The organism is Streptomyces sp. NPDC032822 (assembly GCF_055578825.1).
The window spans coordinates 1-56,595 of record NZ_JBVIOL010000021.1 but is presented as its reverse complement, the minus strand read 5'-3'; the positions used below and the strand labels follow the sequence as shown (position 1 = coordinate 56,595).

At 68.1% G+C, this 56,595-nt stretch carries 47 protein-coding genes and 10 pseudogenes; 27 read left to right on the top strand and 30 right to left on the bottom strand.

Annotation, left to right across the window (positions count from 1 at the left end; all coding sequences use genetic code 11):
* The first annotated feature begins 297 nt into the window (after positions 1–297).
* On the top strand, positions 298–504 hold the full coding sequence (locus tag ACZ5VD_RS37420; RefSeq protein WP_468554560.1) for a DUF3885 domain-containing protein: 207 nt from the start codon (positions 298–300) through the stop codon (positions 502–504).
* 97 nt (positions 505–601) lie between these two features.
* On the top strand, positions 602–754 hold the full coding sequence (locus ACZ5VD_RS37415) for a DUF3885 domain-containing protein (RefSeq protein ID WP_468554561.1): 153 nt from the start codon (positions 602–604) through the stop codon (positions 752–754).
* On the opposite strand, the pseudogene ACZ5VD_RS37410 reads toward ACZ5VD_RS37415, so the two are convergent.
* The 4 genes and pseudogenes from ACZ5VD_RS37410 to ACZ5VD_RS37395 all read right to left on the bottom strand — a co-directional run.
* Positions 739–1,311, bottom strand: a pseudogene (locus tag ACZ5VD_RS37410) (YrhB domain-containing protein); the annotation flags it as partial. The gene ACZ5VD_RS37415 and the pseudogene ACZ5VD_RS37410 overlap by 16 nt on opposite strands.
* A gap of 350 nt (positions 1,312–1,661) precedes the next feature.
* The gene (locus ACZ5VD_RS37405; protein WP_468554562.1) at positions 1,662–2,495 is read right to left on the bottom strand and encodes an alpha/beta fold hydrolase; all 834 of its coding nucleotides are present in this window, start codon (positions 2,493–2,495) and stop codon (positions 1,662–1,664) included.
* A 117-nt stretch (positions 2,496–2,612) separates the two neighbouring features.
* Positions 2,613–2,720, bottom strand: a pseudogene (locus tag ACZ5VD_RS37400) (IS21-like element helper ATPase IstB); the annotation flags it as partial.
* A gap of 209 nt (positions 2,721–2,929) precedes the next feature.
* A complete protein-coding gene (locus ACZ5VD_RS37395; protein WP_468554563.1) occupies positions 2,930–5,743 on the bottom strand; it encodes an alpha-L-rhamnosidase in 2,814 nt (937 codons plus the stop codon).
* Between the two features lie 499 nt (positions 5,744–6,242).
* On the opposite strand from ACZ5VD_RS37395, the pseudogene ACZ5VD_RS37390 reads away from it, so the two are divergent.
* The 3 genes and pseudogenes from ACZ5VD_RS37390 to ACZ5VD_RS37380 form a co-directional block, all read left to right on the top strand.
* Positions 6,243–6,470 (top strand): annotated as a pseudogene (locus ACZ5VD_RS37390) (fibronectin type III-like domain-contianing protein); the annotation flags it as partial.
* A gap of 47 nt (positions 6,471–6,517) precedes the next feature.
* The gene (locus ACZ5VD_RS37385) at positions 6,518–7,147 is read left to right on the top strand and encodes a TetR/AcrR family transcriptional regulator (RefSeq protein WP_468554564.1); all 630 of its coding nucleotides are present in this window, start codon (positions 6,518–6,520) and stop codon (positions 7,145–7,147) included.
* Positions 7,148–7,409: 262 nt separating this feature from the next.
* Entirely contained in the window at positions 7,410–8,093 is a 684-nt protein-coding gene (locus tag ACZ5VD_RS37380; RefSeq protein ID WP_468684953.1) for an SDR family NAD(P)-dependent oxidoreductase, read from the top strand.
* On the opposite strand, the pseudogene ACZ5VD_RS37375 reads toward ACZ5VD_RS37380, so the two are convergent.
* Positions 8,090–8,471: pseudogene (locus tag ACZ5VD_RS37375) on the bottom strand (transposase family protein); the annotation flags it as partial. The gene ACZ5VD_RS37380 and the pseudogene ACZ5VD_RS37375 sit on opposite strands and share 4 nt — an antisense overlap.
* A gap of 73 nt (positions 8,472–8,544) precedes the next feature.
* Here ACZ5VD_RS37375 and ACZ5VD_RS37370 point away from each other — a divergent pair.
* The 3 genes and pseudogenes from ACZ5VD_RS37370 to ACZ5VD_RS37360 all read left to right on the top strand — a co-directional run.
* A complete protein-coding gene (locus ACZ5VD_RS37370; protein WP_468554759.1) occupies positions 8,545–9,297 on the top strand; it encodes an SDR family NAD(P)-dependent oxidoreductase in 753 nt (250 codons plus the stop codon).
* Between the two features lie 169 nt (positions 9,298–9,466).
* A pseudogene (locus tag ACZ5VD_RS37365) lies at positions 9,467–9,970 on the top strand (transposase); the annotation flags it as partial.
* A pseudogene (locus ACZ5VD_RS37360) lies at positions 9,967–10,296 on the top strand (HAD domain-containing protein); the annotation flags it as partial. The pseudogenes ACZ5VD_RS37365 and ACZ5VD_RS37360, both read left to right, overlap by 4 nt.
* 182 nt (positions 10,297–10,478) lie before the next feature.
* Here the strand turns inward: ACZ5VD_RS37360 and ACZ5VD_RS37355 are convergent.
* The 3 genes from ACZ5VD_RS37355 to ACZ5VD_RS37345 all read right to left on the bottom strand — a co-directional run bounded on the left by ACZ5VD_RS37355 (position 10,479) and on the right by ACZ5VD_RS37345 (position 12,823).
* Positions 10,479–11,309 (bottom strand): hypothetical protein, encoded by an 831-nt coding sequence (locus tag ACZ5VD_RS37355; RefSeq protein WP_468554758.1) that lies wholly within the window; start codon positions 11,307–11,309, stop codon positions 10,479–10,481.
* A gap of 281 nt (positions 11,310–11,590) precedes the next feature.
* A complete protein-coding gene (locus tag ACZ5VD_RS37350; protein WP_468554757.1) occupies positions 11,591–12,187 on the bottom strand; it encodes a hypothetical protein in 597 nt (198 codons plus the stop codon).
* A gap of 99 nt (positions 12,188–12,286) precedes the next feature.
* Positions 12,287–12,823, bottom strand: coding sequence for a dihydrofolate reductase family protein (locus ACZ5VD_RS37345; RefSeq protein ID WP_468684951.1), 537 nt, complete (start codon positions 12,821–12,823; stop codon positions 12,287–12,289).
* Positions 12,824–12,869: 46 nt separating this feature from the next.
* On the opposite strand from ACZ5VD_RS37345, the gene ACZ5VD_RS37340 reads away from it, so the two are divergent.
* From ACZ5VD_RS37340 to ACZ5VD_RS37330, 3 genes and pseudogenes are all read left to right on the top strand, one after another.
* The gene (locus ACZ5VD_RS37340; protein ID WP_468554755.1) at positions 12,870–13,406 is read left to right on the top strand and encodes a hypothetical protein; all 537 of its coding nucleotides are present in this window, start codon (positions 12,870–12,872) and stop codon (positions 13,404–13,406) included.
* Positions 13,390–13,761, top strand: a pseudogene (locus ACZ5VD_RS37335) (transposase); the annotation flags it as partial. The gene ACZ5VD_RS37340 and the pseudogene ACZ5VD_RS37335, both read left to right, overlap by 17 nt.
* 173 nt (positions 13,762–13,934) lie before the next feature.
* A pseudogene (locus ACZ5VD_RS37330) lies at positions 13,935–14,075 on the top strand (IS21-like element helper ATPase IstB); the annotation flags it as partial.
* Positions 14,076–14,078: 3 nt separating this feature from the next.
* Here ACZ5VD_RS37330 and ACZ5VD_RS37325 read toward each other — a convergent pair.
* The 3 genes from ACZ5VD_RS37325 to ACZ5VD_RS37315 all read right to left on the bottom strand — a co-directional run bounded on the left by ACZ5VD_RS37325 (position 14,079) and on the right by ACZ5VD_RS37315 (position 18,156).
* Entirely contained in the window at positions 14,079–15,368 is a 1,290-nt protein-coding gene (locus tag ACZ5VD_RS37325) for an MFS transporter (RefSeq protein ID WP_468684949.1), read from the bottom strand.
* A 323-nt stretch (positions 15,369–15,691) separates the two neighbouring features.
* Positions 15,692–17,377, bottom strand: coding sequence for a murein biosynthesis integral membrane protein MurJ (gene murJ / locus ACZ5VD_RS37320; protein ID WP_468684948.1), 1,686 nt, complete (start codon positions 17,375–17,377; stop codon positions 15,692–15,694).
* A 311-nt stretch (positions 17,378–17,688) separates the two neighbouring features.
* Positions 17,689–18,156: a peptidoglycan-binding domain-containing protein gene (locus ACZ5VD_RS37315; RefSeq protein WP_468684946.1), complete on the bottom strand. Its 468-nt coding sequence runs from the start codon at positions 18,154–18,156 to the stop codon at positions 17,689–17,691.
* A gap of 583 nt (positions 18,157–18,739) precedes the next feature.
* On the opposite strand from ACZ5VD_RS37315, the gene ACZ5VD_RS37310 reads away from it, so the two are divergent.
* Together ACZ5VD_RS37310 and ACZ5VD_RS37305 are read left to right on the top strand one after the other, a co-directional pair.
* Positions 18,740–19,708 (top strand): AraC-like ligand-binding domain-containing protein, encoded by a 969-nt coding sequence (locus ACZ5VD_RS37310; RefSeq protein ID WP_468684944.1) that lies wholly within the window; start codon positions 18,740–18,742, stop codon positions 19,706–19,708.
* Positions 19,709–20,277: 569 nt separating this feature from the next.
* A complete protein-coding gene (locus ACZ5VD_RS37305) occupies positions 20,278–21,111 on the top strand; it encodes an alpha/beta fold hydrolase (RefSeq protein ID WP_468684942.1) in 834 nt (277 codons plus the stop codon).
* Between the two features lie 293 nt (positions 21,112–21,404).
* Here ACZ5VD_RS37305 and ACZ5VD_RS37300 read toward each other — a convergent pair whose 3' ends face one another.
* On the bottom strand, positions 21,405–22,103 hold the full coding sequence (locus tag ACZ5VD_RS37300; RefSeq protein ID WP_468554749.1) for an IclR family transcriptional regulator: 699 nt from the start codon (positions 22,101–22,103) through the stop codon (positions 21,405–21,407).
* A 197-nt stretch (positions 22,104–22,300) separates the two neighbouring features.
* On the opposite strand from ACZ5VD_RS37300, the gene ACZ5VD_RS37295 reads away from it, so the two are divergent.
* The 4 genes from ACZ5VD_RS37295 to ACZ5VD_RS37280 all read left to right on the top strand — a co-directional run bounded on the left by ACZ5VD_RS37295 (position 22,301) and on the right by ACZ5VD_RS37280 (position 26,781).
* Complete coding sequence (locus ACZ5VD_RS37295; RefSeq protein ID WP_468554748.1) at positions 22,301–22,987, top strand: SDR family NAD(P)-dependent oxidoreductase; 687 nt, start codon at positions 22,301–22,303, stop codon at positions 22,985–22,987.
* 216 nt (positions 22,988–23,203) lie between these two features.
* Complete coding sequence (locus ACZ5VD_RS37290) at positions 23,204–24,334, top strand: MFS transporter (protein WP_468554747.1); 1,131 nt, start codon at positions 23,204–23,206, stop codon at positions 24,332–24,334.
* Between the two features lie 147 nt (positions 24,335–24,481).
* On the top strand, positions 24,482–25,480 hold the full coding sequence (locus tag ACZ5VD_RS37285) for an SMP-30/gluconolactonase/LRE family protein (protein ID WP_468684940.1): 999 nt from the start codon (positions 24,482–24,484) through the stop codon (positions 25,478–25,480).
* Positions 25,481–25,881: 401 nt separating this feature from the next.
* A complete protein-coding gene (locus ACZ5VD_RS37280) occupies positions 25,882–26,781 on the top strand; it encodes an NADP-dependent oxidoreductase (protein WP_468684938.1) in 900 nt (299 codons plus the stop codon).
* 267 nt (positions 26,782–27,048) lie between these two features.
* Here ACZ5VD_RS37280 and ACZ5VD_RS37275 read toward each other — a convergent pair whose 3' ends face one another.
* From ACZ5VD_RS37275 to ACZ5VD_RS37255, 5 genes are all read right to left on the bottom strand, one after another.
* Positions 27,049–27,864, bottom strand: a complete 816-nt coding sequence (locus tag ACZ5VD_RS37275) for an oxidoreductase (RefSeq protein WP_468554744.1) — start codon at positions 27,862–27,864, stop codon at positions 27,049–27,051.
* Positions 27,865–28,090: 226 nt separating this feature from the next.
* On the bottom strand, positions 28,091–28,606 hold the full coding sequence (locus tag ACZ5VD_RS37270) for an alpha/beta fold hydrolase (protein ID WP_468684936.1): 516 nt from the start codon (positions 28,604–28,606) through the stop codon (positions 28,091–28,093).
* 246 nt (positions 28,607–28,852) lie between these two features.
* A complete protein-coding gene (locus tag ACZ5VD_RS37265; RefSeq protein WP_468554761.1) occupies positions 28,853–29,014 on the bottom strand; it encodes a hypothetical protein in 162 nt (53 codons plus the stop codon).
* Positions 29,015–29,289: 275 nt separating this feature from the next.
* Positions 29,290–29,820: a 2,4'-dihydroxyacetophenone dioxygenase family protein gene (locus ACZ5VD_RS37260; protein WP_468554742.1), complete on the bottom strand. Its 531-nt coding sequence runs from the start codon at positions 29,818–29,820 to the stop codon at positions 29,290–29,292.
* 20 nt (positions 29,821–29,840) lie between these two features.
* Positions 29,841–30,971: a zinc-binding dehydrogenase gene (locus ACZ5VD_RS37255; RefSeq protein WP_468554741.1), complete on the bottom strand. Its 1,131-nt coding sequence runs from the start codon at positions 30,969–30,971 to the stop codon at positions 29,841–29,843.
* Positions 30,972–31,170: 199 nt separating this feature from the next.
* Here ACZ5VD_RS37255 and ACZ5VD_RS37250 point away from each other — a divergent pair, with 199 nt between their 5' ends.
* Entirely contained in the window at positions 31,171–32,166 is a 996-nt protein-coding gene (locus ACZ5VD_RS37250; RefSeq protein ID WP_468554740.1) for an AraC family transcriptional regulator, read from the top strand.
* Between the two features lie 221 nt (positions 32,167–32,387).
* Here the strand turns inward: ACZ5VD_RS37250 and ACZ5VD_RS37245 are convergent, their stop codons facing one another.
* Entirely contained in the window at positions 32,388–32,768 is a 381-nt protein-coding gene (locus ACZ5VD_RS37245; protein ID WP_468554739.1) for an AMP-binding enzyme, read from the bottom strand.
* A 673-nt stretch (positions 32,769–33,441) separates the two neighbouring features.
* On the opposite strand from ACZ5VD_RS37245, the gene ACZ5VD_RS37240 reads away from it, so the two are divergent.
* The 4 genes from ACZ5VD_RS37240 (at position 33,442) to ACZ5VD_RS37225 (ending at position 37,112) form a co-directional block, all read left to right on the top strand.
* Positions 33,442–34,572 carry an alpha/beta hydrolase gene (locus ACZ5VD_RS37240; protein ID WP_468554738.1) on the top strand — a complete coding sequence of 377 codons (1,131 nt, stop codon included), beginning with the start codon at positions 33,442–33,444 and terminating at the stop codon, positions 34,570–34,572.
* 112 nt (positions 34,573–34,684) lie between these two features.
* Positions 34,685–35,173: a hypothetical protein gene (locus ACZ5VD_RS37235; RefSeq protein ID WP_468554737.1), complete on the top strand. Its 489-nt coding sequence runs from the start codon at positions 34,685–34,687 to the stop codon at positions 35,171–35,173.
* Between the two features lie 232 nt (positions 35,174–35,405).
* A complete protein-coding gene (locus ACZ5VD_RS37230; RefSeq protein ID WP_468554736.1) occupies positions 35,406–36,104 on the top strand; it encodes an SDR family oxidoreductase in 699 nt (232 codons plus the stop codon).
* A gap of 249 nt (positions 36,105–36,353) precedes the next feature.
* The gene (locus tag ACZ5VD_RS37225; protein WP_468684934.1) at positions 36,354–37,112 is read left to right on the top strand and encodes an SDR family NAD(P)-dependent oxidoreductase; all 759 of its coding nucleotides are present in this window, start codon (positions 36,354–36,356) and stop codon (positions 37,110–37,112) included.
* 550 nt (positions 37,113–37,662) lie between these two features.
* Here ACZ5VD_RS37225 and ACZ5VD_RS37220 read toward each other — a convergent pair.
* From ACZ5VD_RS37220 to ACZ5VD_RS37180, 9 genes are all read right to left on the bottom strand, one after another.
* A complete protein-coding gene (locus ACZ5VD_RS37220) occupies positions 37,663–38,934 on the bottom strand; it encodes a ferric reductase (RefSeq protein ID WP_468684932.1) in 1,272 nt (423 codons plus the stop codon).
* The gene (locus ACZ5VD_RS37215) at positions 38,934–39,614 is read right to left on the bottom strand and encodes a flavodoxin (protein WP_468684931.1); all 681 of its coding nucleotides are present in this window, start codon (positions 39,612–39,614) and stop codon (positions 38,934–38,936) included. The genes ACZ5VD_RS37220 and ACZ5VD_RS37215 overlap by 1 nt, the downstream gene beginning before the upstream one ends.
* On the bottom strand, positions 39,611–40,660 hold the full coding sequence (locus tag ACZ5VD_RS37210; protein WP_468684930.1) for an XdhC family protein: 1,050 nt from the start codon (positions 40,658–40,660) through the stop codon (positions 39,611–39,613). Before ACZ5VD_RS37210 ends, ACZ5VD_RS37215 begins: the two co-directional genes overlap by 4 nt.
* Positions 40,661–40,847: 187 nt before the next feature.
* Positions 40,848–43,043 (bottom strand): xanthine dehydrogenase family protein molybdopterin-binding subunit, encoded by a 2,196-nt coding sequence (locus tag ACZ5VD_RS37205; RefSeq protein ID WP_468684928.1) that lies wholly within the window; start codon positions 43,041–43,043, stop codon positions 40,848–40,850.
* A complete protein-coding gene (locus ACZ5VD_RS37200; protein ID WP_468684926.1) occupies positions 43,040–44,020 on the bottom strand; it encodes an FAD binding domain-containing protein in 981 nt (326 codons plus the stop codon). Before ACZ5VD_RS37200 ends, ACZ5VD_RS37205 begins: the two co-directional genes overlap by 4 nt.
* A 12-nt stretch (positions 44,021–44,032) precedes the next feature.
* Positions 44,033–44,680, bottom strand: coding sequence for a (2Fe-2S)-binding protein (locus tag ACZ5VD_RS37195; protein WP_468684924.1), 648 nt, complete (start codon positions 44,678–44,680; stop codon positions 44,033–44,035).
* Between the two features lie 527 nt (positions 44,681–45,207).
* Positions 45,208–46,344: an XdhC family protein gene (locus tag ACZ5VD_RS37190; protein ID WP_468684922.1), complete on the bottom strand. Its 1,137-nt coding sequence runs from the start codon at positions 46,342–46,344 to the stop codon at positions 45,208–45,210.
* Between the two features lie 272 nt (positions 46,345–46,616).
* Complete coding sequence (locus tag ACZ5VD_RS37185) at positions 46,617–47,639, bottom strand: zinc-dependent alcohol dehydrogenase family protein (RefSeq protein ID WP_468554727.1); 1,023 nt, start codon at positions 47,637–47,639, stop codon at positions 46,617–46,619.
* 94 nt (positions 47,640–47,733) lie between these two features.
* The gene (locus tag ACZ5VD_RS37180; protein ID WP_468554726.1) at positions 47,734–48,966 is read right to left on the bottom strand and encodes an MFS transporter; all 1,233 of its coding nucleotides are present in this window, start codon (positions 48,964–48,966) and stop codon (positions 47,734–47,736) included.
* Positions 48,967–49,102: 136 nt separating this feature from the next.
* Between ACZ5VD_RS37180 and ACZ5VD_RS37175 the strand changes: the two genes are divergently transcribed.
* The 3 genes and pseudogenes from ACZ5VD_RS37175 to ACZ5VD_RS37165 all read left to right on the top strand — a co-directional run bounded on the left by ACZ5VD_RS37175 (position 49,103) and on the right by ACZ5VD_RS37165 (position 52,369).
* Complete coding sequence (locus ACZ5VD_RS37175; RefSeq protein ID WP_468684921.1) at positions 49,103–50,002, top strand: helix-turn-helix domain-containing protein; 900 nt, start codon at positions 49,103–49,105, stop codon at positions 50,000–50,002.
* Between the two features lie 398 nt (positions 50,003–50,400).
* Positions 50,401–50,971 (top strand): annotated as a pseudogene (locus ACZ5VD_RS37170) (transposase); the annotation flags it as partial.
* A 249-nt stretch (positions 50,972–51,220) separates the two neighbouring features.
* Positions 51,221–52,369: an alpha/beta hydrolase fold domain-containing protein gene (locus ACZ5VD_RS37165; RefSeq protein ID WP_468684982.1), complete on the top strand. Its 1,149-nt coding sequence runs from the start codon at positions 51,221–51,223 to the stop codon at positions 52,367–52,369.
* A 300-nt stretch (positions 52,370–52,669) separates the two neighbouring features.
* Here the strand turns inward: ACZ5VD_RS37165 and ACZ5VD_RS37160 are convergent, their stop codons facing one another.
* On the bottom strand, positions 52,670–53,239 hold the full coding sequence (locus ACZ5VD_RS37160) for a TetR/AcrR family transcriptional regulator (RefSeq protein ID WP_468554724.1): 570 nt from the start codon (positions 53,237–53,239) through the stop codon (positions 52,670–52,672).
* An 84-nt stretch (positions 53,240–53,323) separates the two neighbouring features.
* Between ACZ5VD_RS37160 and ACZ5VD_RS37155 the strand changes: the two genes are divergently transcribed.
* Entirely contained in the window at positions 53,324–54,247 is a 924-nt protein-coding gene (locus ACZ5VD_RS37155) for an SDR family NAD(P)-dependent oxidoreductase (protein WP_468684919.1), read from the top strand.
* Positions 54,248–54,744: 497 nt separating this feature from the next.
* On the opposite strand, the gene ACZ5VD_RS37150 is transcribed toward ACZ5VD_RS37155, so the two are convergent.
* Entirely contained in the window at positions 54,745–55,110 is a 366-nt protein-coding gene (locus ACZ5VD_RS37150; RefSeq protein ID WP_468554722.1) for a VOC family protein, read from the bottom strand.
* Positions 55,111–55,202: 92 nt separating this feature from the next.
* On the opposite strand from ACZ5VD_RS37150, the gene ACZ5VD_RS37145 reads away from it, so the two are divergent.
* On the top strand, positions 55,203–56,168 hold the full coding sequence (locus ACZ5VD_RS37145; protein WP_468684918.1) for a helix-turn-helix transcriptional regulator: 966 nt from the start codon (positions 55,203–55,205) through the stop codon (positions 56,166–56,168).
* 85 nt (positions 56,169–56,253) lie between these two features.
* Here the strand turns inward: ACZ5VD_RS37145 and ACZ5VD_RS37140 are convergent.
* Positions 56,254–56,595 (bottom strand): annotated as a pseudogene (locus ACZ5VD_RS37140) (hypothetical protein); the annotation flags it as partial.

Sequence of the window (56,595 nt, the reverse complement as noted above, 5' to 3'; positions counted from 1 at the left end):
GCGGCAACGCTCTGATCGCGACCGTTCGGAAGGGTACGGTCGCACCAAATGGTCTTGCCGTTCGGGGCTCTGCCGGTCTTCCACCTCCCGGTGAACTGGGCGACCAAGCCCGGCTCCAGCACCCGCCTCACATCTCGGCAACAGGCGGATCGGCCGCATCGACGCCGCCGACGCGTCGTGGACGTTCACGCTCTTCCTCAACGCCACGACTACAGCAGTGATGGCCTGCACTGGGGCGGCCCGGGCGAGGCCCACCACGAATCCGCCCTCGAGTCGAAGCAGCATTGACCCCGAATAGTGCACAGCCTGCCGGAGTCGAAGCGGTACGCGGACGACGAGAGCGAGTACACCGTCGTACTGGAGCGATACAACACCATCCTTGATGAGTTGTTCGCTGGTGCGGACGTGTACGTGATCACTCCTCTGGGCGACCGAAGCCGAGGTTCCGTCATCGCGACCCGTCACGGGCCATTGGCAGAGCTTGCTGGTGGAGGACGGTCCTGACCCTGAGTTCCGCACGTACTGCCACCTCTTCGCCGCCCGCCGGCTCTGGCGGTGAGGCTGCATCGACGAGTCACTCCGAGACATCGCCGACGACAAGATGGCGGGCATCCTCATCACCGACACCCGCATGCAGCGCATCCATCACCCCTACGACGGTGGCGCCGACGTCTTCTTCGCCACGTTCGAGGAACGGGACCGGATGCGCGATCGGCATGGCGACTGGCTTTCCAGTCATCACTCGGGTCTCTGACCGGCTCGGATCGCCGCCACGCTCCGAATGCTCTCCACCGCAAGCACCGGGTTGACAGGCTCCACGAGTTCCTTGGTGGCGACGGCCACGAGGCGCGCGGGCGCATCACCGTCCAACAGCGCGCTCACATATTCGATGGCCTCCGCAGGCGAGAGCACAGGCAGCCTTTGGCGCAGTGTCCGCACAGTGTGCATCCGTTGGCGCGCGGCGGCGACTCCGCACAACCCATCGTGTAGATCGTCTACTGCGGTGCGCACCGGCAGCCCACGTATCCGGGTTCGATAGTCGGCTTCCCACTCCCCCGTAACCGCGGAGACGACGCCGATCTGGTGCAGTCCGCCGTCGACACGATCGACCAGATACGGCCCGTTGCCGGCCAGCATGAACTCCGGGTTCCGGGTGCGTACGAACTCCTCGGAGGTCCAGTAGACGATCCACACCAGTTCGTGCTTCTCGACGTCGACCACAGCCATCCGTAGCGAGTCCACACCCACAGCCCGCCACTGCTGATAGTCGCGCTCCAACTGGTCCTCGACAGCCTGAACGGCAGCCTCTCTCGATCACGCATGCAGCTTCCCGCACGGACCCCTCTCTCGACCAGCAAATTCGCACGGCCCAGGGTCATGTACGAGGGTCTGATGGACCCTCTTGGTCAGGAATACGACAGCCATGGAACAAGTGCTCTGCGCCAGTACGTTGGGCGAAGCTCAACAGCCACCCTGTGTACGCGACCACACGAAGTGGACCAGAGCCCGATTTCCGATGTCACCCGGGCGCGTGGGGAGGGCGTCGGGAGATCGTTGAGTACCGGCTTCGGAAGGTAGATCACCGGGAGTCGACATAGACAAGGGCGACCAGCAGCTCGTTCGATTGGCTCTGGCCGCCCTCAGGGGTGCCGTTTCTGGGGTCAGTTCTGGCGGAGGACGTCGCGCAGGCGGGTGGCGAAGCCGTCGGGATTCTCGACGAAGCCGGTGTGGCCGCCGGGGAATGGTGTCGGCTCGATACCAAGGGCCTGGGCGAGCGCCTTGGAAGTGCGGTCGCATTCCTGTTCGGCTGAGTCGTCGCCGATGCCGACCACGATGCGGGTGTCGGCCGACCGTAGGGCGCTCAGGTCGGGCCGCCAGTGCGTGGTGGCCCGCAGTTCGTGGGCGAACCAGCGGTGTTCGTCCGCGACTTGTCGCGGATCGCGTTCCCCGCCGAACATCGCCTCGATCGCGCCCGCGGGCAGGGTGATGTTGGCCTGGGTCATGAACTTGGTCCAAGCGCCGATGACGTCACCCGTGAGGTAGGTGGCGACAATGTCGTCGGTCTGGGCATGGAGCTCCTCACGATCGGCAAGCAGCTCGACCAGTGGGGGCTCGTGTGCGATGACGGTGTGGACCTGGTCGGGATGAGTCTGGGTCAGGGCCAGTGCACTGACGGCGCCGCCGCTGGAGCCCAGAACCGCGGCCGGGCCGGCGTCCAGGTGTGCCAGGAGTCGGGAGAGGTCGTCGGCGCGCAGGTGCGGAGTGGATTCCTGGTCGGGATCATCGAGTTTGCTGCGGTTGATGCCCCGCGGGTCGGTGGTGAGCACGATGTGATCAGCGGCGAGCACGTCGGCCAGGGGCGCGAAGGCACCGGCGTCCATCGGGGCACCGACGAGCACGATGAGGGGGCCCTGGCCGCGCACCTCGTAGTGCAGGCGCGCGCCGGGGACCTCAAGGGTCTGGGCCGTAACGGTGTCGGTCGAATCGGCTGTCAAAATTCCTCCTGGCGCAGTGCGATGCCTTTGTGTTCGACCACTTGGACTTGCCCGGCTTCACAAAGTCATCGCTCGGACAGCGATCAGGAGCGCCAGGGTGATTGCTCCGGTGGTGGGTCAGAGAGTGGCGGTCTGCTCAACTCGGACTCTGGTCGGGGCTAGGCGGTAGGAATCCGTGCCGGTCTCGGTGATGGACACGTCGAAGATGAGCCGGTCGACGATGGCCGTGCCGGCTATCGCTTCGGCCGAAGCCTCGCGCGCGTCTGCTCCGCTTGCTCCGCGAAGCCGCCCAGCCAGTTCTGAGTGACGTGGTCCTTTCAGATAGGGAGATGTAGAGCGGACACCCACGGCTGGGGGGCGATCACGGGCGCCGGAGCGGCAGGTGAACGTCCTCCACGGACGGGATGGGACGCCAGGCCCTGGGATCGCACCCGTCAGGCGCGGTCCTCCAACTCCGCGAACCTCGCTTCCAGGTCGGAGAGGAAGCTCTCGCCGTCGGGGACCATCCCCGCGATCGCCCGCACGGTGGTGCCGGTCGGAGACCCCGTCCCGCTGTCGATGAAGGCAGCGGCCTCCGGGATGTACGCGATCAGCAGGTCCTTGAAGACGCGAGCGGCGTCCTCGCGGTCCAGCAGGGCGTCGATGGTCATGTCCACGGACAGCGGGGCCGGTTCGGCGGCCGCAGACGCGTACGGCACCGTCCAGCTGTACCGGCCCGAGCCGACCTCCACGGCGTCGCCGCCGCTGCCAGGGAGAACGACTTCGGCGGTCGTGTTCGGCGGCACAAGTGCCTCGACCGCCAGCTCCGTCCCGGCCAACGACCAGGACACCTCCGCGGAGCCGTACGGCGTGCGCAGCCTCGCCCGCGCGTGGGTGAGGCCGCCGCCCGGTCGCGGTTCCACGCGAAGGCGGCGGTAACCGGGTTCGGCGGGGGCGAGGCCCGCGACCGTACGGTGCAGCCAGTCGGCTACGGCGCCCAGAGCGTAGTGGTTGAAGGAGGTCATCCCGCTCAGGTTGACCGTACCGTCGGGCAACATGCTGTCCCAGCGCTCCCAGATGGTGGTCGCGCCCATGGTCACCGGATAGAGCCAGGACGGGCACTCCTGCTGGAGGAGCAGGCGGTAGGCAGTGTCGGCGTGGCCGGTTCGGGTCAGGGCGTCGCAGATCAGCGGGGTGCCCACGAACCCGGTGGCGATCTTGTGGCCGCCCGCGCGGACGAGCTGGGCGAGCCGGTCGCCGGCGTGGGCACGCTGGGCGTAGGAGGCCAGCAGGTCGAAGCCGAGGGCGAGGGCGTACCCGGTCGGCGCGTCGGCCATCACCCGGCCCGCGCCGGTGACGTATTCCGCCTGGAACGCGACCCGGATCTCCTCGGCCAGGGCGCGGTAGCGCTCGGCGTCCTCGTCGTGGCCCAGGATCTCGGCGGTGCGGGCGAGGAGTTCGGTGGATCGGGCGAAGTAGGCGGTGGCGACGAGCTCGCCCGGGGTCGCGGCGCCGTCGGGCCGGCCTGCCGGGGCCGTCGGGTCGAGCCAGTCCCCGAACTGGAAGCCGCTGTCCCACAGTCGGCTCGCGCCCGCGATCGAGGCGACGTGCTCCACCCAGTCACGCATCGAGTGGTACTGGGCGGCGAGGACGCCGGTGTCGCCGTAGCGCTCGTGGAGCACCCACGGCACCACCACGGCGGCGTCGCCCCAGGCCGCGGCCGGGGTGTCGGCACCGGCCACCCCCGCCTTGGGCACCACGAACGGCACCACGCCGTCGGCGCCTTGTTCGGCGGCGAGATCCGCGAGCCACGAGCCCAGGAAGCCGGCGCTGTCGTAGAGGTAGGAGGCGGTGGGCGAGAAGACCTGGATGTCACCGGTCCAGCCGAGGCGCTCGTCGCGCTGCGGGCAGTCGGTGGGAACGTCGAGAAAGTTGCCGCGCATGCCCCACACCACGTTCTCGTGCAGGCGGTTGACGAGATCGTCGGAGCATTCGAAGGTGCCCGTGCGCTCCAGGTCGGAGTGGAGGACGACGGCGCGTACGGTCGTCGGGTCGAAGCCGTCGGGCGCTCCGGTGATCTCGGCGTAGCGGAAGCCGTGGAAGGTGAAGCGGGGCTCGAAGACCTCCGCGCCCTCCCCATGCAGGGTGTAGGTGTCGGTGGCGGCGGCCGTGCGCAGCGGCCCGGTGCACAGCTCGCCGCCCTCCAGTACCTCGGCGTGCCGCAGGGTCACGACGCGGCCCGACTCGCCGGAGACGGTCAGGCGGAGTCGGCCCACGAGGTTCTGGCCGAAGTCCAGGAGCGTCCCGCCGGACGCCGTGGTGGTCACGGAGACCGGGGCGATCTCCTCGATGCGGCGCACCGGCGGGCCGTCGGGCGCCACGAGGGTGGACAGGTCACGTTCGACGACGCGTACCCCGCGCCAGCCGGACTCGTCATGACCGGGCTCCGACCAGCCGGACCGTTCCAGCCGGGCGTCGTAGGCCTCGCCGTCGTAGAGGCCGGAGGAGATGACCGGGCCGGTGGCGGCACGCCACGAACCGTCGGTCGTGACACGCTCGGTGGTGCCGTCCTCGTACTCCACCTCCAGTTGGGCGAGCAGGGCGAGCCGGTCACCGTAGACGGCGCGCGTCTTGCCGTCGAAGCCGATCCGCCCGCGGAACCAGCCGTCACCGAGGATCGCGCCGAGGGCGTTGCGGCCGGGGCGCAGCAGGCCGGTGACGTCGTAGGTCTGGTGGCGCAGGCGCTTGTCGTACGCCGTCCAGCCCGGGGCGAGCACCTCGTCGCCGACGCGGGTGCCGTTGATCTCCGCCTCGTACACGCCGAGCGCGGTGGCGTACAGGCGGGCCGAGCGCACCGGGCCACGCAGGTCGAACTCGCGGCGCAGGAACGGGGAGGGCTGGTCGGTCTGCGGGTCCTCGTCCCAGTCCGGGGTGACGAAGACGGCCGACCAGTCGTCCGGGGCGAGCAGGCCGACCTCGACCGTCGCCGGTTCGCTCCACGGCGAGACCTCGCCGTCGGAGCCGGTGACGCGGACGCGCACGGCGGCCCCGCCGCGGGCCGGGAGCGGCTCGAACGGCCACGCCACGAGGACGGAGTCGGCCGACTCGGCCCGTGCCCGCACGGCCGGAGCGTCGGCGACGGTCAGCTCCACCTCGTACGCCGTCTGGATCCAGTTCCGGGCCTGTGTGAGCGTGGTCCACGACAGCCGGGGGCGACCGGTTCCGAGGCCGAGCGCAACGCGCACGTGCTCGAAGCGGACATCGGCCACGGCACCTGACGGGTCAAGCGATTCCTGACTCACGTGAGTCCTCACTCTCGTGTCCGGGCACGGCGGCGTGCCCGTGGCCATCATGGACCACCACTGGATGAATCGATTTAATTTCCGCGCTGCGGCAAGGAGAGCACTCCTGGAGGCGGCGGGGGATCCGGATCGCGATTCGGAAAAAGTTATGGCCGAAACCCTAGCCGCGAATCCCGAACGTAGCTAGGTTTCCGTCACGTGAACTTCTCGTTCACTCTGGATCCGACCGGTTCAGAGGTCTGTGAGAGTCGCGTTCCACGCCGTTATACCTCGCTCGCACGGCTCGACGCACCAGCCAGAACGAGCCGGGGTGGCACACCGGGCGCGTCACCCACCGTGGCCGCCAAGGAATTGAAAGGTTCCAACTCTCGGGCCCAGGTGCGCTGTTGCCCGTTTCCCCTCGGATGCGTCGTTCGTCCCGCACGGACCTCCCCCACCGCCCCGCTCGGGTCGTGACGTCGTCCAGGTATACCTGGATACAGTCGACGGCGACGAGCCACCGCGTCTCGTCGGATTCGCCGCGGTCGAGGCGAGCGCGAATGAGTCCGTGACCGCCACGATCACCATGCCCACGCAGGCCCTCACCGTCTGGACCCCGGCCGGCTGGACCACGCGATCCGGGCCGCACCGGCTCCGGGTAGGGCGTTCGGCGGCCGATCCCCGGCTGACCGCCGCCGTACCCCGGTCCTCATGATCGCGGCCCACCCTCCTCCCTCCGAACAAGTGAAGTACGGTCAACCCGTGAGCAGCACACCACGCAGACCCAGGGGCCCTTACCGCAAGGGCCTTGAGCGCCGCGAGCAGATCCTGCGGGCGGCTCTGGAGGTATTCAGCGAGCGCGGCGAGCGCGGCTCGTCCCTCAAGGAGATCGCCGACCGCGTGGGCATGTCCCAGGCGGGTGTGCTGCACTACTTCGACTCCCGGGAGGACCTGCTGCTGGCCGTGCTGGCCGAGCGGGACGCCCTGGACTCCGAAGCATCCGCCGATGCGATGTCGCCGGGCGAGGCGGTGGCCCGGACGGCCGGCCACAACGCCCGACAGCCGGGTCTGGTCGACCTGTTCGTGACCCTGTCGGCCGCCGCCTCGGACCCGGCCCATCCGGCCCACGCCTTCTTCAAGCGGCGGTACACGGACCTGAGCGCCCGGATCCAGGAGGGCCTGGAGCAGGGCCGACAGCACAAGCAGATCCGCGAAGACGTCGATCCAGAGCTCATGGCACGGCTGCTGCTCGCCGTGTCCGACGGCATCCAGCTGCAGTGGCTGCTGGATCCGAGCGTCGACATGACCACCCTGGTCGAGGCGTTCAACCTCATGTGCGCCGCCCCGGCGGGCGAGAACGACGACCCGTCGCCCACCGGCGAAGACAACTGACGCACAGCCGTCCGGCCCCGACGGATCGCTACGCCGACAGTCCTGTAGACGCTGCCACCGCCACGCACGTCGTACTGCACCGACGCGAACTCCACGCCGTCGCTCTGCTCGGTGTGCCCTCCCAGGGCGCGCACTTCTTGTCATCAGGCATGGCCACGCCACGCCGCTCCTCCTGGGCCGCGGTCGCGCGCCCGCACCGACGAGCGCGTCGGCTCCTCACCCGTATCCGCACGCCCATCGGCAGAACCGAGGGAGAACCCACATGGAACGACTGAACGACCGACGGATCCTTGTCACCGGAGCCGCCTCCGGCATAGGCCGGGCGACGGCACTCAGGCTGCTCGCCGAAGGCGCCCGCGTCGTCGCCACCGACATCAACGCCGACGCCCTGACGGAGACACTGGCCCTCGCCGCCGAGGCCGGCACGGCCGACCGACTCGTCACCGCCCTGATGGACGTCTCCGGCGAGAACGCGGTCGGTGGGGGCGTGGCGCAGGCCGCCGACACACTCGGCGGCCTCGACTCGCTGGTGAACGTCGCCGGCATGCTGCGCGGGGCCCACACGCACGAGTGCTCCCTGGACCTGTGGAACCGCATCATCGCCGTGAACCTCACGGGCACCTTCCTGGTCACCCGGGCCGCCCTCCCGGCCCTGTTGGAGACCGACAGGAGCGTCGTGGTCAACTTCAGCTCCACCTCCGCCCAGTTCGCGCACCCGATGATGGCGGCGTACTCCGCGAGCAAGGGCGGCATCCTGTCGTTCACCCACAGCATCGCCCAGGAGTACGGCAAGCGGGGACTGCGTGCGGTGAACGTCAATCCGGGCAGCATCTCCAGCGGCATCACCGAGAACATCTTCTCCCTGATGCCCGAGGACACGGACTGGAGCCTGCTCTCCAAGCTCACCGCCTCCATCGGCGAGGCTTCGGCTCGCCCGAGGACATAGCAGTAGTTCTTCGACTGCTCGGCCACCGTGTGATCGCGTGTGGGCACCAGAGTTCGTCCACGATGAGGACAGTGTCCGGACGGAACCGTTGGCGTGGCTGGAACGCGAGAAGGGCCCCAGGTGGTCGATGATGCGGTCGGCCGCGGACTTCGAGATCCCGAACAGCGGCCCGAGCCGGCGCAACGTCAGGTTGGTACGCCAGTATGCCGCGACCAGCAGGACCCGGTCCTCCAGTGGCAGGCTCCAAGGCCGGCCGCGTCGGACGGCATCTGCTCCCTCACGGCGCAGCCTGGTTGCCAACTTGCGAAAGCAGCGCGGGCTCAGCCTGGCGAACGGCGTTGTCCAAGACGGGCTAGTACTCCCGTCTGGTTTCGTGATCAGGATGGTGTTGCCCTTCCGGAGGTCGAACGCCAGGTCGGATTCCCGCCAGCCTCCGGCGCTGGTGCCAGCAATGCTCATCGTCATGAACCGACTTGAAGGAAACGTAGCGTTGATCACGGGCGGCAGCCGGGGCATCGGTGCCGCTGTGGCGTTACGGCTGGCCGAAGAAGGCGCCGACGTCGTCCTGACCTATGAGAACAGCGCAGAACGCGCCATCGATGTGGTGGAGCAGATCAAGGCCAGGGGGCGCCGGGCACTGGCCATCCAGGCCGACAGCGCCATCCCCGAGGCACTCACCGCCGCGGTGGACGAGGCCGCCGCGATGTTCGGCAGACTCGACATCCTGGTCAACAACGCTGGCGTCTTCCTCGTGGGCCCGCTCGAAGACCTGGGGCCGGCAGAGATCGATCGCACTCTGGCGGTGAACGTCCGGGCGCCGTTCACAGCGTCCCAGGCGGCAGTGCGTCACATGGGCCGGGGCGGCCGCATCATCAGTATCGGCAGCAATGTCGGCGAGCGTGCGGTCTTCCCCGGTCTGGCGCTGTACTCGATGAGCAAGACGGCTCTGCTCGGGATGACGAAGGGGCTGGCCCGAGAACTCGGCCCGCATGGAATCACCGTCAATCTGGTGCATCCCGGCCCCACCGACACGGATGCCAACCCCGCTGACGGGCCGAATGCCGAGGCGATCGCCGGCTTCACGGCTATGGGCCGCTATGCGGAAGCGGCCGAGATCGCGGCCACCGTCGCCCACCTGGCAAGTGCCGACGGCTCGTACATCACCGGCGCGTCGATCCATGTCGACGGCGGCTTCACCGCCTGACACGCGAGCTCGACTTCGCGACACGCTGAGGCCCAGCCCTCAAGAGGGACGGCCACCGCGTGATCATCAGGGTTGTGTGGACTCCTGAAGATCGTGCGGTGGCCGCAGGCCATAACGTAGACCCTGCCCGCTGGCAGACAATGTTCGACCAGGTCACGGCCCGGATCGCAGGCAGTTGTTTCCGCAGGCCAGGCACCCATGGTGCTGGGTTCACCAAACCCGGAACGTGGTCAACGCCCTGCCGAAGTCGTCCCAGCCCGGAGCGAAGAAGGCATTGCAGGAGATCTACAACGCCGAAGACCGCGACCGCGCCGAGAAGGCCGTCAAGGACTTCGATCGCGTCTACGGCGCGAAGTGGCCCAAGGCGGTCAAGAAGGTCACCGACAAGACCGATGAACTCCTGGCGTTCTACGACCTCCCCGCCGAACACTGCATCCACTTCAGAACAACGAACCCGATCGAATCCACTTTCAGCACCGTCAAGTTGAGGATCCGGGTCACCCGCGGAGCTGGCAGCCCCGCAGCGGCCCTGGCCATGGTGTTCAAGCCCACCGATTCCGCCCAGACCCGCTGGCGCGCGATCACCGCACCCCACCTCGTCGCCCTCGCCCGCAACGGCGCCACATTCCACAACGGCTACCTCGTCGAGCGACCCGAGGTGAGCGCAGCATGACCAGGCACGGGAACCGCCCACTGCTCTTCCTGGACGTCGACGGGCCACTCCTGCCGTTCGGTGACGACCCGCAGCGCGATCTCGCGGGCACCGCATCCAACTCGCACCTGGCGCGGCTCACCCCGCAGATCGGGCCGCGCCTCGCGGCGCTGCCGTGCGACCTGGTCTGGGCAACCACCTGGGAGGAGGCCGATATCGAGCTGGCACCGCGACTCGGCCTGCCGCAGTTACCGGTCGTGAACCGGCCAGAGGCCTCAGCCGCCCACGAACGCGAAGACCAGTGGTTCGGACTCCATTGGAAGACCCGAACCCTCGTCGCGTGCGCGGCTCTACCGATGGGCGAGCTCACCGGGACGCGCTCAACCTGAGGCGATGCTTCGCGGTCGTGTCAGGGATGGCCTGCTTCCTTCTCGGATGTCGGGCCACAGGCAGGCACCCTGAGCCTCGCGGCCACCCGGCGTCACGGCATGCCCGCACCGTGACGCCCCGGCTGCACACTGCGCACGGGCTACGTCATCAACTCGATATGCGGATGCTCGTGCTCTGCCGGGCAGACGAACAGGTGCTGCCGGTAGCCGCTGCCTATCTGGACCCCGGTCGCGTTGTAGCCGCGGTGGCCGGGGTACGGTCCAGCACCTGGGTGGGGGTGCGGAGACCAACTGTTCCCGCCGTCGTCCCCTTCCTCGAACGTGGCGACGGTCATCAGGACCTCCATGCCGGTGCCGCACTCGGAGCAGGGCCGCGACCTGGGATCGGCGGAGTCCCAAGCGGGCCAGCCGCGGACCTTCCAGCCGGGTGCGTTGGACAGCACACAGTCGTAGTACGTGTCCGGGTCCATGTCTTCCTCCGCTGCCTGCGGCACACTCCATTGCTTGAGCTGCTCCCGCAGTTCTTCGCTCAGCTCCAGATGGTCGGGGTACTCGGTGATCTGCTCCGGTTCGAGCACGCACGGTTCCGGTAGATAGCCGTCGAACTGCACTGCGGGCGGCTCGGGGGGCGTGTCGAGGATGTCGGTGACGGTGGCTGCCGAACGCCAGAAGAGCAGGGTCCTGGGCATGATCGGATGGTCGAAGGGGCACCACAGAACCTGCAGGAGGTCCTTGCCCTCCGGCGGGCTCAGATCGGGCACATCGCGTGCGTACAGCTGCGCGACGGGCAGCATCGCTATGGGGCCGTCGTACGCCTGGACCGCCAGCCTCACCGGATAGGTCCGAGGGGGCCGGATCCGCTCGAGAGTCTCCCGTTCCTCCGGAGTCAGGTCCCGGCCATGCGAGGCGGCGAAGATCCGTCGTTCCAGCCGCAGATCAGCCGGGGACTGGGCTGAGTTGATGCCATCCACCACATGCGGTTCCTCACAGTGTGGCCACGGCTCCTCAGCGGGCCACAGCAGTGGCCCGCCGATCGAGCTGTCGTGCCACGTCGGCGCCCCTGGGCGGGGGTGCAGGCGGGTCGCCGTGCGGGCCAGCGGAGCCAGTTGGGGAAAGACCGCGGCAACGTCGATCGGCCGTGGCGGGGTGACAGGCGTGACATTCATGGCCGCAATCTTGCCAATCGCCTCTGACAACGGCCCTCGTGGCCGCCCCACGAAGAGCTCCGGCACGGGCGCCACCAGGGAGAGCGCTACCGCCGGTCCGTTGCCGGCAGATGCCCCACGAGCAGGTCCACGCTCACCGCGTGGATGTCCGTCCACACGCGCGGTTCGTCGCCACCTACCACCTGGACAGGGACGACCTTGACGCGTCCATTCCATCCGCACCGCCACCGCCGGTCAGGAGATCGTCCATCACGATCTCCATCGGCCGGCAGGCCATGGCCGAACCCTTTGAAGTCGAGCATCTCGCCGATGGCGAGTACCCAGCCGGCCCTGGTGCCGCCCCACGGGGAAAAGGGCGGCACCAGGGCCGATCTTCGGATATCCGTAGCGCTGAAGTGCTGTTCAGGGGCGGCGAAGCCGTCTTCCACCAGGTACTCGTAGAAGGACCGCACGGCCACCACACGTTGCTGGACGGCCGCGTTCGCCAGTCCCGTCTCCGGACGCAGCGGCGCCTTCGCTGATCGCTGGCGGGGACGGTCGTGCATGTCCCCGATCCAGGCGGCAACCGTGTCCGCACCGGCCAGTACGGGACCCATGCCTTCAACTGCACAGAACCACAGGTGGTCTTCGACCGCCCGCCCGTACGCATCGATCATGTTGGAAGCCCGACCGATATTCGCCATGAACTGCAGCCACCGTCGGGCCAGTTGGTGTTCTGCGAGAGTGGGGAACTTGCCCACCGGATGGGGGCCATGACAGCAGGCTAATAGTTGCGACCGTGCCTACTTGCGCACATGGAAGCGCAGCATGGTGACCCCGCCCGACTGAACGTTGCTGAATGGTTCCAGGTCGATCCGGTCGAGGCCCGGCGGCGTGAAGCGGACGCCGTCGCCGAGCAGCACCGGCAGCACGTACACCAGGATCTCGTCGACGAGGCCGCGCTGCAGGCACTGGGCGGCCACGTCGGCGCCGAGGATCTCCAGGTTCTTGTCGCCGGCGGCGCGGCGTGCCGTGGCCACGGCTTTCTCGATGTCGCAGGTGAGGAAGGTGACGTTGGAGTCCGGCTCGTCGGGCGGGCGGTGGGTGAGGACGAACTGCGTCCCGCCGTCGTAGCCGGTGTTCTCGTCGGACATGCGTTTGCCGACCTCGTACGTGCCCCGGCCGATGAGCATGGCGCCCGTGGCCGCCATGACCTCCGGGAACGTCGCCGACGTCATGTGCTCGAAGATCCAGTCCATCGTGTGGCCTGGACCGGCGATGAACCCGTCGAGGGACATCACCCTGTTCACGACCACATTGCCGGTGCTCGCTTCCGTCATGCGTCTTCTCCAAACAGGTGGAGGGCCGGGATCGCATCATAGGTCGGTGAGCAACATCTTCTCCGGCGGTAGCCACGACCTGGACCTCTCCAATGGCGCCACCGCGGTGTTCATCGACGTGCTGATGCTGGCCGTGTCCGATCTCGCCTCCGAGGACTGGGACTTCCGCTTCGCGGCGCTGCTGACCCTGCAGGACCAGAACGTCATGGGTCGCGGTGCCGTCGGGTTCGACCTGGCGGAGTTCGACTGGGGTGCGACGGAGCGGGAAGGCGCCCGCGCGAAGGACTTCGTGCTGCGTGCCACAGTACTCGCGGCGAGCGGACATCGCTGGAGCGAGCTGGGCTACCACCCGCCCCGCGTGCATGACTACCTGCACCGATTCACGACCATGGTGGAGTCCTGCACCCCGCCCGCCGCCAACAGCGCCGCACGCGGCTTCCCCGGCCCGGACCAGGCCGCGATGGCCTCGTGCGTGCGCCACCACGTCCTCAGCGCGCTCCCACTCTGGGACGGCTGCTTTCTCTGCGATCGGCCGCACTACCAGCCCGGCTCGATTCCACATAACGAGGGCACTGCCCCCTGACCTCCGCCCTGGCGGACCTGCGACAACTTCATGGCCCGTTGGGCGACGGCCGGCGTCGTCGGACAGATCCGCGACCAGCTGCGCAAACGCATCCGCAGCGAGATGGGCGAGGCGCCCGGCGCGGTCGCCACCGTCATCGACTCCCAGTCCGTCAAGGCGGCCGACACCGTCGGGAAGGACTCCCGCGGTTACGACGCCTGCAAGGAAATCAACAGCGGCAAACGGCACCAGGGCGTCGACACCCAGGGGCCTGCCGCTGTTCGTCATGGTCACCCCGGCAGACATGACCGACCGCAACGCGGCGAAGGAAGTGCTGTTCCGGCTGCGGCTGACGCATCCGGAGATCATCATCGTCTGAGCTGCAGGTAGTTGCGGGTGTGCTCGACACGGGCGATTTCGGACAGTGCACGCGATGACAGACCGTCGATGACTGGCCTTGCACCCGTTGTCCGGTGGCTGCCGGGGGCGCCGGCACGGATCTGTGCTGGCCGTCTATGGGAATACAGCGAAGGGCCTCACGGCGCACGGTGGACGAAGACCTTCAGCGATCCGCGGCTCTGCGCGGCCATCGTCAGCCGCATTGCCTTCGGCGTCAATGTCATCGAGACCGGCACCGGTTCCTACTCTCGCGCCAGCACCAGGGCCGCCCAGACCCAAGCCATCGCGAGCCGATCAGTCCTTGCTCTCCCCGGCAGCGGCTTCTGCGCCCTGCCGTGTCAGATCAGTTGTCGAGGGATCGAGTTCGTCGGCAGTACGGGCCCTCCGGGTGGGAGAAAACGTCAGCACGAGTGCCTGGACGACTGCTCCGGACAGTCCGATCCACAGGGCGAAGCGATAGCTGACCTGGTCGGCGAGTACTCCGCCAAGTGGCGCCCCCACCGCTACCATCCCCCAGTTCATCGAGCGGATCGTCGCGTTCATCCGCCCGCGCAGTCGATCGGGCGTCACCGCCTGGCGATAGCTCATCTCCACCGGGCTTTCGACGCCGATGGCCAGGGACACGAGGAAGAAGCCGAGCGACACGGAGGCAAGCGCCCACGGTCCACGCTCGGCCAGGACCAAAGGCAGCCAGCCGACGGCAGCGAGCAGGCGGAAGGCGATCAGAGTGGCGCCGACGTCCAGCCTTCTGGCCACGCGCCCGGAGAGCGCACCGCCGAGTATCACGCCGACACTCGCGCAGGCATAGGTGACCCCCAGACCAAATTCCCCGATCCTGAGGCCATGCAGGGCGAAGACCACGAAGACCGTGCTCACCATGCTGTTGAAAAGGAGCATCGCGTGCGAGGTCAGGGCGATGGACGCCAGCGTGCGATGCCGGTAGACCCATGCCACTCCCTCACGCAGCTCGCTGCCCAGGCTGCGCCGTGCGCCTCGATCGGGGACGGGGTCGGGCGCCTTCACCGAGGCGAGGAGCAGGCCGGATATCAGATAGGAGAGGGCGTCCACCAGCACGGCAAGCGGCGCTCCCATGATTTTGATCAGTGCCCCGGCGATCAGAGGGCCGGTCGAGCCAGCCACCGCGTCGGCCTGTTGCACACGGGCGTATCCCGCGTTGAGCAGCTCTTTTGGTACCAGCTGTGGTACATACGACTGGTTGGCCGCCTCGAACAGCAAAGACAGCACCCCGAACGCGAAGACGAACATGCACAGCGCGGGGATGCTGAGCCGATCCAGCGCATACAGCACCGGAATCGCACCGAGCAGGACTGCCCTTCCGAGGTCCGTGGCGACCATCATCGGCTTGCGCCGCCAGCGGTCCACCACGACCCCGGCTATGAGCCCGAAGAGCAGATACGGAACCCAGCGGGCGGCATTGACGATGCCGACCTCCGTGGCGGATGCGCCCAGCACCACGGCGGTGAGGATCTGCAAGGCCAGCCCCGTGACCTGTGAACCGAACGCAGACACAGCCGCGGCGGTCAAGAAACGTACGTACCCAGGGACTTCCACCAGGCGCGGCATGATCGGACCGTATCAGCGAAGATCACCGGCAGACGATGGCGGAACAGGTCACCCAACGACGGCAGACATGCGCCAGCGTTGTCGGCTCCCATCGAAATAGCCGAGCGATCCGATCGTTGAGTGCTGCCCAAAACCAGCGATTGGTGTTGCCCCCTCTCACCTACGAAACCAAGTGATCGTCACCAGATGAACAGGTCGATGTACTCAACATCGACAACGCCACCGTCTGGGCGAACTTCGTCAAGTGCAGCTGGACGGACTGCATGGCCAGCCGCAGGAAGGACCGCCCATGAGGTACGCCGCATTGCATCGCCTGCCTGGACTCAACGCATGCCGGGCAGGCGACGCAACTCGTCGACCTTCATCAGCCGGGCAAGAAGGAGGTACCCCAGGGCTGTCGCGAGCGCCCCGGCGGCCAGGGCGACGGCCGTAGCCCACGTTCCACTGCCCAGGTCCGCGCACGCACGCGCTACGACCCAGCCCAGCCCAGCAGCCGGGCCCGCGGCGCAGAACAGTTTCACGTAGGTACGGCGCAGGCCGCCGTCGTCGATACGGCCCCCGAGCCGCCTGCGCAGCAGGATCGCGGTGAGCGCGAGGCCGGCCACGTAGGAGAGGGTGTAGGCGCCGGCCATGCCCACTACCGCCCACCGGGCGGGCAGTAGCAGATGACAGGCGGTGGCCAGGGCAATGTTCACGCCCGCGATCCAGGCTGCCATGAAGAACGGAGTGCGGGTGTCCTCGAACGCGTAGAAGCCGCGCAACAGTAGGTACTGGGCGGAGAACGGGATGAGCCCGGGCCCGAACGCCTGCAGCATGTAGCCCAACGGGCGGACCGAGTCGGCGTCCGCCGCTCCGTGGGCGAACAGCAGCGACGAGACTTGCGGCCCCAAGGCAAGGAAGAGGAAGGCGGCCGGCACGATGACCACACCGCTGATCCGCAGCACCCGGGACAGGTCCGCGCGCAGATCCGGGATGCGTGCCTCAGCGACGGCGCGGCTCATGCGCGGCAGCAACGCCGTCACCAGGGACACGGTCACGATCGACTGCGGCAGCATCCAGATGGTCTGCGCGTAGGTGTAGGCCGAGTAGCCGGCGCCGGCCTGCGGCAGCTCCTGGTCGGCGGCGTTGGCGTAGTTCGTGACCACCGTCAGGGCGACCTGGTTGGCCAGGACGAACAGCAGCGTCCACTTTGCCGCGTGGACGCTCTTGCCCAAGCCGGTGCCCCGCCAGTCGAAGCGCGGGCGGAAACGGAAACCGGCCGCCCGCGCGAAGGGGATCAGCGCCATGGCCTGTACGGCGATGCCTGCCGTCGTCCCGATCCCCAGCAACCACACCTGGTCGGCGGTGATGTCCTCCACCCGGTCGGGCACCGCCATCAGCCCCAGGTAGGCCGCGAACATGCCGACCAGCACGACGTTGTTCAGCACCGGGGTCCACATCATCGCGCCGAACTTCTCGCGGGCGTTCAACACCTGCCCGTAGATGCTGAACAGCCCGTAGAAGAAGATCTGCGGCAGCAGGAACCGCGCGAACGTCACCGTCAGCTCGAACGCCTCATGGCTGTCCGGGGTGTCTCGCATGTACAGGCCGACGATCTGCGGCGCCGCCCATACCGCCAGCGCCGTCCCCACGGCCAGCACGCACACCACAAGCGTGACCAAGCGCTGCTCGTAGGCACGTCCACCATCAGGCTGCGTCGTCCTGGCCCGCACCAGTTGCGGCACCAGCACGGCGTTGAGCGCGCCGCCGATCAGCAGCGTGTACAGGCTTGTTGGCACCGTGTTCGCCGTGTTGTAGGTACTGGCCAGCAAGCCCGTGCCCAGCGCTGCGGCCTGCAGCACTTGGCGGATGAGTCCCGTCGCCCGAGACACCACCGTACCAACAGCCATCAGCAAGGACGAACGAGCCAGCCCGCCCTTGTCCTTCTTCTGCTGCTGGGCGGCATGCCGCCGCCTCTTCTGCTGCTCCCGCGGCATGGGCTGCGCCGCGGAGTTCGCCCCCTCCACCATGCCGTCAACCTATGCCCCAAGGCCCCAGGGCCCCAATTCACGTCTTTCACACGGCAGTTCAGCAAGCCATCGCCGCGACCGTGGCCACAGGAATACGACAGGAACGGAACAAGTGCTCTGCGCCAGAAGTACTGAAGGCCGAGAGGCCCGAGCGGGCGGAGAGCCGCCTCTTCCTGCAACACCAAGGCCCGCACACTGCGCTGAGACATGGCCCTGCTGGCCATCCGCACGCCTGAGCGGCTATGAGACACCTGAAGAGATGCCCCGGCCCGGCCCCTCGCTGGGGGGAGGGGCCGGGCCGGGGCGTTCGCTCAGTCGCAGAAGTTCAGGCCGTTGAAGTCCCAGAAGGCGTCCTTGGTCGCCGGTCCGGCCATCCCGTCGACGGCAAGGTTGTAGTTACCGCCGTTGTACTTGCCGATGTAGTTCAGGAAGCGCTGCAGCCCCATGATCGTGTTGGGTCCGACGATTCCGTCGATGGAATCGTCGTAGTAGTCGAGGGCCTTGAACAGTCTTTGCGCCGCCTTCCAGCTGTTCTTGCCCAGCTTTCCGTCGATCGTGCCGGGCTTGTAATCCAGGTTGCGCAGGTAGCACTGCCAGTGCTTGGCCCGGGTGGTGTTCAGCCCCAGGTTCACCACCGCGAGCGGCGCGACCTCGGCGCTCACCGCCTGCTGCTGTGCTGAGGCGGGAGCCGCCGTGGCCGTGCCCGCGGTGGCCAGGCCGCCGGCGGCGATCCCCACCGCGGCGGTGGCACTGACGAGTGCCTTCGTAAGAGCTCGCATGCTGTTCCCCTCCGTTGACGTGCGATGAACGAAACCGGCCGCACCATCCGGCTCCGCAACGAGCCTGCGGCTACGGCGCGGTGTCCGGCCACAGTTGCCCCCCAAGCGGCATCACCCTGGGACGTCTCAGACGTTGACCTGCTGAAACGTTGCCCGCCGGGTCACTTCGGCGGGACGGCCGCGAGCGGGCGATGGCCGATTCTGCAGGAGGGCGTGACCCTCCGTCCGCCGTGACGGCTGATGCGGAATGAGGCCGGGACATGAGGGCCGGGCAGAATCTGCTGCCTGCGCGAAATGGCGCGCATATGACTCCCCTTTCTCTGGCCTCGTTCATCGACTTTAGGGTCATCGTGGGCATCGGACTTTGTCATCCGTGCAGGGAACTTTGTCAGTAGTGCACCGCCTCAAGGTGACGCCGCATCAGGCGAGGGTCCTGTGTGTGTCTGCCGAAGCCGTTGCGCAGCGAGATCGGATCCGACCAGACTGATGTCGGGGACCGTCCGTGTCGAGGGGGACTTGTGGGGGAACGGGCCGAGGTACTGCGAGGCTGGCTTTGCGACCTACGCAGACGAAGGTCTGCCGTATGAGTCCGGTCCTGGACACCGCGTTCATACGGCCGCGAGACCGGGAGGAAGTGGTCCGCAACGCGGTGTGGCAATCCATGGTGGCAGTCGATATCGACCACCGTCCTGCGGCCGAGGATATCCGCGTTCGCATCGGGCTCGGCGCCGCGGGGCCCATCAGGATCTGTTCGGCGCGGGCGACCTCGGTCACCCTCCGTCGCACGGAGCGGCTCGCCCGGGAGGACGAAGAGCCGGCCGTCACCCTCGGTGTTCAGATGACGGGCAGCAGCGTGGTGGTGCAGAACGGTCGCGAGTGCCTGCTGGGGCCGGGGGAATTCGCCGTCTACGAATCGATCGCCCCCTATACCCATCTCTTCGACGAGGGAGTCGACTACCGCTTCATCCGTTTCCCCCGCCCGGCACTCGCGCTCCCCGACCGGTTGTTACGTGACCTCACCGCGGTCCCCCTGGGGCCCGACAACCCCATCGCGCGCCTCGCCTTCACCTACTTTTCCCAACTGGCCGTCAGTGACGAACTGCACCAAGGGGCGCACGCCGACGCCGTCGTGGAACCCAGCATCGAACTCCTCCGCGCCGTCCTGACGTCTCAGCACGGCAACGCCGGCCTGGCCAGAGCACCCTTGGAGGCGACACTCAGTCTGCGGATCACTCACTACATCCGGGTGCACCTGGCTGATCCCGATCTGTCGGCGGCACGGATCGCCGCCGCACACGACATCTCCGTACGGCATCTCTACGCGGTGCTGTCCCGCTCGGGCATCAGCCTCGGCGACTGGATCCGTACACGTCGCCTGGCCCAATGCAGGCGGGAGCTGGCCGGCCCGAACGGCCGACTGCGGACCATCGCAGCGACAGGACGAAAGTGGGGCTTCGTGGACGCCACCCACTTCAGCAAGATGTTCAAACAGGCGTACGGGACATCACCTCGGGCCTGGCGCGACCAGAACCACCCCCGCTCCTCATCGTGAAAATCCCCGCGCGACCACGTTCCGCATGGCCGACCTCGGACGCTCAGTCTGGGGCCAGAGCAGTACCGTTCACAGGTCCCGTCCGGCTTGATACGAGCTCAGGTGACGTATGTGGGTGCGGCGTTCATCGACGGGGACACAACCGATGCAGGCACGACTCCCCCGTGATCACGAGGTGTCGAGTCCCTGATCACCGCAAGGGAAGACCATGCCAGCCCGCTTATCGTGCCTGGGTCGGCCCGCTGCTGTCCGGGATCCCCGCACCGGGGAGCATCCAATTCCGCCGGACTGCTTTGCCACGATTCCCGATCCGCACCGGACCAAGGACCGCCGCCACCCCCTCAGCCTCATCCTTGCGCTCGCCACCCGCACGGCACTGACCGGCACTGACCGGCACTGGCCAGCACACATGATCAACCCCGACAGACCCACAGAACGACAACGCCGCGGGACACAAGGTGACTTCGCCGTCCGGGCATCGCGCTACCGGCCTGTGACCACGCCGTCCGGACCGAACCCCGGTTCAATCACCGCTCGGACCGCAAACACAACCGAGAAGAGCAGCACCCGTGAGTGAATGGCACCTGTCCCAGACATTCCACAGCACATCAGGCAACGTCCGCTGGGACAGCCTCGGACAACCCGCCCAGGATCCGGTCGTGCTCCTGCACGGCACACCCTTCTCCTCGTATGTCTGGCGCGCTGTCGCCCGCTCACTCGCACGCCGTCACCAGGTGTTCGTGTGGGACATGCCCGGATACGGGGCATCGGAGATGTCAGCCGACCAGGATGTCTCCCTGGCTGCCCAGGGCAGGGTCTTCACCGAGCTTCTGACACATTGGGGCCTGGAGGAACCCCTGGTGGTCGCGCACGACTTCGGCGGTGCCGTCTCCTTGCGGGCGCATCTGCTGCACGGCGCCCGCTACCGCGCACTCGCTCTGGTCGACCCGGTCGCGCTGGCGCCGTGGGGATCCCCGTTCTTCCGGCTCGTCGGCGAGCATTCCGCGGTCTTCGAGCAGCTGCCTCCCGCCCTGCACCACGCCCTGGTCCGCGAGTACATCACTTCGGCCAGCAGTCCTGGCCTGCACCCGGCAGTCCTCGACCAGCTCGTCCGGCCCTGGCTCGGCGACCTCGGCCAACCGGCGTTCTACCGGCAGATCGCCCAGGCCGACCAGCTCTACACCGACGAGGTGCAAGACCGGTACGGCGAGATCGCCATCCCGACGCTGGTCTGCTGGGGCCAGGACGACACATGGATTCCCGTGGCGAAAGGACGGGAGCTCGCCGCCCGCATCCCGGGAGCGCGACTTGAACCCATCGCCGATGCAGGCCATCTCGTCCAAGAAGACGCGCCCGCCGAGCTCACAGCCGCTCTCATCGCCTTCCTCCAGAATCCGCGCTGACGCCCAACAACCCGGTGAACCTTCCCGGTCGCAGCGCTCACCACCGAAGACAACGGGGGCAGGAAGCCCCGTGGTATCAACAAAGGACTTCTTCGCCGAGGTCCGAACGGCCTGTGCCCCCACAGCAGCCGCCCTGGGACTGACCGGCCCTGAGGAGACCGAACGTGTCATGCCACGCATCACCTACAAGGGCGCCTTCGTCGTCCGTTCTTCGCTGACGCCACCACAGCCGAAAGTCGTAAGGTCGGCGCGCTCTCGCATGCGCTGGCTTTCCACTTTCGAGTGGTTCAGGGTCACAACCATTCCTGGTTGGCCGGTCGCACTTTGTCCAGTGCCTCGCGGATCTTCTGGCCGATTGTGATGAGGCGTGATTCCGGGAGGCGGCTGGTAGGCCCGGCGACGGCGATCGCGGCGCGTGGGGTGACCGCGACGGCGACACACGAGATGCCTGCCTGCTGGCTGTCCAGGTCGAGGGCGAAGCCGTGGTGCTTGGCGTCGGCGATTTCCTGTGCGTGGCGTTCCCACCGGTCCGGGTCTTCGGCGCGGACCAGGTGGGCGAGGTCGGCGTCGGCTGCGAGCAGGGCGTGGCCGAGTGCCTCGCCGATCAGCGGCTTTCGCTCGCCGGGCCTGACGGCGAGGTGCAAGGGCTTGTCCGATTGGACGGCGTCCACGCACAGGTAGTCGGTGCCGGTGGCGAATGCGAGAAAGGTGGACTCGCCGGATGCCTGGCTCACGTTCTTGAGCACGGGCCGGATGCGGGCGCGCAGCGCATGTTCCGCCTCGGCGTCCAGGCGCAGCAGGCGGTTGAGCTTGCCGGTCAGCCGGTAGGCGGCGCCCTTCTTGTTCTGCGTGATGTAGCCGAGCCCTTCGAGGGACGCGAGCAGATTGTGGGCGGTGCTGCGGTTCAGGCCGGCGCCGTCGGCGAGTTCGCTCAATCGTGCACCTTCGGGGTGCGTCGCGATGCGTTCCAGCAGGTCGAAGGCCCGCTGCACGGACTGGAGCACACGGCCGGAGGAAGTTTCGGATTCCATAATGTTGAACTCTAGCAGATTAGAAGGTCTGATTGTTTGACAGTGTGGACTACGCAGGGTCAAGGTGGTGATCGAGGGCGCGTTCGTAGTGAGCGCCGCATCAGCGGCCGTACCGGCCGGCCCCCACCCATCGCCCCCCGTAGGAAAGAGACACAGGTATGTCACGCGTCATCCTCATCACCGGCGCGAACCGCGGCATCGGCCGCGAGCTCGCCGCCCAGTTCGCCGCGGACGGCGACACCGTGCTGCTCAGCGCCCGCAACGGCGACGCCGCAGCGCAGGCAGCCGCAGAGATCGGCGGCGACACCCACCCGGTCCAGCTCGACGCCTCGGACCCGGCGAGCATCAAGGCCGCGGCGCAGAAGGTTGAGGCCGAGCACGGTCGTCTCGACGTGCTGGTCAACAACGTCGGCGGCATCTTCGACTACGCCCAGCAGGCGTCCACGGCCGATCTCGGTGTGGTGCAGGCGGCGCTGGAGATCAACCTGTTCAGCACGTGGCGTGTCACCCAGGCCATGCTGCCGCTGCTGCGCAAGGCGCAGGGTGCCCGCATCGTCAACGTGTCCAGCGAGGCGGCGTCGCTGGCGCGCATGGGGGCGGCCACTCCTGCCTACGGCGCGTCCAAGGCGGCTCTGAACGCGCTGACCCGTTCGCTGGCCGCGGAGCTCACCGAGGACGGGATCACCGTTCACGCCGCGAGCCCGGGCTGGACGGCAAGCGATCTCGGTGGCGAGGGCGGCCGCCCCCTCGCGGACGGCGCGGCCAGCATCAAGCACGTCGTCAACCTCCCCGCCGAGGCGGGCACCGGCGCCTTCTACCAGGACGAGCAGATCCTGCCCTGGTAACACCCGATGCGCAGGGTCAGCACCGAGAATGCGGTCCTGGCCCTGCCGCCCTTTCAAGGGCGGGGCGCCGGCGGTCGGCGACCGGACAAGCCCCCGCCGCACCCCGAAGGCGCGGAGACCATGACGGACAACTCACCCGCACATTCACACACGTCCAGCCAGAGCCCCGCGCGGGAGCTCTCCCGGCCACTGGTGCCAGTGTTGTGGCTCGTGCTCATGGCGTCGCCGGTGGCCGCCGCGAACAACGCGACGGTGCTCATCCTCGACGACATCGGCACCGCGCTGGACACGACCACCGCGACCGCTTCCTGGCTCGCCACCGTGTTCGCGCTCGTCCTGGCGGTGGCGACACCACTGCAAGCCGCGCTCATGAGGCATCGCGGCAGGCACACGGTGCTCTTCACGAGCGCCGCGCTCGTCGCCGCCGGCACGCTCATCGTCCTGGTCTCGCCCTGGCTGCCCCTGGCCGTGGCCGGACGGGCCACCCAGGCCGCCGGCGGAGCAGGGCTGAACGTGCTCGCCATCGCCCTGGCCGGCAGCGCCCGCAGGATCGGCGCCATCAGCGCCGGGATGGGGCTGTTCGGTGCGGTCAGTCCGCTGGTCGGCACCCAGCTCACCGACGTACTGTCCTGGCGTGTCGCGCTCTCCATGCTGGCGATCACGCTGATCGCCGTACCCGTCGTCAGCCGCCGCGCCGCACCAGGCGCAGCCGGAACAGACCGTTTCGACACGTGGGGCGCGCTGCTGGTCGCGATGCTCTCCGGAAGCGTCGTGATGATCGCCTCGAACCCACTGCCGGCCCTGGCAGCAACGGCCATCTCGATCATCTGGCTCATCATCCATACGCGCCGCCGCCCCGACGGCTATGTGCCGATGACGACAATCCGGTCCACGCGGTTCCAGACCGCCACCTGCCTGACACTCGCTCTCTCCGCGGGGTACTTCACCCTGCTGTTCGTCATCCCGCAACTGCTCATCACCCGCGCCCACTGGACCAAAGACGCCGCCGCCACCGGACAGCTCATCGCGATGGTCCTGGCCTCACTCACCACCCTCGGACTCACCTCCATCGCCGCCCGGTTCTCCCGCACGAACATACGGATCGTCCTCGTCGCAGCCGGGACCGTTGCCCTACTCGCCGCGGTCCTCGCGAATGCGCCACTTCTCCTTCTGGCCGGGATCTTCCTGGCGCTGTTCGCCGCGACCTCGGCCAACGCCACCCAGGTCATCGCGGCCACCGCCTCCGTGCCCGAACAGGACAAGCCGACAGCGATCGGGCTGTTCACCCTCCTCTACCTCCTCGGCGGCGCGATCGGCCCCGCGCTCGCCTCCGCACTGGTGCTCTGACGCGCACCGCAGCCGACATTGCGCGTCACGGGCCCGTCCGCCACGGCGCCGACACACACACCCGATGCCACCCCGCAGGGGCGCATCCTGGCCCCACCTGACAGGTGGGGCCAGGACTCACCCGAACTCACACAACAGGAAGACGCCATGCGCACAATCCTCTGGAAGCGTTCGTCCGCCCGTGTCCTGAAGGGCGTACCCGTCACGTTTCTCGCGGCGGGACTGCTCGTCGCCGGTTCCCACACGGCGACCACCGCTGTCGCCGCCACCCCCACCGTCCACCACGTGGCCGTACAGAACAAGGTCATCACGCTGCCCGGCGCCACCTCCGCCGAGGGCATAGCGGCAGGCAAGGGCACGACCTTCTACGCCGGCGACCTCTACGCCGGAGACATCTACCGCGGCGACATCCGCACCGGCACCGCCGAACGCTTCATCGACGCCCCCGCCGGCCGGGCGGCAGTGGGGATGAAGGCCGACACGCGCCACGGCCTGCTCTTCGTCGCCGGTGACAAGAGCGGCCAGGCGTACGTGTACAGCACCTCCACCGGCGCGGAGGTCGCCACCCTCCAACTCGCCGCCCCCGGCACCACCAGCCTCATCAACGACGTGGTCCTCACCGCGGGCGGCGCCTGGTTCACCGACTCCGCGCAGGCAAAACTCCACTTCGTGCCCGTCGGCAAGCAGGGCACCCTGGGACAGGTCCGCACCCTCGACGTCACCGGCCCGGCCGCCGAGCTCAGCGGCGAGTACAACCTCAACGGGATCGAGGCCACGTCCGACGGCAAGACGCTGGTCGTCGGTCACTTCGCGAACCAGCGGATCTACACCATCAACCCGGACACCGGGGCCTCCAAGCTCATCAAGGGCATCAAGGCACCCAACGCCGACGGCCTCGTGCTCCACGGCCGAGACCTGTGGGTGGTGCAGGGCTTCGACAACAAGATCTCCCGCTTCAGGCTCAGTAGCGACCTGCGCAGCGGCACCCTCGAGAAGGAGATCACCAGCCCGGCCTACGGCGTCCCGGCCACGGCGGCACGCTTCGGCCACCTGCTCGCCGCAGTGAACGCCCACTTCGACACCCGCCCCACACCGCAGGACCCGCCCGCCTCACCCACCTATGAAGTGGTCGTCACCAAGTCCTGACCCTGACCACTACACATGAGGCCGCCGCTGCGCAGCAGAATGCCGCACGGCGGCGGCCGCCGCTGTCGGTCACCCGGTCGAACTTTCCCGCGGCACGGATGACACTGGAGCGGTCGACGCCGACAGCAGACCGGGAAGCGCGTGCGGGAGATCGTGCTGCAGATGGGCAAGCCCAGCATCGGCCGATTCGAGACGGCGTCCCTCTGTACCGCCCACCACGGCTCCTCCAACGCCACCCAGGTCATCGGGGCCACAGCCTCTGTGTCCGAGCAGTGTTCACCCCCCTCTGTCCCCTCGGCGCCGCGATCGGCCCCGCGTCGGCCTCCGCACTGGTGCTCTGCTCGCTGCGCAGCCCGAAATCAGCGCCCTGAACTCACGGTGATCCCCGAAAGGAACTCAGCATGAAAGCAGCAGTCATCGTCCGCACCGGACCAGCGGACGAACTCACCTACGCGGACGTGGAGTTCCCGCAGACCGGGCCGCACGACATCCGGGTGAAGACGGCCTTCGCCGCGGTCAACCCGGTCGACATCTGGACTCGACGAGGCATCCCCGGACTCGATCTCACCTTCCCCGCCGTGCTCGGCTGGGATGTCGCGGGAACCGTCGACGCCGTCGGCTCAGAGGTTTCCCGGTTCCGGGCGGGCGACCGGGTGATGGGCATGGTCAAGCAGATGACCCGGCTCCACGGAACCTACGCGGAATTCGTCAGCGCACCGCAAGAGCTCTTCGCCCCGGTACCCGCCGGGCTCAGTCTGGAGACAGCGGCGGCGGCTCCCCTGACCGTCCTGACCTCGGCCAAGCTCCTGAGCAACCTGCACCTGCCTGAGCGGGCGAAGGTGCTCGTCACGGGGGCGGCGGGCGCTGTGGGACGGGTCACCGCCCAGTGGCTCGTCCAGGCCGGGCACGAGGTCTCGGGCCTGGCCCGAGCCACGGACGAGGACGATCTCACCTCACTCGGCGTCCGCACGGTGTATCCGTCCCGGACGGACGTTCCTCAGCAGGCGTTCAACGCCGTCATCGACACCGCGGGGCTCTCGCAGACGATCTCTACCGTGCGCGGCGGCGGCGAATTCCTCTCGATCACGGATAACGAACAGCCCGGCCCGCAGCGCGAGATCACGCCCCGCAAGTGTTACGTCGAGGAGGACGGAGACCAACTGGCCGTGATAGCCGAGCAACTGGCCGACGGCACACTGTCGGTGCCGCTCTGCCGCACCTACCCGCTGTCGAACGCCGCAGCGGCCCACAAGGCGTTCGAGCAGGGAGGCTGGCGAGGAAAGCTTTTGCTGGCCCCGTAAGAACATGCGGGACACTCCGACGATGATGGGCCTCCTACGCACGTGCCACGGCGATGCCGCGCGGAGTAGCGCCTCGACGTATTCCTGCCCACCACCCGGGACCGTACTGCTCCCGACGCGAATTCGAAAGCGCAGTACACGACTTGGTAACCGCGGGCGCAGCCGACCGGACTTCAGCAGCAACGGCCAGAGTTCAGGCTCATGCTCAATCCAGTGAATCCGGTATGCCGAGAGACACGATCCGCACATGTACCCGGCTCTGTGCCGTCAGCTGGTCATGCGGTTGAGTTTGCGGATGCTCTTGTCGAAGGCACGGGCCGGGACGATGCGCCGCAGCACGCTCACGCGTGCGGCGATCGAGCCGGCGGGGTAGCTCAGCTTCGGCTTCGGGTCGGTCGCTGCCGCGACGACCACCTTTGCCACGACGGCGGGATCGTCGCCACTTCTCATCTGCCCCTCCATCAACTCGTCGAATATTGCCCGTTGCCGCGTGTATACCGGCAGGGGGGTGTCGGCCTGCACCATGTTGACGTCGAACGGGGTGTTGATGGGACCTGGCTGGACGCGCAGGACTCGAATGCCCTGCTCACGGACCTCGTGGTCCACGGACTCGGAGTAGCCTTCCACCGCATGCTTCGTCGCGACGTAGACGGCCATGAACGGGTTGGGCACAAATCCGATCACCGACGAGATGTTGATGATGCGTCCCCTCCCCTGGCGGCGCATGTGCGGCAGGACGGCCTTGGTCATGCGCATCAGGCCGAAGACGTTCACCTCGAAGATGCTCTGGGCCTGGGCTGCGGAGATTTCCTCGGCAGCTCCGTTGGCACCGATCCCGGCGTTGTTGACCAGGACGTCGATGCGCCCGAACTTCTCGATCACCTGCTGAACGACGCTCTCGACTGAGTCATCGCGGGTGACGTCGAGACTGAGGAACGTCACACCGCCGCGTGAATCTTTCCCCGTCGCCTTGCGACTCGTCCCGACCACGTCGAATCCTGCCTCGGCGAGCGCGTGCGCTGTCGCCTTGCCGATACCCGAGGACGCGCCGGTCACGAGCGCAAGCGGTCTATCTGTTGTCATGGCTAGCTCCCTGAATTTTTTAAATTACGATGATAATACAATAGCAGAGTGACCGGCCTGGACGATCTCCGATCGCGATGTCCGGCATCCCTGCATCCGGACATGGACGTGGTCTCCATGCAGCCTCGCCGGCGGCAAGCGTCCCTCTTCTGACCAGGGCGTGAGGGGCGCCCGAGCGGGCGGCGACAGTGACCGGCGCCGCCCGCTCGGCCAATGCCCTTCCCGATCAGAGACCGGCGAGGAAGCCGAGGAGTTCCGTGTTGACCGCCTCGGGCTGCACCTGCTGGATCCAGTGCCCGCAGTCGGCCAGGATCACCGCTCCCCGCAGGTCTTTGACCTTCTCCCCGATCCGGGCGATCGCTTCCTGGCTCCAGATCGTCGTCACGTCCCGGTCGCCCCCGATGAAGAGCGCGGGCACAGTCACCGGCCTGTCCTTGTACTCTCCAAGGGCTTCCCAGTTCAGATCAGTGGTCCGGTAATGGTTCAGCGGCCCAGTGAGCCCCGTGTGCTCAAGCTCGGCCACGGGGAAGTCCACGTCATCCTGGTCGAGCCAGTCGGGCAGCTTCTTCGGCAGTTCCAGCCGTGCGCCGAAGCCTTCCGTCCGCGGTGCGCACATGGCACTCCGCACGAATTCCCGCAGGATGTCCGGCGGGAGCGCCGTGGGGTCGACGCCGACGAGCTCTGGCGGCAGGGGGCGGTCGGCGGAGAGGGGGTAGAGGCCGCTGATGAGCCACGACCGCACGTCCGCTTCGATCTCCTGCTCCGCAACGCCCCCGGAAGAGAGAAGTACTCCTGGTAGAACAGCATGTCGGGGCCCGCCAGCTCGCGGGCGACCTCACTCGGGCGCCGCTCTCGAACGGGTTGCCCGGCAGCCCTGCCAGGCCTTGTCCGCCGAACGGCTGGCTCAGCGCCACGACCCCGCTGAAGATGTCGGGCCGGGTCCATGCCGATACCCACGCCACCGGTGCCCCGTAGTCGTGGCCGACGATCACGGCACTCGACTCGCCCAGTGCCTCGACCACGCCGACGCAGTCCGCGACCGACTCGGTGATCCGGTATGCGGCCACCTCGGCGGGCTTGGACGATCTCGGCCGTATCCCCGCAGGTCCATCGCCACGGCGCGATAGTCGGCACCAGACAGCGCGTCCATCTGGTGCCGCCACGAGTACCAGCACTGGGGGAAGCCGTGGACCATCAGGACCATCGGGCCTGCTGTACCGGCGATCCGCAGATGGATGCGCTGTCCGTCGACCCGGACGGTGCGCTCTTCCCATTCGGAGAGGGGCATTGGCGGCCTCCATGTCGCTCCTGCGTGCGAAAACGTTCCTTCGGGAACAACTCGGTCCCGTCGCGCCGCCCCCGAAGGGAGGTGGTGCGCGGACGTCGGTTGCCACTGTGACTCGCTGCCCGCACCGCCGTGCCTGGTTACGCGTCGCTGAACTTCGCCGTGCCACCGGTCAGGTAAGTGATGGCGCCGAGACCCTGCGCCCGTGCGCAGTCCTCGGTCAGCTTCCGGACGGTGACGGCGTCGAGGACCGAGTGGAACTGGCCCGCGTCGGTGAAGCCGACGTTGGCGCCGTACACGATGAACAGCACGACCGTGGGCTCGGTGGTCGTCTCCGGCACCTTGAACGTGTGGACCGAGGAGGCCGGCTCGTAGAGGTAGGACCCGGCGGTCTGCGGCTGGTCCGGGTACTCCTTGTAGATCCACTCGCCCTTCAGGGTGTAACCGTGCACCGGGCCGGTGTGGAGGTGGATGGGCAGCTCCACACCGGGGGCGAAGGTGCCGACGATCACCCACACTCCGAGCTCTGGGTCGAGGAACAGCGGCTGGAAGTCGATCCCGGGGCCCAGGGAGTCCTTCAGGACGGGGACCTCGTTCACGTTGACCGTGAGCAACTCGGTCTGGGGAAGGGAAAGAACGGGGACCTTGTGCGCGGTCAGTTCGGCGGTCATGACGGGTGCCTGCTTTCTTCTCAGGTGCCGCAGTCAGTCGGCGGGAGGGCGGCTCGACTCGGATCAGGCCACGGAAGGACGATGATCTTGGCGTCCTTCTCGGGGTCGGCCAGCCTCACGAAGGCTTCGGGCACGTCGTCGAGTGCGACGCGGCTGGTGATGAACGCCTCGACCTGCAGCTCCCCGGAGGCGATGTGTCCCAGGGCCTGGCCGAACTCCTCGGGTGTGTAGGAGAGGCAGAAGGACAGGTCGATCTCCTTCATGATCGCGAAGCTCGGGTGGAAGGAGTCCTGCACCATGCACAGGCCCGCGACGACGACCTTGGAGCAGGCCGCGGCTCCGGCCAGGATCTGCTGGATGACGCCGGGGACTCCGACGCACTCGAAGACGACGGACGGACGCAGCCCCCCGCCGGGGAACATCGAGGTCTGGCGGCCCCACCGTGCCGGGTCGGAGGAGGCGGCGACCTCCTGCCAGGACTCGTAGGGCGACGTCTCACACGGGTCGACCACGACGTCGGCGCCGAGGGCGGTGGCCATCGCCCTGCGCGACGGCGAGAAGTCCGACGCCACGATCGGGCCGATGCCCCGCATCTTCAGGACCGCGATCACCGCGAGCCCGATGGGGCCGCAGCCGATCACGAGCGGTACGTCGTCGGGTCCCAGACCGCCACGGTTGACCGCGTGCAGGGCGACCGCGAGGGGTTCGGCGAGGGTGGCGATGTCGTCGGGGACGTGGTCGGGCACCGGAACGAGGAGGTCTTCCGACAGGAGCATGTACTCGGCATACGCACCAGGGGTACCTGGACCTCCGAAGCCGAGGGTGACGGGTTCCGGCCGCAGCAGAAACGGTACCGAGACGACGCGGCTGCCAGGGGTGAGTGTCTCGCGGCAGCCGGGGCCGTACTCGACGATCTCGGCGCAGAACTCGTGGCCGAGGACGACCGGTTCGTCCAGCTTGAACAGCTCGACTCCCGCCGCCTCCCTGGCGTTGTCCAGCAGCTGGGCGCCGTGGGTGACGCAGTGCAGGTCACTGCCGCAGATTCCCGCCGCCAGGACCTTGACGAGGGCCTCGCCGGGGCCGGGCTGCGGGAGCGGCGCCTCGACGACCTCAAGGCCGCTGTTGACCATGACGACTGCCTTCATCGACATGAACCGCTCCTCGCGCCGCCGTCGCAGCTATCGATGGCGACAAGGGTTTGTCCTGCATGAACGTGGTTGTGCATGGCTCTGTCTGCTTCCTCGAAGCCGGAGATTGTCACGCTGACGAGGTGACGTCGATGAGGATGCTGGCACCGAGCAAGGCTCCAGAACTTGTCTTGATGCGACTATTAGTTGACACTTGGCGACTGTGGCCGACCTGATCCGTGGTCTCGCGCTCCTCAACGTCGCCGATCTGGTGTCCAGTCTCGGCGGCGACCCCGACGCCCTGATGCGCGCGCATGGCGTCGACCCCATGGCCGCCGGTGACTACGACACGTTCCTTCCGTACTCCTCGGTTGCCGCCGTGATCGGGGACGCGGCCCAGGAACTCGGCTGCCCCGATTTCGGGATGCGCCTGGCCCGTAGGCAGGGCATCCAGCTGCTGGGTCCCGTCGCGGTCATCATTCGCAACGCGGAAACTGTGGAGGCGGCCGTCGACGGGGTCTCTCGCTGCCTGCATCACCTCGCACCTCCCGACTCCACCGAGTTGATCCGCGAACCGGACGCGGCGATTTTCACGTTCTCGACGAACCTGCGACGACTCGCTCATCGCGACCAGATGATCGAGAAGGGCCTCGGTATCGCGATGGACGCGTTCCGGCTGATGCTCGGGGAGAGCTTCGTTCCGCTCCGGGTCACACTGCAGCACCGCCGTATAGCGCCCATGGCGAGCTATCGCGAGATGTTCGGATCTCCCGTCGAGTTCGAGCGGGAGGTGAACTCCATTCACCTGCCCCCTTACGCGTTGACCCAGTCGATCCGCGGCCGGGACGCGGCAGCACTGGCCCTGGCCGAGAACTACCTCGCCGGCATGCGGCCCGACCTTGCAGTCGCCGATCACGTGCGCGGCGTGACCCAGCGGCTTCTGGTCGTCAACCACGCCGACCTGGTCGCGGCCGCGAGGGCCATGTCCCTGCACCCGCGGGTACTCCAGCGCAGGCTCGCCGAGTCGGGCACGTCCTTCGAGGAGATCCTCGACGACGTACGGCGCGACATGGCATGGGATCTCTCCGCCACCGGCATGCAGATCTCCCGGATCGCGACCATGCTCGGCTACTCGGAGACCAGCAGCTACACGCGCGCCTGCCGACGGTGGTACGGCGAATCCCCCCGGCAACTGCGTGCGCGACGGCGGAGCGCCTGATCAACCAGATCCGTCGAAGGACCGCCACGGGGTGATCCACTCGTGTGTGTGGGGCTTTCACCGAGTGCCTGGCACTGACCAACTACTGCCTACGGCACGCCGCGAGCCTCCTGATGTTCCTGAAAATGCGCTGTCTTCCTGTTCCGCCAGGCGCAACGGCCCTGGAGAGGGCACGCCGATCGGCCCCGGGGGCAGGCTAGTTCCCGCGCGCGGCCGCCGCCCTAGAGTCCATGGGTCTCGGTGCACACCTCCTTCCGGGCCACCCGCAAGGAGGACCCGAAGGGAGCACATTGCGGACACAACTGGCTTCGCCGTCCGGCGAGTTCACGCTTCAGGATCTGGCCGGTGGACGCCATGGGCAGTGCGTCGACGAACTGGACGATCCGCGGGTACCTGTAGGCGGCCAGCCGCGCAGCGGCCCGGACGACGAGCTCGTCCTCGGTCATTCGACTCCCTGCCTTCTTCACCACGACGGACTTGATCTCCTCGCCGCGGGAGTCGTGCGGTACGCCGATGACGGCGACAAGCGAGACCGCGGGGTGCTCCATGAGCACCTCCTCGACCTCACGCGGATAGACGTTGAACCCGCCGCTGATGATCATGTCTTTGGGGCGGTCGACGATGCAGTAGAAGCCGTCTTCGTCTTTGCGGGCAAGGTCCCGGAGCGGAACCAGCCCTCCTTGATCACTTCGGCCGTGCCGATCGTCGAGCAGGGAGGACGACGTCCCCGGCCCTGATGTGGTTTGACCCTCCGAGCGGAGCTGGGCGACGGCGGTACCCAGGTAGCGGGAGTTGTTCCATACGGCCGGTGTTGAGGACCAGGCCGAGGGCGGCGAACTGGTCCTCCCAGACCTCGCGGTACGCCGGCGGATATCGTCCCGGCCACCGTGACAGATAGCGCAGGCCAGGCCGTAGCAAGATTTTGCGGCGATGCATCGTCGCCACTGGGGCCTCGTGGAAGCGGTCGCGGTTCGTTGTCGCTCAGCGCTCGTCCGCGCCCGGTTCGGTACTCCTCCAGTAAGGACGCCGTCCGCCCGAGGCCCCTGCACCAATTGGGCCGCCCTCGGACATGGCGGCGGCCTGGCCGAGGCGTCGGTGTGCTGCGCCTTCCACGCTACGACACACACTCCACGGCGTGGGGGGTCGAGCTTGTACCCCCTATAGATGCGACCTGCCACGCCTGGCGCAGAAGCGGTTTCCTGAAATCGCGCCTCGGACACGACATCACCGACCGTCGCGCCCTTTCCTCCACCGATCGAGTATGAGGTCGCCTCCATGGAACGTCGCAAAGCGCTCGGACTGATCGCCGCTACCGGTGCCGCCACCGCCGCCACCTCCGTCGCAGCTGTGCCCTCCTTCGGGGCGGAGACGAGCCGCGCCGCGGGCGTTACAGGACAGGTCAAGGCCACGGGCAAGGGCGGCTACACCTTCGCGCTGGACAAGAACGTCAAGCGGTCCTCGGTGCGGTTCAAGAACCGCTACGGCATCGAGGTCGCCGGGGACCTCTACGTGCCGAGGAACGCAAGGGGCAAGCTGCCCGCGCTGGTGGTCAGCGGCCCGATCGGCGCGGTCAAGGAGCAGTCCTCGGGGCTCTACGCCAACGAGTTCGCCCGCCGCGGCTACGTGGCTCTTGCCTTCGACCCCTCCTTCTCCGGGGAGAGCGGCGGCACGGTGCGCGACGTGGCCTCGCCAGACATCTACACCGAGGACTACAGCGCCGCCGTTGACTTCCTCGGCCTGCAGAAGATCGTCGACCGCAAGCGGATCGGCGCGCAGGCCGTCTGCGGCTTGAGTGCTATGGCGCTCACGGCGGCGGCTGCAGACAGCCGTATCAAGGCGGTCGCCACGGCCTCGATGTATGACATGTCGCGCAGCATGTCCCGCGGCCACAAGGACTACTACACACGTGAGCAGCGCCAGAAGGTCGTGGACCACCTCAGCCGGCAGCGCTGGATCGACGCCGAGAACGGCACCTTTGCGCGACTCTCACACGAGGTCCCCTTCGACGACAACGGCAACGTCGCCCCCACAAACCGCGTCCTTCCCGAGACCCTCCCGGCAGACGCCGACCCGATCACGGCGATCTTCTTCGACTACTACCGCACCGAGCGCGGCTACCACCCGCGCTCGATCAACTCCACCACCGCATTCACCGGCACCACGCCGATGTCATTCTTCGCTTTCCAGCTGGCGACGAACATCGACATGCTGGCACCCCGCAAGGCTCTGCTGGTGGCAGGCGCCGACGCGCACTCCCGTTACTACTCCGAGGACATCCAGGCCAAGGCACCCGACAGCATCGACCTCGTAATCGTCCCAGGCGCGGACCACGTCGACCTGTACGACCGCAAAGACCTCATCCCCTTCGACAGGTTCGACGAGTTCTTCACCAAGAACCTCGGCTGACCGAAAGCGCCCCCGACTGGCCGGCACCACCACCGGCCTGCCGGATGAGCCCCCACGGCGGAAGCGGCCCCTCGGAAACGGATACAGGGCCCCTGCCCATCGACCGGCCCAGGTGGAAGCGGTCGCGGGATCCCTCTCGGTGGTCCGGGCCTTCGCACCCCAGATCGTGGCGGGCGGCGGTGGCGCGATCCTGAACATCCTCTCGGGCATGTCCTGGTTCAGCTTCCCGGAGGTCGGCGCCTACTGGACCAAAGACGCCGCCGCCACCGGGCAGCTCATCGCGATGGTCCTGGCCTCACTCACCACCCTCGGATTCACCTCCATCGCCGCCCGGTTCTCCCGCGCGAACATACGGATGGTCCTCGTCGCAGCCGGGACCGTTGCCCTACTCGCCGCGGTCCTCGCGAGTGCGCCGGTCTTCCTTCTGACCGGGACCTTTCTGGCGCTGTTCGCCGCGACCTCGGCCAACGCCACCCAGGTCATCGCGGCCGCCGCCTCCGTGCCCGAACAGGACAAGCCGACAGCGATCGGGCTGTTCACCCTCCTCTACCTCCTCGGCGGCGCGATCGGCCCCGCACTCGCCTCCGCACTGGTGCTCTGAACACAAACGGCAGCCGACATTGCGCGACACGCAAGCGCGGTGACTCGCGCGGCGTTACGAGCGGTTCCGATCACCTCGAAGCCCGACACGACGAGGGCGCGGGCCGCCTCTTTGTCTTGCGGTCACCGGACCTATGAACTTACGGTCGTACTTTAATTGCTTGAGGGAGCCCATCAGCGGGCGCAGCCGATGCGCCGCCACAGCGCTCTTCCCACATCGCGAGGAGCTTTTCATGGACCTCTCCACCAGCACCGCCCTCGTCACCGGAGCCAACCGGGGCCTGGGCCGGGCCCTCGCCACCGAGTTGCTCAGCCGCGGCGCCACGGTCTACGCCGGCGCCCGCAACCCCGACCAAGTCGACCTGCCCGGCGCCAAGCCGATCGCGATCGACATCACCGACCCCGCCTCCGTCGCGGCCGCCGCCCAGGCCACCGGCGACGTGACCGTCCTGATCAACAACGCAGGGTCCTCCACCGGGGCCGATCTACTGGCCACCGGCCTGAACGACATCCATCTGGAGATGGACACCCACTACTTCGGCACCCTCTCGGTGGTCCGGGCCTTCGCACCCCAGATCGTGGCGGGCGGCGGTGGCGCGATCCTGAACATCCTCTCGGGCCTGTCCTGGTTCAGCTTCCCGGAGGCCGGCGCCTACTGCGCCGCCAAGTCCGCGCAATGGTCACTCACCAACACCCTGCGCCTCCAACTCGCCGACCAGGGCATCCGCGTCGCCGGCCTGCACGTCGGCTACATGGACACCGACATGGCCCGGGCCGTCGACGCGCCCAAGTCCGACCCCGCCGACATCGCCCGCATCGCCATCGACGGCATCGCCGCCGGCGCCTACGAGATCCTCGCGGACGACGCCGCCCACCAGGCACAGGCCGCACTGTCGGGCGGCGTCTCGACGCTCTACCCCCAGCTTCCCTGAAAATCAGCAGCCGGGAAGCCACCCAGTCCACTGAGCACCAGAACCCACGGCACAGACCGAGGGCGTGCACTCAAAGCAGGCCGGGCTCGCGGGTGGCGTGGTGACACCGCTACAAAATTTCCCCACCGTCCTCTTCGCCGTCCTGCCCACGCTCCCCAGCGACGCCTCGCCCCCTGGCAGCCCTCGCCGTCACGGCCCCTCTCCTGAAACACCGCACCAAGTAGTCCATCACTCAAGGGAGTCACCGAAATGAACCGCTTCACCGGTAAGACCGTCCTCGTCACCGGCGCAGGCTCCGGCCTCGGCCGCGCGATCGCGATCGCCTTCGCCGCCGAGGGCGCATCCGTAGTCGCCGCGGGACGCACCGCGACGTCCCTGGAGGAGACGGTCGGCCTCATCGAGGCCGCTCACGGCACGGCCGCCGCCGTCACCGCCGATGTCACCGACTCCGGCCAGCTCCAGAACCTCGTACGTGAGAGCGTCACCCGCTTCGGTGGACTGGACATCGCGGTCAACAACGCCGGGATACTCCGCGGCACCGTACCCGTCGGCGAGGTGAGCGAGGAGGACTGGGAGGCGGTGCTGCGGACGAATGTCACCGGCGTCTGGCTGGCCATGAAGCACGAGATCGCCCACATGAAGGAGAACGGCGGCGGCGCCATCATCAACATCTCCTCGATCCTGGGCGCCCACCTGCGGATCCCGAACGGCGCCGCGTACATCACCTCCAAGGCAGCGGTCTCCGCACTGACCCGCGCCGCCGCTCTCGACCACATCCACCAGGGCATCCGCATCAACGCGGTCAGCCCTGGCGCCTCCGCCGCTCCCATGTCGCTGTTGCCCGGCGAGACCGAGGCCGACCGTGCCGAGCGGGTTAAGACAGACAACCCGCTCGGCCGGGTCGCGGAGGCCGAAGAAGTGGCGGCCGCTGTGCTCTACCTCGCCTCGCCTGCGGCCGGCGCGGTAGTAGGCACCGACCTGGTCATCGACAGCGGATCCTCGGCCTGACGGCCCGTAGGCTTCAGCGACACCGTTCCCTGGCACCCGGCCGTCCGACACCGGAGCTGAGGCCGCCGTCTTCCGCGCGGATCTGAGGGACGCCCGCTCTCTGGGCGACGTGGTCAGACAGATCGCGCTTGCGGTACGCCCTCCAATAATGCTTGCCGACGTCGCGTGCATCGGCCTCGCCACCGACGTGCCGGAAACCACGACCGGCTGCCCGCTGGCGTTGGTCTTGCCGCGTCTTTTTACCCGAGGAGTCGAACGGGGCGAACGGGCGCAGGCGAGATAGGTCGCCGCCGGTGTCCTTCTTGCAGATGGCGACACCGCCGGTCTCGGCCGCATTACGCGGGCGGGTTCGGTGGACTCGCACGCCTGGTCTCGCGCCTCCCCTAGCAGAGCATCCCCGCGGCGGCATTCACCGCCGACAGCATGAACCGGCACGGCGGCGGTGGCTGCGCCGCCGATCGTTGAGTGCGTGACCACGGCCAAGATCTTGATCCTGCGCGCCACGTCAGCGAACATTCCATGTCACCCGCCGAGTTGGCATGAGCCGGAACTACATCGTGAGTCGCTCGTGGTGGGTGCGGCCTCTTGATACCCCGATGCGGCGCAGCGTGCGCTGAGTGGCCAGCACGGCTGGGTTGGGCCCGACGACGAAGAATGCCCCACGCGCGACCTCCTCCTCGGACAGGGCACGGGCCAGATCGTCTCGGGTGAACCGGCCGGTCCGGACAGTTACGGTGAGGCGACCGCCGCTGAGGTTTTCGTACTCCTTCAGAAGGGTGTCGTAGTAGGCGTCCTCGGGACGGCGAACCGACCAGAGCAGGTGGATGCGCCGATCCCCTCCATGGGCTGAGATCAGACCTAGCAGCGGTGCGACACCTGCGCCCATACCCACGAGCACGAGCGGTGCACCGACAGGGTGTTGCCGGACAGTCTGGTCGAACTGTCCGAACGGCCCTTCCAGGCGTACTGGTGTTCCGGGCGCGACGCCGCCGGCCTTGCGGGTGTAGTCGCCGGTCTGCCGGATCGTGAACGTCAGGGTGTCGTGACGGTCGTCGGTCGCGGAGAAGGGATGCCATTCCCGGCCGATGCCCGGGTCCTCGAACCGGAGGAAGTAGAAGTCGCCGGGCCGTGACGTCGTCGACGTACGGTCGAGTGTGACCGCCAGCCTGCGGGTCGCCCGGTTCAGTGCGACGTTGTCCTGCACTCTTCCCGTGAGGTAGCTGTCTGGTGCGATCCACTTCTTCCAGACGTAGATACCGAGCACCGCCACCGTGTGAAGGTCGAAGAGGACCATGAACGCGAAGTGCTGGGCCACCCGGTCGATCAGGTGAACGTGCAGCCAGATCAGGAGGACGGCGGCCAGGTTGAGCCGATGTATCCAGACCGAGAGCTGGTGCCGGAAGACGAGTTCGAGCCGGCTCTTCACCTTCAGCAGGAGAGGCGACCTGTCGGTCAGCCATCCGCTCATGAACAGGAGCGAATAGCACAGCACCGCGAACGCCGCCCAGAACGCCCAGTCACCGAGGTCCCTGGCCCAGGTGCTCGGGGCGAAGGTGTTTTCACGGTGCAGATATGCCGGGATGAGGGCGAGGATGCCGAGCACAGCGTGCAGCGCGTAGATGTGCCGCAGCCCTACGGCCCGGTCCAGCCAGGACGGGCGCACACTGAGCAGGATCGCCAGCAGCCACCAGCAGTACGCGACCAGCCCCAGGGATATGTAGAGCCGCATGCTCGTCACGTCCGTGAGCTGGGCGTTCAGCGTGAACACGAGGGGCAGCGGGAACACCGCGACAAGGCCCCACAGCAGTAGCGTCCTGGCCATCAGAACCCCAGTCCTTCCAGCCAGGAGTTGACCTGGGTCCGGGTGCCGTCAGGATCGCGGTAGACCTGTTGGCCCTGCCGGGCGTAGCCGTCCAGGACGTCTGCCTGGGGGTAGTAGCGCCCGAGGATTTCAAGTGAGTTGCCGAACTGCGAGCCTTCGTGGGTGACGAAGGGCACGATCCTGGCACCGTTCAGATCGTGATCCCGCATGAAGGTCTGCATCGCCATCGGCTGTTCGCCCCACCAGATCGGGAAGCCCAGGAAGACTGTGCCGTATTGGTCGGTGTCGGGTGTACCGGGCTTGATGGGACGGTAGAGGCGCTCACTCGCCTCCCGTTGCGCCATCCTGTCGGTCTCGTCGTAGTCGGCCGGGTACGGATCGGCCGGGACAACCTCGTATCTGTCCCCGCCGACCCGGTCGTGGATGAATCCGGCGACCTGGGCGGTGTTGCCGACTTCGAGGTTGAGGTCGGGGAAGTTCCTGCCGGTCTTGGAATAGAAGACGACCAGGGTCTTGTCGCCCCGCCTTGGTGGTGTCCCCCCGGCGTTGACCGGGGAGATGCCCGGCCAGCCGGGGCCGGACGCGTTCTGCCAGTCCACGGCCAGGAGCCCCGCTGCGGCAGCGGAGCCAGCGGTGATCAGTCCCAGCAGTTTGCGGCGGCTGACGCCGTGCGGATTCATCGCCGACCCCCTCGACGACACCGACGTACTGCGTCCCCTGGGGTGGGGCCGTCGATGGCCTCGCCGCCGCGGTAGGGCCAGAGGTTCGAGCCGCAGACGGAGGCAGCTGAGAGCCGGATGATGGCATCGGTCGGGGCGGTGATCTCTTCCATGCGTACGTCGCCGGGGGCGTGCAGCACTGCAGCGCGCACGGGGCTGCTCCTTTGCGCTTTCGGGTCGGCCACCGAGGCGGCCGGGACGGTTCCTCGCCATGTCCAGGACCCGGCCCGGTGGACGCGGTGGGGGCGCCGGTGGTCGGCCGTCATCTCACCCGCGTGCCCGAGCGTCCGTTTTGATCGGCACTCTGGGTGCGGTCTTGACGGGTGATAGTTCAGGCGTTCTCGGCCGCGCGTCGACCGCGCCGGCTGAGCGCGATGGCGAAGTCGACCGCGCCGAAGACCAGCATGCGCGGGTGCGACGCGTGGACGGTCAGCGGTTCGGGGCATCCGCCCCCCACTGCCACCGGCCATGACGCGGGCGCTGCGGCCCCCCCGCAGCAGGGCCCGGCCCTCCTCCGCCACCAGCCGGTCCGCCGATCCGTCGCCCAGGGTGCCGTAGGTCATGCTGCCGCCGGCGAGGACGCTCATGGTGGAGCCGAGGACGTCGTCCGGGCCGTCGACGACCTGGGCCACGGCCGCGGGCCGACCGTCCACAACCTCGCCCAGAGCTGCCGCGAGGTGGGGTCCGTCGGACCAGTCGACGCGCTGGACGAACACGTCGAGCTCGCCGCCGCAGGTCAGCCCGACAGCAAAGGCGTCATCGTCGGAGTACTCGAACCAGGACCGCTGCGCGGCGCCCCCGACGCGCAGCACCTGTCGGCACAGCTCGTACACGGCGCCCTCGACGCAGCCACCGGAGATGATGCCGACCGCGTTGCCCTCCGCGTCCACCGCGACCGACGTACCCGTGGGCAGGGGTGCGCTGCCCCGAACGTCGACGACGGTGGCCAGGACGAAGAAACGAGCTTCGCGGCACCAACGGTTCAGCGTCTCCGCGATGTTCAGCATGGGTGGCTTTCTCCGTGTGGGTCGAGGGGATCGGAGCGACAGGCGGGCCACTGCCGCGCCCGACGATGCGGGTACGCGACGGCAGCCTCCGGAGGAAGTCCGACAGCCGGACGGGGGGCCGCCAGCCGGACGAGCATGGAGCGCCTGGGCGACCGGGCCCCTCCTCAGTGGCCTGGGGCGCTCCGGTTCAGAGCAACGCCTCGGCGGTGATGGGTAGTTCGCGGATTCGTCGTCCGGTGGCATTGAAGACGGCGTTGGCGATGGCGGACGCTACCCCGACCTGGACGATCTCTCCGACTCCCTTGACGCCGAGCGGGTCGGCCTGCATGTCCTCGCCCTCCAGGTAGATCGCCTTGATCTCAGGGATGTCGGCATTGACCGGGACCAGGTAGCCGGCGAGGTCGGCGTTGACGATCCGGCCGTCACGGTGGTCGGTGACCGTGTGCTCAAGGAGCGCCTGCCCGATGCCGCCGACCATGCCGCCCAGTGCCTGGCTGTCGGCGAGCTTGGGGCTGACGATGCGGCCGCAGTCGTACACGCCGAGCATCCGCCGCACCCGCACCAGGCCCAGCGTCGCGTCCACCCCGACCTCGGTGAAGACCGCGCCGTAGGAGTAATACGAGTGCCGCTCGGGATCCTGTGGCCCGGACCACGAGCCGTCGGCTTCGAGGTGGGTGAGGTTGTTGCGGGCCAGCAGCCGCTGGTAGGTCTCGCCGCGGGCCGGATTGCCCTGCACGTGCAGGCGCCCGCCGCGCACGACGATGTCCTCGGCCTTGGCGCCGTACAGGGGTGATGCCTCGTCCTCGACGGCCAGTTTGATCGCTTGTCGGCGGATCTTGTTGCAGGCATCGAGGTTGGCGGAGCCGACGCACATCATGGTCATCGACCCGCCGTGCGGCGGCGTCTGCGGATACAAGGAGTCGCCGAGCCGGAAGGTCACCGCGCGCATGGTCAGCCCGAGGGCGTCGGCGGCAACCTGGGTCTGGGAGGTGTAGGTGCCCGGGCCCATGTCGCTGGCGGCGGCCTCGACCACCGCGGTGCCGTCCGCGTTCAGGCGGGCCCGTGCGTGCGCCTCCATGTTGTTGGGGTCGTACACGGCCGCGGCCATGCCCAGACCGATCAGCCAGTCGCCGTCACGCCTCGCGCGGGGTTTCGGGTTGTGCCGGTGCCAGCCGAACTCGCGGGCGCCGACGGTGTAGCACTCGCGCAGCCGGCGGGTGGACCAGGGCAGGTTGTTCGACTCGTCCTCGGCCGGTTCGTTGCGCAGGCGCAGTTCGATCGGGTCGATGCGGAGGCGGTGCGCGAGTTCGTCCATGGCCGACTCGATGGCGAAGGAGGCGTTCGCGAAGCCCGGACCGCGCATCCAGATCGGGCTGTTCACATCCAGGGGCACCTTGCGGTACGCCTGGCTGACGTTCGGTGTGCTGTAGAACATCTGGCCGGCGAGCATGATGGCCTCTTCGAACGTCTCGTACGACGAGGTCTCCGCGTCTATCTCGTGGACCGTGGCCTTCAGGCGGCCCCGCCGGTCGCTGCCCAGGCTCAGCCGGTACTCGTAGGAGGGCCTGAAGCCGGTGCCGAAGTACATCTGTTTGCGGGTCAGGACCACCTTGACCGGACGTTTCATCTCGCGGGCGGCCAGCGCGGCGACGACCGTGTGGGGCCAGCAGCGCAGTCCGCTGCCGAAGGCGCCGCCGACGAAGGGGTTGATGACCCGCACGGAGTCCAGCGGCACATCGAACACCGTGGAGAGTTCCGTCTGGGTGCCCACCACCCACTGGGTCTTGTCCCATACGGTGAGCTTGTTCCCGTCCCAGCGGGCGATGGTGGCGTGGGTCTCCATCGGGTTGTGATGGTTGCGTGCCATGCGGTAGGTCAGGTCCATCCGTACCGCCGCCTCGCGCAGGCCGGCCTCGGCGTCACCGCGCGCATACTCGGTCGGCTCGCCCGCCTTGGCCTCGGCCAGGTCGGTCGAGGGCTGCTCGGCTTCATAGCGGACCTTCACCAGGCTCGCGCCGTGCTGCGCTGCCTCCAGCGTGGTGGCCACCACGACGGCGACCGGCTGGCCGTGGAAGAGGACCTTGTCGTCCTGGAAAACCCGCAGCCGGCGGCCGGGAAGGTTGTTCGAACCGGGATTGTCGCGGTACGGCAGCTTCGGCGCGTTGCCGTGGTGAATCACGCGCAGCACGCCCGGATGGGCTTCGGCATCACGGGTGTCGACGCCGGTGATACGGCCGCGTCCGATGCTCGCGTCGACGATGACCGCGTGCACCGCCCCGTCGACGTCGAACTCGGCGGCGTACTGCGCCTTGCCGGTGACCTTCAGCCGCCCGTCCACCCGGGACAGCGGCGCACCCACGGCTGCCTGGGGCTGGGGGCTCACTTGGTACCTCCTACGATGCGCAGCTGACGTTCGACGGTCCGCTTGAGCAGCGCGACCTTGAACCGGTTGTGGTCAAGGGGACGTGCCCCGTCGGCGGCTCGCTCGGCGGCGGCTGCCCACAACGACTCCGAGGGACGCTCACCGACCAGGTGCCTCTCGACGGCGGGCAGCTTCCACGGCACCGTGCCCACGCCCCCGGCGGCGACCTTCGCCTCCCGGATCACCCCGCTGCGGATGTGCAGCGCCACGGCGGCGGAGGTGAGGGCGAACTCGTACGACTGCCGGTCACGCACCTTCAGGTAGCCGGACTTCAACGGGCGCGGCAGGGCGGGAACCTCCACCGCTGTGATCAACTCACCTTGTCTCAGGTTCTGTTCGCGGTTGGGAGTACTGCCGGGCTTGAGGAGGAAGTCGGCGAAAGGCACCTTGCGTTCCCCGTCCGGGCCCAGCAGGTGCACGCTCGCCTCCAGCGCCGCGAACGCCACCGCCACGTCGGAGGGGTGGGTGGCCACGCAGGAGTCGGACGTGCCGAGGACGGCGTGGGTGCGGTTGTAGCCGTGCAGAGCGGCGCAACCCGAGCCGGGCTCGCGCTTGTTGCAGGCGGCGCTCACGTCACGGAAGTACGTGCAGCGGGTGCGCTGCATGATGTTGCCACCGATGGTCGCCATGTTCCGCAGCTGGGCCGACGCGCTCAGCTCCAGCGCCTCGGAGACGACGGGGAAGAGGGAGCGCACTTTGGGGTGGGCGGCGCTCTCGGCCATGCTCACCAGGGCGCCGATGCGCAAGCCTCCGCGCTCGGTGACGCTGACCTCACGCAGTGGCAGGTCGCTGATGTCGACCAGGGTTTCGGGCCGCTCGACGGTCTCGCGCATCAGGTCGACGAGGGTGGTGCCGCCGGCGATGTAACGGCCGCCCGCGCGACCGGCATTGAGGGCCTCACGGGTGTCGGCGGCCTTCGTGAAGGAGAAGGGATGCATGTCAGCGGCTCCTTACTTCCGGGCGGCGGTCTGCTCAACCGCGCGCACGATCTTCACGTAGCAGCCACAGCGGCAGATGTTGCCGCTCATCCACTCCCGGATCTCCTCCGGGGAGCCGGTGTGGCCCTCCTTGATGCAGCCCACCCCGGACATGATCTGGCCGGGCGTGCAGTAGCCGCACTGGAAGGCGTCCTCGTCGATGAACGCCTGCTGCAGCGGGTGGAGTTCGTCAGCGTCGGCCAGGCCCTCGATCGTGGTGACCTCGGCACCCTCCAGCCGGACGACCAGCGTCAGACAGGAGTTGACCCGACGGCCGTCGACCAAAACCGTGCACGCCCCACAAGCTCCGGCGTTGCACCCCTTCTTCGAGCCGGTCAGGCCGAACTGTTCGCGCAGTAGATCCAGTAGCGAGGTGCGGTTGTCCACGGTCACGGCCCGCCGGGCGCCGTTGACCGTGAGGGAGACGCGACTCTCAGGTGGGGCCTCGGCGGCGGCCACCTCGTCGTCGACGAGCAGCAGGCCTCCGGTCACACCGCCCGCAACGACGGCACCACCGACCGCGGTGGTGGTGGCGATGAAGGTACGCCGGGTGGGGGCCGAGGAGGGCTCGTCGACTCCGGTGGGGGGAGGAACGGAGGACTGAGGGAGTTCAGTGGACATACGTACGCCTTCACATCACGGACGGATCAGCCGCGCACAGGGCGCCGCGGCAGGTCAAGCGGGAAGTCGTGCAGTACGGGATACGGGACGTGATCGAGCTGTGGTGCTTCAGGAAACCGGCTCAGCCGCGCATGAGGAAGGTCGTGTCTATAGGGGGCACAAACTCAACCCCCCTTCTGAGCAGGCTCACGACTACCGTCTGGGGCCATGAACCCCTGGCCCTCGGCGGCAGGCCGACAACCACTCGGAGATGGCACCGCGTACTGGCGTAGCAGGCGCGACGCGGCCGACCTTGCGGGTGAAGTCGCGGTGCCACTCGTGCCCAATACAGGCGGCTTAGAAGCGGAGGAAGTAGTAGTCGCCGGGGCGTGCGGCCGTCGCTGGCCGGTAGAGCGCCACGGACAGCCGACAAGTCACCTCGTTCAGGACGGTGTGGTCATACACGTGACCCGTGAGGTGGCTCTCCGGTGCGACCCACTTCAACCGCCGCGTGGGGCGCCGCCCTCGGTGAGCACGCAATGCCCGGCTCACTTCATGGCTGCTCGTTCTCTCACGGCCGGCCGGTGGATCGGGCCGCTGGTCACAGACAGAGGCAGCCCAGTGCCCAGGTTGGTGTCGGCGATGATCTCCGCTGTGATGGACACGGCGGTCTCCTGCGGGGTGCGGGCGCCCAGGTCGAGACCGATGGGGGATCGCAGCCGGGCCAGTTGGTCCTCGGTGAGGCCGGCCTGCCGTAGCAGGTGCAGGCGTTCATGGTGGGTGCGCCGTGAGCCCATCGCACCGATGTAGGCGGCAGGCGTGCCGAGGGCCAGGCGCAGTAGGGGGATGTCGAACTTGGCGTCGTGGGTGAGGACGCAGATGGCGGTGCGTTCGTCCACCTCGGTGTGTTCCAGGTAGCGGTGAGGCCAGTCGGTCACGACCTCGTCCGCGTGCGGGAAGCGGGCCGTGGTGGCGAAGACGGGACGGGCATCGCACACGGTGATGCGGTAGCCGAGGAAGGCCCCGGCCTGGCTGAGGGCGGCGGCGAAGTCGACGGCTCCGAAGATCAGCATGCGCGGGCGGGCGGTGTGGACGTGCACCAGCACGGACAGCGGTCCGGGACAGTCGTCTCCCCCGCCGCCGGCCTCCGCGCGTCCGGTGCGCCCCATACGCAGCAGGGCACGGGCCTGGTCCGCCACCGCCCGGTATACCGGTCCGTTGTCCATGGTCCCGTGAGCGACGTGGTCATCGCCGAGGATGCTGAGAGTCGCGCCGAGGAGATGGTCAGGGCCGTCCAAGATCTGGGCCACGGCGGCCGGTCGGCCCTCGGTGACCTCGGCGAAGGCGGCGGTCAGGTGGGGCTGCCGTGTGGGGTCGATCCGCTGGACGAGGACATTGAGTTCACCGCCGCAGGTCAGGCCCACGGCGAAGGCATCGTCATCGGAGTAGCCGAACCAGGCGCGTTGTGGGGCGCCCCGGTCGTGGAGCACCTGTTGGCACAGCTCGTACACCGCGCCTTCGACGCAACCCCCGGAGATGCTGCCGACCGCGTTGCCTTCTTCGTCGACCGCGACCGACGTGCCGATGGGCAGAGGTGCGCTGCCGGTGACGTCGACGACGGTCGCCAGGGCGAAGGGACGGGCCGTGCGGCACCAGCGGTGCAGTACGGCTGCGATGTTGAGCATGGACTGCCTCCGGCGTGTGCTTCTTCGTACGGTGGGGCGGGCCGCCGCCGCACCCTCCGGGGAGTGGGAAGCGGCGGCGGCCCTGGATGGCCCGGCAGCCGGACGGGGGGGGGCGGCGGCCAGGCCGGCCTGGACGGTCCTTGACGGCTCCGAGGTCAGAGCAACACGCCGGCGCGCAATGGGGGTGAAAGAGCGGCTGAGGAGACGAGTTCCTCGGCCAGCGCTGTCTGCTGCGATGGTGTGGAGGGGCGGACAAGGGCGCGAAATGCGGGTCAGAAGGTGAGGATCACCTTGGTGGCGCGCCGCTCGTCCATCGCCTTGTAGCCCTCGGGGGCCTGCTCCAGCGGCAGGGTGAGGTCGAAGACCTTTCCGGGGTCGATTGTGCGGTCCCAGATGAGCTGGATCAGGTCCGGCAGGAAGCGGCGCACGGGGGCCGGGCCGCCGAGGGTGTGGATACCGGCGAAGAACAGCTCGATGCCGGGGATCTTCACGTCGTAGTTGACGCCCACATAGCCCAGGTGCCCACCACCGCGCGTGGCGCCGACGGCCTGCATGAAGGACTCCTGCGTGCCGACCGCCTCGACCACCGAGTGCGCGCCGAGGCCGCCCGTGAGTTCCTTGATCTTCGCGACGCCCTCCTCGCCGCGCTCCTCGACGATGTCGGTGGCGCCGTAGTAGCGGGCCAGCTTCTGCCGCTCGGGGTGACGCGACATCGCGATGATGCGTTCCGCACCCAGCTGCTTGGCTGCGAGGACGGCCATCAGGCCGACCGCGCCGTCGCCGACGACCGCGACGGTCTTGCCGGGCCCGGCATCGGCGGCGACGGCGGCGTACCAGCCGGTGCCGAGCACGTCGGAGGCGGCCAGCAGGGAAGGAATCAGCTCGGGATCGGGCTGCCCCGGAGTGGTGACGAGGGTGCCGTCGGCGTGCGGGATGCGGGCCTTCTCGGCCTGGGTGCCGATCGTCTGCGCGACGAACTCGGCGTGCACGCACTTGGACTGGAAGCCGGCCTGGCAGATCTCGCAGGTGTTGTCGGAGATGACGAACGACCCGACGACGAAGTCGCCCACCTTGACGTTCTTGACCTCGGAGCCGATCTCCTCCACGACTCCCACGTACTCGTGGCCCATGACCTGGTGATCGGCGGGCTCGATGCCGCGGTACGGCCACAGGTCCGAGCCGCAGATACAGGTCGCGGTCAGCTTCACGATGGCATCGGTCGGCTCGACGATCTTCGGATCCTCGCGCTCCTCCACCCGGACGTCACCGGCCGTGTACATCACTACTCCACGCATGGTGGTACTCCTTGCTCTGTTGTGCTGGCGCCTACGGCGCCGGTTCGTGTTGCGGAAGGCACGGCAGTGCCGCGACCTGCTGGGTTGGTGGGACTCATGTCGCCAAGCGCCGGTGCTGGATGAGTGCGATGGCGATCGTGGGGAGCAGGGTCAATGCGGCAATGACGGTGCCGATGACGGCGGGGCCCGTGGTGCCCAAGGAGGATTCGAGGGCGAGTCCGGCGATCCAGGAACCGATGGCGGTGCCGAGGTTGAACGCCGACACAGTGAGTGCTGACCCAAGGGTGGGCGCCTTCCCTGCGAAGCGCACGCCCAAGGAGATGAGGACCGGGTTGGCGCCCAGCCCGAAGAGTCCCAGCAGGGCGATCAGTGCGACCGTGGGCACGGCGTGGGTGGACAGCAGGCAGACGGCCAGCAGCAGGGCCGTGGTCACCGCGGGGGCCACGATCGTCGTCGCGTGCGGACGGCGGTCCCCGAGGCGGCCTCCCACGAGGAATCCCGCCAGGGCACCGACGCCGAAGCCGACCAGCACCAGCGGCACGAGGCTGACGGCCAGACCCGCCCGGTCGGTCAGCAGCGGTGAGATGTAGGTGTACGTCGACAGCACGCCGCCGGTGGTGGTCGTGCAGGCCGCGAGTGCCAGCCACAGGCGTCCCGAGCGCAGAGCGGACAGCTCGGAGCGCACGGAGATCGTCTGGCCGCCGTCGGTGTCGTGCGGAACCTGGCGAGCGATGAGTGCCATGGCGGCCGCTCCGAAAACGGCCAGGGCCCAGAACGGCCCCCGCCAGCCCATGAGCTGTCCGGCGAAGGCGCCCAGCGGCACACCGACGACGTTGGCGAGCATCGCGCCGGCCCCCACGACGCCCAGGGCGCGGGAGCTCGCGGCGGGACCGGCGGCGCGGGTGGCCACCACGTTGGCCACCGCCCAGAATGCCCCGGTCGCCAGCGCCGTCAGGAACCGTGCGGCCAGCAGCAGCGTGAAGCTGGAGCCGAGCGCGACAATGACGTGCCCGACCGCGAAGACACCCAGTGCGAGGATCAGCGTCAGCCGCTGGGGCAGCCGCAGGGTCAGCATCGCCATCAGCGGCGCGCCGACGATCATCCCGATCGCGAAGACGGTGATCATCAGTCCGGCCCGGGCCACACTGACCTGCACATCACCCGCGATCTCCGGCAGCAGGCCAGCCACCACGAACTCGGTCGTGCCCATCAGGAACGTGCCCAGGGCCAGCACGTACACGACGAGCGGAAGCCGGGCAGGCGGACGCCCGCGGTCACCGGCGCTTACATCGGCAGGGGCGTGGAGGGCTCCTCCTCGCGTGGTCATGCATCATCTCCGGAGCGATCGAGATCGGGGGGCGCATGCCACGAAACCGCTCCTGCCGCCCGCGCGGGAGGCTGCGTTTATAGGGGGTACAAGCTCAACCCCCCATGTCCCGGTCGCGGGCCGTAGCGTGGGAAGCATGGAAAGCCGCTCCGACAACCGCGCCGACATCCGTGACTTCCTCGCCCGCCGGCGCGCCCAGCTCACGCCCGAGCAGGTCGGCCTGCCCACCAGCGGCCGGCGCCGCGTGCCTGGGCTGCGCCGCGAGGAGGTCGCCGTCCTCGCCGGGGTGAGCACCGAGTGGTACACGCGGCTGGAGAAGGGCCACATCAGCGGCGTGTCCGAGGACGTCCTCGACGCGGTGGCGCGCACCCTGCAGCTGAGCGAGGACGAACGCATCTACCTGTTCGACCTGGCCAAAGCCGCCCATCCCAGCCCCGCACCCCGGCGCCGCCGCAAGGCCGTCGACGTCCCGCCCCACGTCCAGTGGCTCCTCGACTCCATGACGCTGTCCGCGGCGTTCGTCACCAACGGCCGCCTCGACATCGTGGCCACCAACGCACTCGCCCGCGCCCTGTTCGCGCCGATGTTCGACAGCCGCACCACCGGCGAGCGCAGCCTCCCCAACTTCGCCCGGTACTACTTCCTCGACGACGCCGCCCACGACTTCGTCGACGACTGGGACCGCGCCGCCAACACCACCGTCGCACTGCTGCGCGCAGAAGCCGGCCGCTATCCCCACGACAAGGCACTGCGCCAACTCGTCGGCGAGCTGTCCACCATCAGCACCGAATTCCGCACCCGGTGGGCCGCCCACAACGTGCGCATCCACCACGGCGGCGTCAAACACTTCCACCATCCCGACGCCGGCCCCTTGGAACTCACCTACCAGCCGCTTGACCTGCCCATCTCCGCTCACGAGGCACACTCCCTGACCATCTACACCGCCCAGCCGGGCACCCCGGACGAAGAACGACTCAAACTCCTCGCCAGTTGGACGGCCTCCCCCGGCCCCTCAGGCTCGCTGCGCCGGCGGTAGCGAGCCGGGCGAGCTCAACAGTTGCGGTGCAGGAGATCCGAGATGAGGCGACGTCCGCAGGCCGGCGAGGTTGCGGTCGGCAGCTTGTGCTCGCCGAACCTGGCAAACGACTCAAAAGACGCAGCAAAGCCGTGGGTGACAGGGAACTGCGCAGCAGTTTCATCGACAACCCGCACATCCCGGCGTTTTCATTCGTAGGCTCCAGTGCCACCGCACAGACGGCACAGACGGCCTTTGGGGATGGTGTCCCGCGGAGTGGTGCAACGGATCTTGGCTGGGAAGTGCGCCGTTTCCGTGTCCTCGCGTGCATCGACTGCCGGTGAACACTCCCTGAGAACAGGCATGCCACCGTGCGACTGCCCTTGGTGGACTGCCAGTTCGGTCCAAGGAGGTGCCCGGTGGCCTTGTCGCAGCATGACCTGCTTCGCCTGCTTGAGTCACTACGTTCGGCAGACGGGTCTTGACCTCGTCCGCGAGGTCGCTGAACGGCGGCTGCAGGAACTGATCGAGGCCGAGGCCACCGCCCGGATCGGTGCGGAGTGGGACGAGAGGTCCGACACCCGCACCACGTGGCGCAACGGGCACCGGGAGAAGACCGTGACCACGCACGCCGGCGACCTGGAGCTCGCGATCCCGAAACTGCGGGCCGGCAGTTTCTTCCCGAGCCTGCTCGAGCGTCGGCGCCGGATCGGCCAGGCCCTCTACGCGGCCGTCATGGAGACATACGTCCACGGCGTCTCCACGCGCTCGGTCGACGACCTGGTCAAACCCCTCGGCTCGGACACCGGCATACCGAAGAGCAAGGTCTCCCGGATCTGCGCGCACCTCGACGAACAACTCGACGCGTTCCGCACCCGCCCGCTGGATCACATCCGCTTCCCCTATGTCTATCTCGATGCCACCTACGTCAAGGCGCGCGTGAACCACCAGATCGTCTCCCAGGCCGTCGTCATCACCACCGGCGTAAGTGGGGGATGCGGCGGAGGTGGTCGCCCTCGCCCGACCGGTGGCCCGCCATTTGGCGGGGCTATCGGCGACGGTTCCAGCCACCTGCCGGTAGCCCTGCGGGCACCGGCACCCGAGAGTTGGCGTCACCCGCTCCCCGTCGTCGTTCCCGAAGGGGAGAACAGATGGCAGACCAGACAGCAGCAGACTTTTTCGGTGCCACGACCATCCGGCCCCCCGTTGGACCCGGAGCTCGCGCCCGTCGAGGAGGCAATGCGCGCTGCTTTTCCGACCGTGTCGGACGAGACCCTCCCAGAAAACCGACGGCTGCCGGCCGACGGGTCCGCCGGACTGGAACCGGAGGATCTGACAGCGGGCGGCAGCGTGCGCGTGGAAGAGCGCCGGGTACCCGGGCCGGAGGGCGCGCCGGACATCACTCTGCTGATTCTCAGTCCCGTCGAGGACCGAGGCCCCAAGGGAGCCATCTTTCACATCCACGGCGGCGGGATGGTGTCGGGGAACCGCCGGACGGGCGTGAGCTTTTTCCTCCCCTACGTGATCGACGGGAGCGCGGTCGTCGTGTCGGTCGAGTACCGGCTGGCTCCCGAGCACCGCGACCCCGCGCCGGTCGAGGACTGCTACGCGGGGCTGGTGTGGACGGCGAAGAGCGCGGCCGAGCTCGGTATCGACCCCGAGCGGCTCCTGATCGTCGGCGCCAGTGCAGGCGGCGGTCTCGCGGCGGGGACCGCACTGCTCGCCCGCGACCGCGCCTTTCCCCAGCTCAGCCACCAGGTTCTGATCTGTCCCATGCTCGACGACCGCTTCGAGACGCACAGCAGTCGCATGGTGGACCGCGGAGGCGTATGGGACCGCCACAGCAACCTGTACGGGTGGGCCTGCCTGCTGGGCGAGCGGCGCGGCGGCCCGGACGTGTCGCAGTACGCCGCGCCGGCCCGCGCCGAGGACCTCAGCCGGCTGCCGCGCACCTACATCGCTCAGGAGCCGGCACACCTGCCGGACGCCCTGGAGCGTGCCCATCTCGCGCTTCGCCTGACCGACCGGGTGGACGGCCCCGGCCCGTCCCTGGTGGCGTACGACGATCTCGGAGCCCTCGCCGTCCTCGCCGACCGGACCACGCCGCAGGAGGCGGCCGGCATCGCCGCCGTGCGACGACTGGACCAAACCCTGAGCACCCATCCCTGGGTGATCGACACCCTCCAGGCAGTGCTCGACCATGCCGGCATGCGGCAAGCGGCGACCTGCCTCCACCTGCACCACTCGACACTCCAGGAGCGCCTGGTCGGGCTCGCCACCCAGCTCGGCTACGCGGTCATGAAGCCGGGCGGGCGTCAACGCGCCACCGTCGCCGTCGCTTTCTGGCGGACCGCTCACAGCGACGAACTCGCCGCCGACGGCGGCTGAGAGCTCCCACGCGCCCGCCCTCCAGGCAACCGCAGCACACGACCGAGGTCTGCGCTACGGCGGAGCGGATCCCCTCCGTCAGCAAGGGGCGGTCGTAGTCGTGCGTGATACGTGGCCTGCGCCGCCGAACTGCTCTGCGACCGGCACCCCGCGGACGCGGTGGCCTTCACGGTGGTCGAGACGGACCTGTCGACCACAGACCTCACGTACGGAGAGCTGCGCCGGCAGAAGCGTGGACAGGGCGGCACTCCGCTGCCTCCGAGTCGGTTGCGCACAGCGCTGTGCACTCCTACCGCACGGTCACCGGGCGGTGAGCCCGGTGAGCAGGAGGGCGAGCCATCGGGCGCGCGCGGTGGGTGGCTGGTCGGCGGGAAGGGTGGAGAGCATCAGGTACAGATCGTCGAGGGTGAAGTCGGCGCGTAGGCCGCCCTCGGCTTGTGCGGTGCGGATGAGTGGACCGAGGGCCTGGGTGACGCGGGTCTCCACGTCCTGCATGGCGGGGTGGGCTGCGTGGTCGGCGCCGAGCGCGGACGCGGCTGCTTTGACGGTGTGGTTGTGGGCGACGGTGTCCATCACGCGGCCGAGGAAGCCGGTGAGCTCCGCCATGGCGGGTGAACCCTGGCTCTCGCGTTGCAGGCACTCTTCGGCGTCATCGGCGAGTGTTTCGAACGAGGTGGCGACCACGGATGCGACCAGGTCGCTCTTGTTCGGGAAGTGCTTGTACAGGGTTCCGACCGCGACGCCCGCAGCAGCGGCTATCTGCTCCATCGACACCTCGGGCCCGTGCTCGGTGACCTGCTGATGCGCCGCGTTCATGATCCGTGTGCGGTTGCGGGCCGCGTCGGCGCGCAGCGGTCGGGGTGAGGTCATGGGGCCCTCCGGAACCATTTGACGAAAGATGAATGATGCTTCACTGTACATGGTGAAGCGTCATTCATCTTATGGAGGTTGATCATGGCCAGCACTACCGACCGGTGGACCGAACAGGACATCCCCGCCCAGGACGGCAGGGTCGCCGTCGTCACCGGCGCCAACAGCGGACTCGGACTGCAGACCGCGCGGGCCCTGGCCGAGCATGGCGCGCACGTCGTCCTCGCCGTGCGCAACCCCGACAAGGGCAGCCAGGCCCTTGCCCGCATCCGCGAGAGCGCCCCGGGCGCCAAGCTCAGCCTCCAGCGCCTGGACCTCGCCTCCCTCAAATCGGTACGCGCGGCCGCCGATGAGCTGCACACCGCACACCCGAAGATCGACCTGCTCATCAACAACGCGGGCGTGATGTACACGCCCCGGCAGAAGACCGAGGATGGGTTCGACATGCAGTTCGGGGTCAACCACCTCGGCCACTTCGCGCTCACCGGCCTGCTGCTGGACCTGATGCTGCCCGTGCCCGGCTCCCGGGTGGTCACCGTCAGCAGTTTCGGCCACCGCATCCGGGCCGGCATCCACTTCGACGACCTGCAGTTCGACCGCTCCTACAACCGGGTTGCCGCCTACGGGCAGGCCAAGCTGGCCAACCTGATGTTCACCTACGAGCTCCAGCGCCGCCTCGCCCCGCACCACACCACCATCGCCGCCGCCGCGCATCCCGGCGCATCGGATACCGAACTCAATCAGAACATGAGCGGCCTGGCGCGCAAGGGGGCCGAACTGTTCCAGCCTCTGCTGGCCCAGCCGGCCTCCATGGGAGCGCTGCCCAGCCTGAGGGCGGCCACCGATCCCGCCGTCACCGGAGGCCAGTTCTACGGCCCCAACGGCATGGGCGGAACCCGCGGATACCCCGAGGTGGTCGCCTCCAGCAAGAAGTCCCACGACACCGCCGTCCAGCAGCGCCTGTGGGCCGTGTCCGAGCAGCTCACCGACGTCACGTTCCCCGCCTGAGGCGTCCACCCGCGATCAGGCCGACCAAGATGAGAGGGTCGGCCTGCGCACAGTCCTCGCTCAGTGAGACCCGGCATATGTGCCGCGCCAGGGCGTCACCGTGCCACTCAACGGCACCCACTCTGCATACCAGCATCTCCGTGCCGGACCGACAGCAGCTGATGAGTTGAGAATTCGAACACCTCCCTCAACGGCACGGGTACCTCGCGCGTTGCGCCCTCGCCGCTGTCACCCCATCGGTGGCCACTCTGAAAACGCTCAGCAATTGTCAAGACTTGTGGATGGGCAGTCCGTCGGGTGAGCCGTCGGTCTTGCGATCCAGCAGTGTGACCGTGACACCGGGTACAATTTGACATTTGCCGGTGGGGTGAACCCGCGCCTTTAGCCAGCAGGCCCCTCGAAGCTCAGGGGCACAGTCGCGTGAGGCACTCGTCCTCTCGAAGTCAGACGACGGCCGGCGCGACACCTATTGTGCGCGCCTGCCGCATTGCCGCCTTTCAGTCCTTCGGCGCGACGCGGATACGGTTCCCGTCAGGATCGGCTGCGAGGAAGGTCAGCCCGAACCCCGCATCATGAGGCTCGCGCAGGATCGTGACCCCGTGGGACTTCCACTGCTCAAAGGTCGCGTTGACCTCGTCGGGTCCACCGCCGACGGCCAGGCACACCTCACTGGTGCGCGGGACGTCCGGTGACAGGTCCTCGAACTGGCCGGACCACAGACCGAGGTCAGCGCCCGGCCCGAGGTCGAAGGTGATGTAACCCGAAGTCTCGAACGAGGGGCTCATGCCGAGGAGGTCGCCGTAGAAACGAGCTGCGGCGGGAGCGTCGCTCACGTAGACGATGGACACGACGGATGTACTCATGGCTGGTCCTTCTCACAGGTGGTAGGTACGCATCCACCAGCCTGACCGGGATATGCGCCGCATCGTGTCGCAATTCCTGAAAAAATTGGTGTGTGACCCCAGACCGTTTCTTCTCCCTGATGCTGCTCCTCGAATCGAGGGATGCCGTGACCACGCAGGAACTCGCCTCAGCACTCGGGGTGTCCCTTCGAACCATCACCCGAGATCTGAACTGGCTCCGCGACGCCGGACTGCCGGTGACCGCACACCGGGGCCGCCTCGGTGGCGTGACCATGCCGCCCGGATCCGGACTCGGCCTCACGCGACTCACACCGGACGATCGTGATCATCTGTCGCTCACCGGGCTGGACGAGAAGCAACGTGTGGAGCTCAACGCATCGGTCGAAAGCCGGCGCGCGCTCTCCAAGATCGCCGCTCCACAGTCACGTCAAGGTCATGAGCTCCTGCCGCTCACCGACGTAGTGCACGTGGACAGCCGTCCCTGGCTCCAGGCACGCGCTTCCGGCACGGCTCCGGCTTCGCTGATCGGCCCGGTGCGGCGAGGCCGCCGGCTACGGATCGAGTACGACAGCCCACGCGAGTCACGCCCGGGCGAGCTGGTCGTGGATCCCTACGGGCTGTTCGCCAAGGCCGGCGTCTGGTACCTCGTCGCCGATTGTGCCCGCGTGCCGCGGATGTACCGACTCGAACGGATCACGACGTGGAAAGAAGTCGACCAGCCACGGCGGCTCCGCGAGAGCCAGACCCTGGCCACCGTTGCCGCAGCGCTCATCGATCAATGGGAGCACAACCATGCGATAGAGGTCAGCGCCACCATCGACCAGACCCAGATCGAGCGAGCGCAACGGATCTTTGGCCTACGACTCGCCCTGGACGACCCTGAAGAATCCGCCACCGGCCGCAAGGTGACGATCCGCTTCCTGCATCTGGAGGACGTGCGAGCACTCCTGCCGTTCGGGAGCGCCATCACTGTGCACGGACCCACCGAAGCCAGGGCTCACCTCCGCGACCTCGCCACCCATCTCGCCCACCACTATGCGCCGTCACCAACGTCCTGACCCGCAATACCCAAGGCGTGTGTCGGAAGTGCTCTTGTACTCCAGCCGTAGATCGTGATCTCGATGGTGAGTGGCGCCTCTCGGCCTACCCGAGATCACCGAGACGGAGGGCGTCCCTTGTCTCGCTGAGCTTCGCGGTTGTCGCCGGGGTCCGTTCCTTCGCCTGTTCGCCGAGACGGAGGGCGTCCTCAATCTCGCTGAGCTTCGCGGAGGGCAGGAGGCCCGCCCGCTCGATCAGGTCGTCCTGGGACACGGTGGTCAGCCACGTGCAGGGGGTAAAGCCCGGGCGCGGGAACGCGAACCGCAGCACGCCTTCAAAGGGCAGTCCTTCCGTGACTCCTCCCCCGGCTGAAGCCGGGGGCTTCTCGCTATGCCGGGTTGGCGTTGCGATGGACCAGCCCGGCCCGTAGAACGTTGATGGCGCCCA

Excerpts from the sequence above, each read along its gene's own strand:
- ACZ5VD_RS37415 (WP_468554561.1), top strand. The coding sequence starts at position 602 with ATGGCGGGCATCCTCATCACCGACACCCGCATGCAGCGCATCCATCAC.
- ACZ5VD_RS37380 (WP_468684953.1), top strand. The coding sequence starts at position 7,410 with ATGGAACGACTGAACGACCGACGGATCCTTGTCACCGGAGCCGCCTCC.
- ACZ5VD_RS37370 (WP_468554759.1), top strand. The coding sequence starts at position 8,545 with ATGCTCATCGTCATGAACCGACTTGAAGGAAACGTAGCGTTGATCACG.
- ACZ5VD_RS37350 (WP_468554757.1), bottom strand. The coding sequence starts at position 12,187 with ATGGCGAATATCGGTCGGGCTTCCAACATGATCGATGCGTACGGGCGG.
- ACZ5VD_RS37345 (WP_468684951.1), bottom strand. The coding sequence starts at position 12,823 with ATGACGGAAGCGAGCACCGGCAATGTGGTCGTGAACAGGGTGATGTCC.
- ACZ5VD_RS37325 (WP_468684949.1), bottom strand. The coding sequence starts at position 15,368 with ATGCCGCGCCTGGTGGAAGTCCCTGGGTACGTACGTTTCTTGACCGCC.
- murJ (WP_468684948.1), bottom strand. The coding sequence starts at position 17,377 with ATGGTGGAGGGGGCGAACTCCGCGGCGCAGCCCATGCCGCGGGAGCAG.
- ACZ5VD_RS37315 (WP_468684946.1), bottom strand. The coding sequence starts at position 18,156 with ATGCGAGCTCTTACGAAGGCACTCGTCAGTGCCACCGCCGCGGTGGGG.
- ACZ5VD_RS37310 (WP_468684944.1), top strand. The coding sequence starts at position 18,740 with ATGAGTCCGGTCCTGGACACCGCGTTCATACGGCCGCGAGACCGGGAG.
- ACZ5VD_RS37295 (WP_468554748.1), top strand. The coding sequence starts at position 22,301 with ATGTCACGCGTCATCCTCATCACCGGCGCGAACCGCGGCATCGGCCGC.
- ACZ5VD_RS37290 (WP_468554747.1), top strand. The coding sequence starts at position 23,204 with ATGGCGTCGCCGGTGGCCGCCGCGAACAACGCGACGGTGCTCATCCTC.
- ACZ5VD_RS37285 (WP_468684940.1), top strand. The coding sequence starts at position 24,482 with ATGCGCACAATCCTCTGGAAGCGTTCGTCCGCCCGTGTCCTGAAGGGC.
- ACZ5VD_RS37280 (WP_468684938.1), top strand. The coding sequence starts at position 25,882 with ATGAAAGCAGCAGTCATCGTCCGCACCGGACCAGCGGACGAACTCACC.
- ACZ5VD_RS37275 (WP_468554744.1), bottom strand. The coding sequence starts at position 27,864 with ATGACAACAGATAGACCGCTTGCGCTCGTGACCGGCGCGTCCTCGGGT.
- ACZ5VD_RS37265 (WP_468554761.1), bottom strand. The coding sequence starts at position 29,014 with ATGGACGCGCTGTCTGGTGCCGACTATCGCGCCGTGGCGATGGACCTG.
- ACZ5VD_RS37260 (WP_468554742.1), bottom strand. The coding sequence starts at position 29,820 with ATGACCGCCGAACTGACCGCGCACAAGGTCCCCGTTCTTTCCCTTCCC.
- ACZ5VD_RS37255 (WP_468554741.1), bottom strand. The coding sequence starts at position 30,971 with ATGTCGATGAAGGCAGTCGTCATGGTCAACAGCGGCCTTGAGGTCGTC.
- ACZ5VD_RS37245 (WP_468554739.1), bottom strand. The coding sequence starts at position 32,768 with ATGATCATCAGCGGCGGGTTCAACGTCTATCCGCGTGAGGTCGAGGAG.
- ACZ5VD_RS37240 (WP_468554738.1), top strand. The coding sequence starts at position 33,442 with ATGGAACGTCGCAAAGCGCTCGGACTGATCGCCGCTACCGGTGCCGCC.
- ACZ5VD_RS37230 (WP_468554736.1), top strand. The coding sequence starts at position 35,406 with ATGGACCTCTCCACCAGCACCGCCCTCGTCACCGGAGCCAACCGGGGC.
- ACZ5VD_RS37225 (WP_468684934.1), top strand. The coding sequence starts at position 36,354 with ATGAACCGCTTCACCGGTAAGACCGTCCTCGTCACCGGCGCAGGCTCC.
- ACZ5VD_RS37220 (WP_468684932.1), bottom strand. The coding sequence starts at position 38,934 with ATGGCCAGGACGCTACTGCTGTGGGGCCTTGTCGCGGTGTTCCCGCTG.
- ACZ5VD_RS37215 (WP_468684931.1), bottom strand. The coding sequence starts at position 39,614 with ATGAATCCGCACGGCGTCAGCCGCCGCAAACTGCTGGGACTGATCACC.
- ACZ5VD_RS37210 (WP_468684930.1), bottom strand. The coding sequence starts at position 40,660 with ATGCTGAACATCGCGGAGACGCTGAACCGTTGGTGCCGCGAAGCTCGT.
- ACZ5VD_RS37200 (WP_468684926.1), bottom strand. The coding sequence starts at position 44,020 with ATGCATCCCTTCTCCTTCACGAAGGCCGCCGACACCCGTGAGGCCCTC.
- ACZ5VD_RS37195 (WP_468684924.1), bottom strand. The coding sequence starts at position 44,680 with ATGTCCACTGAACTCCCTCAGTCCTCCGTTCCTCCCCCCACCGGAGTC.
- ACZ5VD_RS37190 (WP_468684922.1), bottom strand. The coding sequence starts at position 46,344 with ATGCTCAACATCGCAGCCGTACTGCACCGCTGGTGCCGCACGGCCCGT.
- ACZ5VD_RS37185 (WP_468554727.1), bottom strand. The coding sequence starts at position 47,639 with ATGCGTGGAGTAGTGATGTACACGGCCGGTGACGTCCGGGTGGAGGAG.
- ACZ5VD_RS37180 (WP_468554726.1), bottom strand. The coding sequence starts at position 48,966 with ATGACCACGCGAGGAGGAGCCCTCCACGCCCCTGCCGATGTAAGCGCC.
- ACZ5VD_RS37175 (WP_468684921.1), top strand. The coding sequence starts at position 49,103 with ATGGAAAGCCGCTCCGACAACCGCGCCGACATCCGTGACTTCCTCGCC.
- ACZ5VD_RS37165 (WP_468684982.1), top strand. The coding sequence starts at position 51,221 with ATGCGCGCTGCTTTTCCGACCGTGTCGGACGAGACCCTCCCAGAAAAC.
- ACZ5VD_RS37160 (WP_468554724.1), bottom strand. The coding sequence starts at position 53,239 with ATGACCTCACCCCGACCGCTGCGCGCCGACGCGGCCCGCAACCGCACA.
- ACZ5VD_RS37155 (WP_468684919.1), top strand. The coding sequence starts at position 53,324 with ATGGCCAGCACTACCGACCGGTGGACCGAACAGGACATCCCCGCCCAG.
- ACZ5VD_RS37150 (WP_468554722.1), bottom strand. The coding sequence starts at position 55,110 with ATGAGTACATCCGTCGTGTCCATCGTCTACGTGAGCGACGCTCCCGCC.